Annotated in this window: 48 protein-coding genes (1 of these 48 running past the window's edge); 33 read left to right on the top strand and 15 right to left on the bottom strand. The window is 61.6% G+C overall.

Annotated features, from left to right (window positions below; genetic code table 11):
• Positions 1-95, bottom strand: the start of a protein-coding gene (locus VNX23_RS28715; RefSeq protein WP_325634953.1) for a (2Fe-2S)-binding protein. It extends 388 nt beyond the left edge of the window; the window shows 95 of its 483 coding nt (coding positions 1-95); it begins with the start codon at positions 93-95; the stop codon falls past the left edge of the window.
• Positions 96-408: 313 nt separating this feature from the next.
• Here VNX23_RS28715 and VNX23_RS28710 point away from each other — a divergent pair, with 313 nt between their 5' ends.
• The 13 genes from VNX23_RS28710 to chrA all read left to right on the top strand — a co-directional run bounded on the left by VNX23_RS28710 (position 409) and on the right by chrA (position 14749).
• A complete protein-coding gene (locus tag VNX23_RS28710; RefSeq protein ID WP_325634952.1) occupies positions 409-1863 on the top strand; it encodes a 6-hydroxynicotinate reductase in 1455 nt (484 codons plus the stop codon).
• Positions 1860-2768: a UPF0280 family protein gene (locus VNX23_RS28705; RefSeq protein WP_325634951.1), complete on the top strand. Its 909-nt coding sequence runs from the start codon at positions 1860-1862 to the stop codon at positions 2766-2768. The genes VNX23_RS28710 and VNX23_RS28705 overlap by 4 nt, the downstream gene beginning before the upstream one ends.
• 42 nt (positions 2769-2810) lie before the next feature.
• On the top strand, positions 2811-3395 hold the full coding sequence (locus VNX23_RS28700) for an amino acid synthesis family protein (protein WP_325634950.1): 585 nt from the start codon (positions 2811-2813) through the stop codon (positions 3393-3395).
• A gap of 28 nt (positions 3396-3423) precedes the next feature.
• Positions 3424-4644, top strand: coding sequence for an ABC transporter substrate-binding protein (locus VNX23_RS28695; RefSeq protein ID WP_325634949.1), 1221 nt, complete (start codon positions 3424-3426; stop codon positions 4642-4644).
• A gap of 215 nt (positions 4645-4859) precedes the next feature.
• The gene (locus VNX23_RS28690) at positions 4860-6743 is read left to right on the top strand and encodes an ABC transporter permease (protein ID WP_325634959.1); all 1884 of its coding nucleotides are present in this window, start codon (positions 4860-4862) and stop codon (positions 6741-6743) included.
• Positions 6740-7531 carry an ABC transporter ATP-binding protein gene (locus VNX23_RS28685; protein WP_325634948.1) on the top strand — a complete coding sequence of 264 codons (792 nt, stop codon included), beginning with the start codon at positions 6740-6742 and terminating at the stop codon, positions 7529-7531. Before VNX23_RS28690 ends, VNX23_RS28685 begins: the two co-directional genes overlap by 4 nt.
• Entirely contained in the window at positions 7528-8232 is a 705-nt protein-coding gene (locus tag VNX23_RS28680; RefSeq protein ID WP_325634947.1) for an ABC transporter ATP-binding protein, read from the top strand. Before VNX23_RS28685 ends, VNX23_RS28680 begins: the two co-directional genes overlap by 4 nt.
• A 33-nt stretch (positions 8233-8265) precedes the next feature.
• Positions 8266-8721: a MarR family winged helix-turn-helix transcriptional regulator gene (locus tag VNX23_RS28675; RefSeq protein WP_325634946.1), complete on the top strand. Its 456-nt coding sequence runs from the start codon at positions 8266-8268 to the stop codon at positions 8719-8721.
• A 355-nt stretch (positions 8722-9076) separates the two neighbouring features.
• Positions 9077-10711 carry a c-type cytochrome gene (locus VNX23_RS28670; RefSeq protein ID WP_325634945.1) on the top strand — a complete coding sequence of 545 codons (1635 nt, stop codon included), beginning with the start codon at positions 9077-9079 and terminating at the stop codon, positions 10709-10711.
• Positions 10712-10745: 34 nt separating this feature from the next.
• The gene (locus tag VNX23_RS28665; RefSeq protein WP_325634944.1) at positions 10746-11579 is read left to right on the top strand and encodes a hypothetical protein; all 834 of its coding nucleotides are present in this window, start codon (positions 10746-10748) and stop codon (positions 11577-11579) included.
• Positions 11580-11731: 152 nt separating this feature from the next.
• Complete coding sequence (locus tag VNX23_RS28660) at positions 11732-12535, top strand: sulfurtransferase/chromate resistance protein (RefSeq protein WP_325634943.1); 804 nt, start codon at positions 11732-11734, stop codon at positions 12533-12535.
• 96 nt (positions 12536-12631) lie between these two features.
• Positions 12632-13522 carry a DUF1259 domain-containing protein gene (locus VNX23_RS28655; RefSeq protein WP_325634942.1) on the top strand — a complete coding sequence of 297 codons (891 nt, stop codon included), beginning with the start codon at positions 12632-12634 and terminating at the stop codon, positions 13520-13522.
• 45 nt (positions 13523-13567) lie between these two features.
• The gene (gene chrA / locus VNX23_RS28650; protein WP_325634941.1) at positions 13568-14749 is read left to right on the top strand and encodes a chromate efflux transporter; all 1182 of its coding nucleotides are present in this window, start codon (positions 13568-13570) and stop codon (positions 14747-14749) included.
• A gap of 264 nt (positions 14750-15013) precedes the next feature.
• On the opposite strand, the gene VNX23_RS28645 is transcribed toward chrA, so the two are convergent.
• Positions 15014-16210 carry an amidohydrolase family protein gene (locus VNX23_RS28645; protein ID WP_325634940.1) on the bottom strand — a complete coding sequence of 399 codons (1197 nt, stop codon included), beginning with the start codon at positions 16208-16210 and terminating at the stop codon, positions 15014-15016.
• Positions 16211-16607: 397 nt separating this feature from the next.
• On the opposite strand from VNX23_RS28645, the gene VNX23_RS28640 reads away from it, so the two are divergent.
• Positions 16608-17165 carry a gluconate 2-dehydrogenase subunit 3 family protein gene (locus tag VNX23_RS28640; RefSeq protein ID WP_325634939.1) on the top strand — a complete coding sequence of 186 codons (558 nt, stop codon included), beginning with the start codon at positions 16608-16610 and terminating at the stop codon, positions 17163-17165.
• Between the two features lies 1 nt (position 17166).
• Complete coding sequence (locus tag VNX23_RS28635) at positions 17167-18735, top strand: GMC family oxidoreductase (protein ID WP_325634938.1); 1569 nt, start codon at positions 17167-17169, stop codon at positions 18733-18735.
• Between the two features lie 779 nt (positions 18736-19514).
• On the opposite strand, the gene VNX23_RS28630 is transcribed toward VNX23_RS28635, so the two are convergent.
• The 3 genes from VNX23_RS28630 to VNX23_RS28620 form a co-directional block, all read right to left on the bottom strand.
• Positions 19515-19835 carry a hypothetical protein gene (locus VNX23_RS28630; RefSeq protein ID WP_325634937.1) on the bottom strand — a complete coding sequence of 107 codons (321 nt, stop codon included), beginning with the start codon at positions 19833-19835 and terminating at the stop codon, positions 19515-19517.
• 242 nt (positions 19836-20077) lie between these two features.
• Positions 20078-21556 (bottom strand): amino acid permease, encoded by a 1479-nt coding sequence (locus VNX23_RS28625; RefSeq protein ID WP_325634936.1) that lies wholly within the window; start codon positions 21554-21556, stop codon positions 20078-20080.
• A gap of 46 nt (positions 21557-21602) precedes the next feature.
• On the bottom strand, positions 21603-23117 hold the full coding sequence (locus VNX23_RS28620) for an amidase (RefSeq protein ID WP_325634935.1): 1515 nt from the start codon (positions 23115-23117) through the stop codon (positions 21603-21605).
• A 225-nt stretch (positions 23118-23342) separates the two neighbouring features.
• Here VNX23_RS28620 and VNX23_RS28615 point away from each other — a divergent pair, with 225 nt between their 5' ends.
• Positions 23343-23630 carry a hypothetical protein gene (locus tag VNX23_RS28615; protein ID WP_325634934.1) on the top strand — a complete coding sequence of 96 codons (288 nt, stop codon included), beginning with the start codon at positions 23343-23345 and terminating at the stop codon, positions 23628-23630.
• A 99-nt stretch (positions 23631-23729) separates the two neighbouring features.
• Here the strand turns inward: VNX23_RS28615 and VNX23_RS28610 are convergent, their stop codons facing one another.
• On the bottom strand, positions 23730-25148 hold the full coding sequence (locus tag VNX23_RS28610; RefSeq protein WP_325634933.1) for a cytosine permease: 1419 nt from the start codon (positions 25146-25148) through the stop codon (positions 23730-23732).
• Between the two features lie 353 nt (positions 25149-25501).
• Here VNX23_RS28610 and VNX23_RS28605 point away from each other — a divergent pair, with 353 nt between their 5' ends.
• The 6 genes from VNX23_RS28605 to VNX23_RS28580 all read left to right on the top strand — a co-directional run bounded on the left by VNX23_RS28605 (position 25502) and on the right by VNX23_RS28580 (position 32900).
• Positions 25502-26686, top strand: coding sequence for an ABC transporter substrate-binding protein (locus tag VNX23_RS28605; protein ID WP_414643101.1), 1185 nt, complete (start codon positions 25502-25504; stop codon positions 26684-26686).
• A gap of 3 nt (positions 26687-26689) precedes the next feature.
• Positions 26690-27559, top strand: a complete 870-nt coding sequence (locus VNX23_RS28600; RefSeq protein ID WP_325634931.1) for a branched-chain amino acid ABC transporter permease — start codon at positions 26690-26692, stop codon at positions 27557-27559.
• Complete coding sequence (locus VNX23_RS28595) at positions 27556-29985, top strand: ATP-binding cassette domain-containing protein (RefSeq protein WP_325634930.1); 2430 nt, start codon at positions 27556-27558, stop codon at positions 29983-29985. Before VNX23_RS28600 ends, VNX23_RS28595 begins: the two co-directional genes overlap by 4 nt.
• Positions 29986-30139: 154 nt before the next feature.
• On the top strand, positions 30140-31372 hold the full coding sequence (locus tag VNX23_RS28590; protein ID WP_325634929.1) for an amidohydrolase family protein: 1233 nt from the start codon (positions 30140-30142) through the stop codon (positions 31370-31372).
• A 231-nt stretch (positions 31373-31603) separates the two neighbouring features.
• Positions 31604-32530, top strand: coding sequence for an amidohydrolase family protein (locus VNX23_RS28585; RefSeq protein WP_325634928.1), 927 nt, complete (start codon positions 31604-31606; stop codon positions 32528-32530).
• A 46-nt stretch (positions 32531-32576) separates the two neighbouring features.
• A complete protein-coding gene (locus VNX23_RS28580) occupies positions 32577-32900 on the top strand; it encodes a hypothetical protein (RefSeq protein ID WP_325634927.1) in 324 nt (107 codons plus the stop codon).
• A gap of 2 nt (positions 32901-32902) precedes the next feature.
• Here the strand turns inward: VNX23_RS28580 and VNX23_RS28575 are convergent, their stop codons facing one another.
• On the bottom strand, positions 32903-34507 hold the full coding sequence (locus VNX23_RS28575) for a glycosyl hydrolase family 17 protein (protein ID WP_325634958.1): 1605 nt from the start codon (positions 34505-34507) through the stop codon (positions 32903-32905).
• 70 nt (positions 34508-34577) lie between these two features.
• A complete protein-coding gene (locus tag VNX23_RS28570; protein WP_325634926.1) occupies positions 34578-35915 on the bottom strand; it encodes an adenylate/guanylate cyclase domain-containing protein in 1338 nt (445 codons plus the stop codon).
• A 341-nt stretch (positions 35916-36256) separates the two neighbouring features.
• Between VNX23_RS28570 and VNX23_RS28565 the strand changes: the two genes are divergently transcribed.
• The 3 genes from VNX23_RS28565 (at position 36257) to VNX23_RS28555 (ending at position 40258) form a co-directional block, all read left to right on the top strand.
• A complete protein-coding gene (locus VNX23_RS28565) occupies positions 36257-37189 on the top strand; it encodes a sulfite exporter TauE/SafE family protein (RefSeq protein WP_325634925.1) in 933 nt (310 codons plus the stop codon).
• Between the two features lie 693 nt (positions 37190-37882).
• The gene (locus VNX23_RS28560) at positions 37883-39592 is read left to right on the top strand and encodes a pyrroloquinoline quinone-dependent dehydrogenase (protein WP_325634924.1); all 1710 of its coding nucleotides are present in this window, start codon (positions 37883-37885) and stop codon (positions 39590-39592) included.
• A gap of 78 nt (positions 39593-39670) precedes the next feature.
• Positions 39671-40258: a cytochrome c4 gene (locus tag VNX23_RS28555; RefSeq protein ID WP_325634923.1), complete on the top strand. Its 588-nt coding sequence runs from the start codon at positions 39671-39673 to the stop codon at positions 40256-40258.
• Between the two features lie 145 nt (positions 40259-40403).
• Here VNX23_RS28555 and VNX23_RS28550 read toward each other — a convergent pair whose 3' ends face one another.
• Positions 40404-41321: an ankyrin repeat domain-containing protein gene (locus tag VNX23_RS28550; RefSeq protein ID WP_325634922.1), complete on the bottom strand. Its 918-nt coding sequence runs from the start codon at positions 41319-41321 to the stop codon at positions 40404-40406.
• Positions 41322-41666: 345 nt separating this feature from the next.
• Between VNX23_RS28550 and VNX23_RS28545 the strand changes: the two genes are divergently transcribed.
• The gene (locus VNX23_RS28545) at positions 41667-43058 is read left to right on the top strand and encodes a hypothetical protein (RefSeq protein ID WP_325634921.1); all 1392 of its coding nucleotides are present in this window, start codon (positions 41667-41669) and stop codon (positions 43056-43058) included.
• Between the two features lie 108 nt (positions 43059-43166).
• On the opposite strand, the gene VNX23_RS28540 is transcribed toward VNX23_RS28545, so the two are convergent.
• The gene (locus VNX23_RS28540; protein ID WP_325634920.1) at positions 43167-44090 is read right to left on the bottom strand and encodes a glycosyltransferase family 2 protein; all 924 of its coding nucleotides are present in this window, start codon (positions 44088-44090) and stop codon (positions 43167-43169) included.
• A gap of 148 nt (positions 44091-44238) precedes the next feature.
• Entirely contained in the window at positions 44239-44820 is a 582-nt protein-coding gene (locus VNX23_RS28535) for a thioesterase family protein (protein WP_325634919.1), read from the bottom strand.
• A gap of 463 nt (positions 44821-45283) precedes the next feature.
• On the opposite strand from VNX23_RS28535, the gene iaaH reads away from it, so the two are divergent.
• The gene (iaaH, locus tag VNX23_RS28530; RefSeq protein WP_325634957.1) at positions 45284-46717 is read left to right on the top strand and encodes an indoleacetamide hydrolase; all 1434 of its coding nucleotides are present in this window, start codon (positions 45284-45286) and stop codon (positions 46715-46717) included.
• A 79-nt stretch (positions 46718-46796) separates the two neighbouring features.
• Here iaaH and VNX23_RS28525 read toward each other — a convergent pair whose 3' ends face one another.
• Positions 46797-47813 carry a formamidase gene (locus tag VNX23_RS28525; RefSeq protein ID WP_325634918.1) on the bottom strand — a complete coding sequence of 339 codons (1017 nt, stop codon included), beginning with the start codon at positions 47811-47813 and terminating at the stop codon, positions 46797-46799.
• A 215-nt stretch (positions 47814-48028) separates the two neighbouring features.
• Between VNX23_RS28525 and VNX23_RS28520 the strand changes: the two genes are divergently transcribed.
• A complete protein-coding gene (locus VNX23_RS28520) occupies positions 48029-48859 on the top strand; it encodes an aspartate dehydrogenase (protein ID WP_325634917.1) in 831 nt (276 codons plus the stop codon).
• Between the two features lie 10 nt (positions 48860-48869).
• The gene (locus VNX23_RS28515) at positions 48870-49889 is read left to right on the top strand and encodes a D-cysteine desulfhydrase family protein (protein ID WP_325634916.1); all 1020 of its coding nucleotides are present in this window, start codon (positions 48870-48872) and stop codon (positions 49887-49889) included.
• A 15-nt stretch (positions 49890-49904) separates the two neighbouring features.
• Here VNX23_RS28515 and upp read toward each other — a convergent pair whose 3' ends face one another.
• From upp to VNX23_RS28500, 3 genes are all read right to left on the bottom strand, one after another.
• Positions 49905-50534 carry a uracil phosphoribosyltransferase gene (gene upp / locus VNX23_RS28510; RefSeq protein WP_325634915.1) on the bottom strand — a complete coding sequence of 210 codons (630 nt, stop codon included), beginning with the start codon at positions 50532-50534 and terminating at the stop codon, positions 49905-49907.
• 145 nt (positions 50535-50679) lie between these two features.
• A complete protein-coding gene (locus VNX23_RS28505; RefSeq protein WP_325634914.1) occupies positions 50680-51924 on the bottom strand; it encodes a URC4/urg3 family protein in 1245 nt (414 codons plus the stop codon).
• A gap of 14 nt (positions 51925-51938) precedes the next feature.
• Positions 51939-53195, bottom strand: a complete 1257-nt coding sequence (locus VNX23_RS28500) for a GTP cyclohydrolase II (protein ID WP_325634913.1) — start codon at positions 53193-53195, stop codon at positions 51939-51941.
• A 629-nt stretch (positions 53196-53824) separates the two neighbouring features.
• On the opposite strand from VNX23_RS28500, the gene VNX23_RS28495 reads away from it, so the two are divergent.
• The 4 genes from VNX23_RS28495 to VNX23_RS28480 are packed head-to-tail and all read left to right on the top strand — an operon-like array spanning position 53825 to position 57670.
• Entirely contained in the window at positions 53825-54616 is a 792-nt protein-coding gene (locus VNX23_RS28495) for an ABC transporter ATP-binding protein (RefSeq protein ID WP_414643103.1), read from the top strand.
• On the top strand, positions 54606-55529 hold the full coding sequence (locus VNX23_RS28490) for an ABC transporter permease (protein WP_325634911.1): 924 nt from the start codon (positions 54606-54608) through the stop codon (positions 55527-55529). The genes VNX23_RS28495 and VNX23_RS28490 overlap by 11 nt, the downstream gene beginning before the upstream one ends.
• A gap of 17 nt (positions 55530-55546) precedes the next feature.
• Positions 55547-56650, top strand: a complete 1104-nt coding sequence (locus tag VNX23_RS28485) for an ABC transporter permease (protein ID WP_414643102.1) — start codon at positions 55547-55549, stop codon at positions 56648-56650.
• Positions 56651-56683: 33 nt separating this feature from the next.
• The gene (locus VNX23_RS28480; RefSeq protein WP_325634909.1) at positions 56684-57670 is read left to right on the top strand and encodes an ABC transporter substrate-binding protein; all 987 of its coding nucleotides are present in this window, start codon (positions 56684-56686) and stop codon (positions 57668-57670) included.
• The last annotated feature ends 1 nt before the right edge of the window (position 57671 follow it).

Genomic DNA, 57671 nt, shown 5'->3' with positions numbered 1-57671 from the left:
TCGTTGCGCAGCACGTAAAGCAGCGCGGTATCCGCAGCAGCATCGACCTCATGGATCCGGCCGTTGACTTTCAGGCGGATCGCGGGCTGCGTCATGCGGATCGGTTCCGGCAACATGATTGCACTGCAAACATTCTCTCAAACGCATTCGAGGATACCGTTTGCATACAAACGTGCAAGCTTGCCGTTCCGCGCAATCCCTCTTTGCCCGCTTGTGGACAGTAGGCTTGAGCATATGAAGTTTTACTCGGCACGAGCGCTTTTGCGGCGAAGGGCGCTTGACAGGTTTTCACGGTGCGCGCAACATCGTTCGTATACGAACGAAGTAGCCGGCGGCGAACCCCGAGACAGCTGTGGCGCCACCGATCACGCCGCAAACTATCCTGACGCCGGCTTGAAGAGCTTGTTCATGCAGACCGATCCGCCTGCCGCCACCGAGAAGATCCGCTGCGATGCCTGTCCCGTGATGTGCTACATCAAGCCGGGCGCGGCCGGCGCCTGTGATCGTTACGCCAATCACGATGGTCAATTGGTGCGCGTCGATCCGCACATTGTCCTGGAGCGAACGGTATCGCATGGCGGACGGCTGGTGCCATTCCAGGCCACCGGCGACTGGGACGGAAAGATCGTCCACGAGCAGGACGTGTTCGTGACCGCGATCGGCGCCGGCACAACCTATCCCGATTACAAGCCCGCGCCCTTCATCGTTTCCTCGGAGGTCGACGGCGTCGACATGGTCACGGTCGTGACCGAAGGCATCTTCAGCTATTGCGGCGTCAAGGTGAAGATCGACACTGATCGGTTTCTCGGTCCCGAAACCGCGACCGTGCGGGCGCAGGGCGAGGCGGTGGGGCACGTCACCACCAGCGAGTATGGCTCGCAGATGCTCTCCCTGGGCGGGGTGCATCACCTGACCGGCGGCTCGAAGAAGGAAGGGCGCGTCACCTGCGACACGCTGATGGATTTGAGCAACTGCAAGCCCGTCGAGCTCACCATTGACGGCGGCGCCACGGTGGTCGTGCAGGCCGGTTATCCACCGATCGTCAACGGTGTCCTCGAAGAGCGAATGCGGGTCGGTTGCGGTTCGGCCACCATCGGCATGTTCGCCAAGCAGTGGCATGGCAAGGTCGACGAAGTCGTGGTCGTCGATGACCATATCACCGGCGTGTTGAGCGAACATCAGGCCGGCAAGGTGCTGGACGTTGCCGATACGGGCATAAAAATGAAGGGACGGCGTTCGACGCCGGGCCGCTATTTTCAGGTCGCCGAGCCCGGCACCGGCTGGGGCGGTACCAATATTTCCGATCCGCTCTCGATCCTCGGACCGTTCGATTCCAAGATTGCCCGTCCCGGGATGACCGTGCTGATGGTCTCGACCACAGGCGAACACGCCGCTTACTACGAACTCGACGAGACGCTCAAACCGGTCGAAAAGCCGATGCCGGCCGATCTGCAGCTTTCGGTCGAACGGATCCAGGAGAATTGCGAGCCGGCGCTTTGCACCGTGCTGTTCATGGGAGGGGCGGGCGGCTCGTTGCGGGCCGGCGTTACCGACAATCCGGTGCGGCTGACGCGGTCGGTGAAAGAGGCGTTGACGCGCGTCACCAGCGGCGGCGCGCCGGTTTATGTCTGGCCCGGCGGCGGCATCACGTTCATGGTCGATGTCACGCGGCTGCCTGCGGGCGCGTTCGGTTACGTGCCGACGCCGGCACTGGTCGCGCCGATCGAGTTCACGTTGAGGCTTTCCGATTATGGTGCCCTCGGCGGTCATATGGACCACGTCCGGCCGCTGGCGTCGTTGAAGGCGAATGCCGACACGCGTCAGGTAACGTCCCCGCCGCCCCTGCCGGGACCGCGGCCATGAAAAGATTGCCGCAGATCGGTGTTTTGGCGGACGGCAGACGGCTTCATCTGCAGGATGGCCCGATCGACTTGATCGTGGAAGCCCATGGCAGCGAAAAGGGCCTGCGCGCAGCCTATCGCGCCGCCGTTGGCCGCTTCACCGGTTTGCTCGATGAACTCTGTGAGGAATTGCCTTTGTTGCGACAGGCGGCCGATCCACGTGCCTGTCCACTCAAAGGCGTGGTCGCGCGCCGCATGTACGCGGCGGTCGCTCCCTTTGCCCGTGAGGATTTCATCACGCCGATGGCGGCCGTTGCCGGCAGCGTGGCGGAGGAAATTCTCGGCGCGATGCTGGATGAGGCGTCGCTCGATCGCGCCTATGTCAATAATGGCGGCGACATCGCGCTGCATCTTTCGGAAAACCAACAGTTCACGGTCGCCCTGATGGATCGGCCTGACCGGTTCGGCCTGATGCGGACGATGATCGTCGACGCCAGCGACATCAGCCGCGGCATTGCGACCAGCGGACGCCACGGACGCAGCTTTTCGCTTGGCATTGCCGACGCGGTCACCGTGCTAGCACGGACGGCAGCGCAAGCCGATGCCGCCGCCACCATCATTGCGAACGCCGTCGACCTGCCCGGTCATCCCGCCATCGTTCGCGCTCCCGCCCAGGATCTGCAGCCCGACAGCGATCTCGGCGCGCGGCTTGTGGCGCGCGAGGTGGGTTTTTTGGCTGAATTCGAGATCGCGGCCGCGCTTTCCGCAGGTTGCGAAAAAGCGCGCACACTGCTTGCAGCAGGCCTGATCGACGGAGCGGCGCTGCATCTGCAAGGCGAGATGCGCGTCATCGCATTGAAAAGGCTCGGTGCAAGTGTATCAAACGGCATGCGCCCGGAAAAAATCGAAAGTTTGATCCATGCGTGAAACGACGCTATCGGCTGAAATCGGAAAACGGGGCGCAAAGCCATGAATGCGGTCATTCGCAAGATCGTAACGGTCGTCGAGGAGACGATGCTGGAGATGGGGCAAAAGGTCGCGCCGCCGAGCAGGCGCGCGGCCGCGATTGCCGTTATTGAAAACCCCTTTGCCGGCCGGTATGTCGAGGATCTCACGCCTTTGATCGAGATCGGCGAGGAGCTCGGCGATCTCCTGGCCAAACAAGCGGTGGCGGCCCTGGGCATCGAAGGGTCGAAGGCGCACAGTTACGGCAAGGCGGCGGCAGTGGGGGAAAATGGCGAACTCGAACATGCGGCAGCGATCCTGCATCCGAAAATGGGAGCGCCGGTTCGCAAGGTGCTGGGCAAGGGCGCGGCGCTGATTCCGTCGTCGAAAAAACGCAGCGGTCCCGGCACCACGCTGGACATTCCGCTCGGCCACAAGGATGCGGCTTTTGTCAGAAGCCATTTCGACGGAATGGAAGTGCAGATCAACGACGCCCCGCGGGCCAATGAAATCATGGTTGCAGTTGCCGTGACCGACAGCGGCCGGCCGCTGCCACGCGTCGGGGGTTTGAAGGTTTCCGAGATAAAGGGCGAAGACGGTCTGCGGTAACTCATTTTTTCAGGTCGGAGGTTTTCGGATGCAACGAAGCAAACGTCTGTTGGGGCTGGCGCTCGCCATCGCCTTCATTGGCCTGGCGCAGTCCGCCAGAGCGCAGAGCGAAATGAAGGGCGGCGAAATCAAGATCGGCGAGATCAACAGCTACTCGCTCTTGCCCGCGTTCACCGAACCCTACCGCAAGGGCTGGCAGCTCGCGCTGGAACAGATCAACGCCGCCGGCGGCGTCAACGGCAAAAAGCTCGTCGTCATCTCCAAGGACGACGGCGGCAAGCCGGCGGACGCGCAAACCGCCGCGAACGAACTGGTCTCGAGCGAAAATGTCGCCATGCTGGCGGGTACCTTCCTGTCGAACATCGGTCTTGCCGTCAGCGACTTCGCCAATCAGAAGAAAGTATTTTTCCTGGCCGCCGAACCCTTGACCGACGCGATCACCTGGTCGAAGGGCAACCGCTACACGTTCCGCTTGCGCCCCTCCAACTACATGCAGGCGGCCATGCTGGTGGAGGAGGCTGCAAAACTGCCGGCCAAGCGCTGGGCGACGATCGCGCCGAACTATGAATACGGCCAGTCCGCGGTTTCGGTGTTCAAGAAGCTGATGTCTGCGAGGCGACCCGACATCCAGTGGGTCGAAGAGCAATGGCCGCCGCAAGGCAAGATCGACGCGGGTCCGGTGGTGCAGGCGGTTGCTGCCGCAAATCCGGACGCGATCCTCAACGTGACCTTCGGCGCCGATCTCGTCAAACTCGTGCGCGAAGGCAATACCCGCGGTCTTTTCAAGGATCGCGCGGTGGTCAGCTTCCTGACCGGCGAGCCGGAATATCTCGACCCTCTGAAGGATGAGACGCCCGAGGGCTGGATCGTCACCGGCTATCCCTGGTACTCGATCAAGACACCTGAACACGATGCTTTCCTGAAGGCATATCAGGCGAAGTACAACGACTATCCGCGGCTCGGCTCCATCGTCGGTTATGTGACGATGAAGGCGGCGGCAGCGATCCTGGCCAAGGCCAACTCGATCGATCCGGAGAAGCTGATCGCGGCGGCGGAAGGGTTATCGCTGTCCTCGCCGGTCGGCGAGATAAGCTTCCGCAAGATCGATCATCAATCGACGCTGGGCGCGTTCGTCGGCAAGACGGCTCTGAAGGACGGCAAGGGCCTGATGGTGGATTCGGTCTATCGCAAGGGGTCCGACTATATGCCCGGCGATGCCGAAATCGCCAAAATGCGTCCAAAGGAGTGAACTCTTCTCCCTCCCCCAGCGAGCGTAGCGAGTGGTGGGGAGGGTCGGCGCGAGCCGCAGGCGAGCGTCGGGGTGGGGGGAACCTCCTCAAACGGCCCCCACCCTGACCTTCGCTCCGCTTCGGTCTTCCCTCCCCACCGCTGCGCGGGGGGAGGGATGGCAGCCGCGTCATCGGCCACGACTAAGTAACCGATCGAGTCTTGCGCACAACCCTCATGGCCTTTTACGTCGTCCAGTTCCTGACCGGACTTGCCAGCGCCGCTTCGCTGTTTCTCGTCGCTTCGGGCCTGTCGATCATCTTTGGCGTGACGCGGATCGTCAATTTCGCCCATGGCGCGTTTTACATGCTCGGCGCCTATGTCGCGTTCACGCTGACCGAACGATTTTCCGGCGCAACCGGATTTTGGGGCGGCGTCGTTGTTGCCTCGCTGATCGTCGCCGTGATCGGCGTGCTGGTCGAGATGACGCTGTTGCGCCGGATTTATCACGTGCCCGAGCTGTTTCAATTGCTGGCAACCTTCGGGCTGACGTTGATGGTCGAGGATCTGGTGGTTTTGATCTGGGGGCCGAGCGATCTCCTCGGCCGTCGCGCGCCCGGATTTAGAGGCGCGGTCGATTTCTTCGGTCAGAATATTCCCTCCTACGATCTGTTCCTGATCGTGATCGGCCCGATGGTGCTTCTGTTGTTGTGGCTGTTGTTCCAGCGGACGCGGTGGGGGGTTCTGGTTCGCGCAGCAACGCAAGATCGTGACATGGTGGCAGCCCTTGGCGTCAATCAAAAATGGCTTTTCACCAGCGTATTTGCGCTCGGAGTGTTTCTTGCCGCGCTTGGCGGGGCGTTGCAGATTCCGCGCGACGCGGTCAATCATGCCATGGACCTGCGCGTCATTGTCGACGTCTTTGTCGTCGTGGTGATCGGCGGATTAGGCAGCATTGTCGGCGCCTTCGTGGCGGCGGTGCTGGTTTCGGAGTTGAACGCGTTCGGCATCCTGATCTTTCCCAAAATATCCATCGTGCTGGTGTTCCTGGTGATGGCAGTCGTGCTGATCGTGCGGCCATGGGGCCTGTTCGGAAAGCAGGAGGGGCTGGCGCGCCGCACGCCGGGACTGACGGTCCATCCGTGGCGCCCATTCACTCCGACCGAGCGCATCGCAGCAGCGGTCGTGCTTGCATTGGCTGCGGCGCTGCCGCTGATTGGTGGCAATTACGCGCTTAACGTGGCCTCCGAAATCGCGATCTTCGTGATCTTTGCCGTCAGCCTGCATTTCCTGATGTCGGTCGGCGGGCTCGCCTCCTTTGGTCATGCCGCCTATTTCGGCCTTGGCGCCTATGGCGTTGCCTTCCTCGCCAAACTTGCCGGCCTGCCGATGATTGTTTGCCTGCTCATTGGGCCGCTGCTGGGGCTTCTAGGGGCTGCCGTGTTCGGCTTCTTCGCGGTTCAGTTGTCGGGCGTCTATTTCGCGATGCTGACGCTGGCTTTTGCGCAAATCGTCTGGTCGATCGCATTCCAATGGGTCGCGTTGACCGGCGGCGACAACGGCATCCTTGGCGTCTGGCCGGAGAGCTGGGCGGCGAGCCCGGCGCGCTTCTACTGGCTTTCGCTTGGGGTTGCTGCGCTCGCGGTCACAGCGCTTCGCATCGCTGTGTTCTCGCCTTTCGGATTTGCGCTGCGCGCCACGCGTGACTCGCCCCTGCGCGGTGAAGCGATTGGCATCGACGGCAAGCGCATCCAGTGGACGGCTTTTGTGATCGCGGGAACTGTTGCCGGCGTTGCCGGTGCACTGTTTGCGTATCTGAAGGGAAGCGTCTTTCCCGACAGTCTCGGCATATCGCTCTCGGTCGATGCGCTGGTCATGGTGCTGTTGGGTGGCGTCGAAACGGTTTCAGGCGCGATCGTCGGCGCGATCGTCTACAAGGCCCTCTCCATCTGGCTGGTCAGCCAGACCGATCTTTCCAAGCTTGTCCTTGGCGGCTTCATCATTTTGATCGTGGTGATCTTCCCCACGGGCATTGTCGGGGTGATGGAAAAGATCAGGCACCGCCGACGGGCGTCGACAAAGCCTGCCTTGCTTTCCTCTGGAATCGAGACCGCCGAATGAGCGCTTCGCAGCCATTGCTGAGGGTTGAGGGCTTGAGCAAGTCGTACGGCGGCGTTCACGCCGTGCGCGGCGTGTCCTTTGCATTGAACGCCGGCGAAATCCTGGCGCTGATCGGCCCCAACGGCGCCGGAAAGAGCACCTGTTTCGACATGCTCAACGGCCAGACCATCCCCGACGCCGGCCGCATTCACCTGCTCGGGCAGGACACCGCGGGATTGAGGCCGCGTGAGGTTTGGCGGCTCGGCGTCGGGCGCACCTTCCAGATCACGGCGACATTTGCGACCATGACCGTGCGCGAGAACGTCCAGGTCGCGCTGGTTTCGTATCACCGAAAACTGTTCGACCTCATCGCCTCGACGCCGAGATACGAGCGTGCGGAAGCCGGCCGCCTGCTTGAACTGGTCGGCATGGGCGGTTTTGCCGAGCGCGCCTGCGGCGAACTCGCCTATGGCGATCTCAAACGGCTCGAGCTTGCGGTTGCGCTCGCCAATCGGCCGAGACTTCTCCTGATGGACGAACCGACTGCCGGCATGGCGCCGCGCGAGCGCATCGACCTGATGCGGCTCACCGCTCGCATTGCGCGCGAGCAGTCGATCGGCGTGCTCTTTACCGAGCACGACATGGACGTGGTGTTCGAGCACGCCGATCGCATCCTGGTGCTCAACCGCGGCACCGTGATCGCCGAGGGTCCGCCGGAACACGTCCGGCGCAACGGCGAGGTGCGTGCCATCTACCTCGGCGAAGGTCTGGTTTACGATGCCCGGCACCGGCAGGGAGCGCCGTCGTGAAGCTCTCCGTCCAGGACCTCAACAGCCATTATGGCCCGGCGCAGATCCTGTTCGATGTCGCGCTCGAGGTTGCCGACGGCGAAGTGGTCGCGCTGTTGGGGCGCAACGGCGCTGGCAAATCCACCACCTTCCGCTCGATCGTGGGCCTGGTCGCCCAGCGCACTGGCCGGATCCTGTTCGAGGGCTCGGACGTCTCTGTCTCTCCGACGCATGCGATCGTGCGCGCCGGGCTTGGCTACGTGCCCGAGGAGCGGCGCATCTTTACCGATCTTACCGTCGATGAGAATCTGGAAGTGGGCCGCCAGCCGCCGCGGCCGAACGCGCCGCATTGGACCAGGGAGCGGCTGTTCGCCCTGTTTCCGAACCTCGACGAAATGCGGAGCCGGCCGGGCGGGCGGATGAGCGGCGGCGAGCAGCAAATGCTGACGATCGCGCGCACCTTGATGGGAAATCCCTCGCTGGTCCTGCTCGACGAACCGTCGGAGGGATTGTCGCCGAAAATCGTCGAGCAGATGGTTGAGGCGATCCTGACCATGAAAAAGGAAGGCGTGAGCGTGCTTGTCTCCGAGCAGAATCTGCATTTCGCAAGGCTGATATCGGATCGCGCCTACATCATCGAGCGGGGCCGTATCTGCTTTGCGGGCACCATGAGCCAACTTGATGCGCGCCCCGACGTTCGCGACGCGCATCTGGCACTTTGAGTGAATGGCTAGGCAAACCGGGCGGGGAAGCGCATGACCAGGAGTGTTTCGTCGAAACGAAGCTTTAGGCCTTCGCGCATGCCTTACGTGCTCGAAGAACAGATCGGCTTCATCCTGCGCCAGGTCTGGCAGCGCCACGCCGCGATCTTCGCAGCCGGGATCGGCGCCAATCTGACACCGACCCAATGGGCGGCGCTCGCCAAGCTCGCCGAGACCGGGCCGTGCTCGCAGAACCAGCTCGGCCGGCTGACCGCGATGGATGTTGCCACCATCAAGGGCGTCATCGACCGGCTCACCGCCCGCGGTCTGACCGAGACCAGCGCCGATCCGCAAGATGGCCGCCGCCTCAAGGTCAGTCTCACGCGCAACGGTCGGGAGCTCGCCGAAAAGGCCGCCTCGAACGCGCTCGCGATCACGCGGGAGACGCTGGCGCCGCTGGAGGCAAACGAGCGCGAGTTGCTGACAGCGTTGTTGAACAAGCTGCGGTGAGCGAGATGCTCATCCGGTTTGATCACGATAGATTTGATTTCGATCGAGAAAAATTCATTTGCCTGCTGCGCGTTAGTGGTCCGATTCTAACATTTCGCATCCCGTTTTGGCAGGCACTTTTGCAATCCACTCCACCAGCCACAGTTCGTCAGCGAACGACGCAGAGCAGCTTTGAAAATCCCCGTCCGCGCTTGACAGGATGCCTTCGCTCGCTGAACGTGCAGGCACGGGGACCTGCGGTCTCCCTGCCAGGCGACATGCCCAAGAATCGCGTCCTTAAGTCATGCAGGGACGGATCATATCGACGATCGGATCTGTGTTCCCGAACATGCCAGGACGACGAAGAATCCTGATCTTGTTTGCGTCTTTTTTCGTCGCGATCGCCGCTTTGGCTGCTTCACTTTATCTATTGTTCGTTCCCGGCCTTTCGAGCGCGCGGAGCGAACCGCCGGTGACCGAAACCGTGATCGCGACGTGGCTGTTGCATCAGAGCGTTCCGGACGAAGCAAAGTACAGCGTCAATCCGCTGGGGGCCGATCCGGCTGATATCACGGCAGGGCGCGATCTCTATCGTGCCAAGTGCGAGGTGTGCCACGCCTATGAGGGTGGCGGAAAAACCTCCATCGGGGCCGGCGAATATCCGCGTCCGCCTGCGCTCCGCTCGGCGGCCATTGCGGCAACCCCTGACGGAGAACTTTTCTATCACATCCGTTACGGCATCCGTAACACCGGAATGCCCGCGTGGAATCTCCCCGACCGTCAAATCTGGCAACTCGTGAGCTATATCCGACATCTGCCGCAGGTTGCGGCGATGACGGCCGATCCGGTGGCCGCTTTGTCGGCTGCGTCGGAAGTCCAGCAGCATTATGTGGGATCGGCCGCATGCAAGAGCTGTCACGAGAGCATCTCCGCCCGCTGGAGCAAGACGCGGATGGCAAATGTGGTGCGCGATCCACGCGAACATCCCGACGCCATTACCCCGGACCTTTCAAAGCCAGACCCGCTTTTGAACTTCAGCAAAGACGACATTGCATTTGTCTACGGCAGCCGCTGGAAGCAGCGTTACTTCAAAAGGATCGGCGACGACTATTTCCCCCTGCCGGCCCAGTGGGACGTCGCGCACAAGATCTGGCGGCGCTATTTCGTCGCCAACGGTACGGATTGGTGGGCGACGCTCTACCCGCCGGATAATTTCCAGCGTCCGACAGGTCCGCTTTGCGACGGCTGTCATTCCGTCAATTACGACATCAACAACAAGTCGGTCACCGAGTGGAATGTCGGTTGCGAGAGATGTCACGGACCGGGCGAGGCGCACACCAAAAAGCCGGTGCGCGACAACATCCTCAATCCGGCCCGTTTCGACTACGTCCACGCCAGCGACACCTGCATCCAGTGCCACTCCCAGGGCCAGCCGCTGAAGAACCCGATTCAGGGCAAATATTACGATTGGCCCGTGGGTTTTGATGTCGGCAAAAATCTCGCCGACTACTGGAAACTCGAAGAGCACAAACTGGGAGAAACCACCTTCACTCATTTTCCGGATGGCACCGGCCACAAGAACCGCATGCAGGGCAACGACTTCGTCGAAAGCCTGATGTATGCCCGCGGCGTCACCTGCTTTTCCTGCCACGATCCGCATGGCGGCGAAAACGTCGCCATGGTGCGCAAGACCGGCAATGCGCTGTGCCTCGACTGCCACGGTCCGAATGCGCAAGCCGGTCCGCACGCGCCCAGCGTCGAAGCGCACTCCCATCACAAGGCCGGCAGCCCCGGCAACGAGTGTATCGCCTGCCACATGCCAAAGATCGAACAGACGATCTCCGACCAGAACGTCCGAAGCCACACTTTTCACTTCGTCACGCCTGGTGATACGGAGACGATGAAGATTCCAAACGCCTGTAATCTGTGCCATACGGATAAATCCACCGAGTGGGCAAAGGATGCGTTGGCATCCTGGTCGGATCGTTCGCCCTGGCGCATGGCGCGCTAAGAAGGCGCATGTTGCGCCAAGAAACAGGCTCGCGATGAGGCAAAATCGCACCCGATCCATGCGCGTCGGCTTGACCGGCCTTTTGGTCGGGATTGGCCGGGCAGGCGCCGTGGCGATTTGCCTTTACGCCTGGCCGGCCGCAGCCTATCGGCCTTTCGATGGAACCGATGCGGCCGTGGCAGGACTGAATGAAATCGAGATCGAACTGCAGCCCATGGGTTGGCAGCGAATCGGATCGCCGTCGGCCTTGATAGCCCCCCAAGTGGTTTTCAACTACGGGTTTGCAGAGCGCTGGGAAGTGGTGCTGCAGACCGAGATGGTGACGCCGATCACGCAGGTAAACGGCCCTCCGAGTCTCGTCGCACAGGGCGCGTTCCTCAAATGGGTAGTTCGGCCAGGCGTTTTGCAGGATCAACCCGGGCCAAGCATCGCCATGGAATTCGGACCGCTTCTGCCCGGCGTCAACGCCGAGCCCGGCGTTGGATTTAGCTGGGCGGGCATCGTGTCTCAACGCTGGGACTGGGGAACCGCGCATTTCAACGTGGAGACCAACCTGACACGCGATCACAATGCGGAAGCCTTCCTCGACGTCATCCTCGAAGGGCCCTGGACGTGGAAGGTGCGTCCTGTCTTCGAGACGTTTTATGACAAGGTGTGGACGCAGACCGAAACCCGTTCAGTCCTCGTCGGCGCCATCTGGCAGGTCGAAAAGGATCTCTCGCTCGACGCCGCGTTTCGCTATGCGGTCGTGAATGGACACCCCGTCAATGAAATCCGCGCCGGTCTCACCTTCGCGTTCAAGGAAGAGGGGGACAAGACGCCGATGAAACCCGGCGTCACTTTCGGCAATTGGGGTCTTTCGCGCTGATTGCGCTGGCGCCTGCTGACGGAACCCATTCAGTTCCACTTGTTTTTGCGCCGGATACGAACTAAGAATCCGCTCAAGGGGAATAGGCAGTCTCCCCTTCAGACTTCGGTCCAAGCACTGCGCGACACTCGACTTGTCGAGGAGGTTTGCGCATGGACCAAAGGAATTCGATTTCACCTGAACATCTCTATGCACGGCTCGGCTCCGAAGCGGCGCCGGTCATCGTTGACGTGCGGCGCGACGCCGATTTCGCGGGCGCCGCGACGCTTCTTGCCGGCGCATTTCATCGCTCTCCCGACAGGATCGAAACCTGGCGAACTGATCTGGCCGATGGCCGCGAGGTCGTGGCCTGTTGCAAGTACGGCGGCGAGACGAGCCAGGGCGTGGCTGAAAAGCTCCGCCGCATGGGCGTGCAGGCGCATTTTTTGGAAGGCGGCATAGCCGCGTGGATCGAGCAGGGCTTGCCGACGCAACGCAAGATCGGATCCAGTCCCGGCAAGTGGGTGACGCGAGAGCGTCCCAAGATCGATCGTATTGCCTGCCCCTGGCTGATCCGGCGCTTCATCGATCCCAACGCCGAATTTATCTACGTCCCGAAGGATCAGGTGCTGAGCGTTGCCAGACAGACGGGTGCCACTCCCTACGACATCGACGGGGTGGAATTCACGCATGAAGGTGAGCGCTGCTCGTTCGATACCATCCTGCGCATTTACGAGATCGGGGATCGACCGCTCGATCATCTCGCAACCATCGTCCGGGGCGCCGACACTTCGCGGCACGATCTGAGCCCGCAATGCGGCGGTCTGTTCGCGATCTCGCTCGGACTCTCGGCCAACTTCCCCGACGACCACCAGATGCTCAGGCATGGCATGGTCATGTATGACGCGCTCTACACCTGGTGCCGCAGTCTCCAGGCTGAAACGCACAATTGGCTCGCGCGGGCCGCGGGCGTCTGAAGCAATTGCAGCAAGTGAACTCGCCTGGCAGCGTGGCCGATCGACCGATGAGCAATCGCAATAGTGGGGCTCTTGAACAACAAGGAGAACAAAGCCATGCGAAATCTTTCTTGGATAATAGTTTCGATTCTGGCGGCCTTGTCTGCCACAGCCGCAACGGCGCAGGAGATCGACTGGCAGAAGGTCGACGATGCCTTGGGCAGGAAAGCCGCCGTGTCAGGCGACGTGCATCGATATGGCTTTCCGCGCTCGGATCTTGTCGTGGCCCTGGACGGTGTAGCCATCAAGCCCGCATTGGCGCTCGGCGGCTGGATTGCGTTCAAGCCGATGCACGGTCAAGCCATGATCATGGGCGATCTCGTGTTGCTCGAGACTGAAATTAATCCGGTCATGCTCAAGCTGATGGAAGGTGGCCTCGAAATCACCGCCGTGCACAACCATCTGCTGCGCGCCAATCCCGCCACTTTCTACATGCATGTCGGCGGCCACGGCGATCCAGCCAAGATGGCGGCCGCGATCCATGACGCTCTTGCAGCCAGCAAGACTCCACTAACCGCGTCGGCTCCACCTTCGCCCCCGCCGGCCATCGACCTGGATACGGCTCAGCTCGATCAGATCATCGGCGTCAAGGGACAGGCCAATGGCGGCGTCTACCAGTTCGGCGTGCCGCGCCGTGACCCGGTTTCGGAAGGCGGAATGCAGTTGATGCCTGGCGGACCGCTCGGCGTCGCAACCGCGATCAACTTCCAGCCGACCGGTAACGGCAAGGCCGCCATCACCGGCGATTTCGTTCTGATCGGGGACGAAGTTAACCCCGTGATCAAGGCGTTGCGCCAGAACGGCATCGAAGTGACGGCGCTGCACAGCCACATGCTCGACGAACAGCCGCGGCTTTACTTCATGCATTTCTGGGCCAACGACGATGCCGTGAAGCTGGCGAAGGGATTGCGAGCCGCGCTCGACAAGACGGCGAGCACCAAGAGTTGAGGAGGATGATTCTTTGTTCTACTGGCTGGCGGCACGGGGCAGGACATGACGACATCGACGGAAAATCCGCACGGGAATATGGGTGAAGTCGTGCGCTATTTCCTGCGGCTCGGCTTTCTCGGCTTCGGCGGGCCGGTGGCGCTCGTCGGCCAGATGGAACGCGAACTGGTCAACGACCGCAAATGGCTCACCAAAGAACAGATGCGTGAAGCGATTGCGATCTGCCAGTCGCTCCCGGGTCCGCTGGCGATCCAGGTCGGCATCTACATCGCCTGGCTGCGGTGCGGATTCTGGGGCGCATGGGCCGGCGGATGGGCATTCATCCTGCCGAATTTTGTCATCGTGGCCGCGCTGGGCGCGCTTTATGTCTATCTTGGCGACCTCCAGCCGGTGACGGCGATCTTCTATGGCGTCAGCCCGGCCGTGATCGCGCTGATTCTGCATTCCTGCTACCGGCTCGCCAAGCTCGGCATGGAAGACTGGCTGCAATGGGCGATCGCCGCCGTGTGTCTGGTCGTCACCGTCATTCTCCAGGCCGAAGTGGCGCTTCTGTTCATCGGCGCGGGCATCGTCGGCATCCTTTATTACGGCAGCCTGTTCAAGCGGGCGCCGGCCACGCTTCCCCTTATCATAGCCGTGCCGGCCGCAACGGCGCCGATCACGCCGGTTGCAACAGCTTCCACACTCGGCAAGCTGCTGCTGTTTTTCCTCAAGGCGGGTTCACTCACCTTCGGCAGCGGTCTGGTGATCGTCCCGTTCCTCGAGCAGGGGCTGGTGCAGCAATATGGCTGGCTTGACGAGCGGCAATTCCTCATCGCGGTTGCGGTCGGCATGATCAGCCCGGGGCCGGTGGTGATCACGGCGACGTTCGTCGGCTATCTCGTTGCCGGCTTCTGGGGGTCGGTCGTTTCGACGGTCGGCATTTTCCTGCCCTCGTTCCTGTTTGTGCTGATCGTCGCACCTCTGCTGGCGCGGCATCGGGGTAACGCCAACGTCCAGGGTTTTGTCAAAGGCGCCTATGGGGCCGCGATCGGCACCATCCTTGGCGCCTGCATCCTGCTTGGAAAGATTGCCATCGGGGACTGGCTCACCGCCTTGATCGGTATCGTCTCTCTTGCCGTGCTGTTCCGGTGGAAGGTCAGCAACCCCTTGCTGATCGCCGCGACCTCCGCCGTCGGTCTGATCGCCTATCCGCTGCTGCAGCCGACCTGGGTGATGGTGCATTAAGCGTCGAGAGGCAGCGTCCGGGTTTCAGATAGCGGGCGTCCCAAAGTAGAACCGCCTCACTCTCCGTCATGGCCGGGCATAGCCGTTCGAAGAACGGCGTCGCACCCGCTCGCCTATGTCCCGGCCATCCACGTCTTCCTTGTGGACGCAACAAGACCTGGATGCCCGGCACAATGGGCCTGTGCTCGGGCCGGCGAAGCCGGACCCGAGTGCCGGGCATGAGGGCTTATTCCTCTCGGCCTTACTTATTGCTTTATTGATCGTTCAACCCCCGACGATCTCCGGCACTTTCGTTGCCGGCGGAGTGTTACGGCTGCGCTGCGTGCGCACGATGCCGTCGATGATGGTCATGCCGACGCCTGGGAGATCGCCGAGCCGCACGCTGTCGAGAATGTTCTTGCCCGCGGAATGCTGCGCCTTGTCCATGATGACGAAATCGGCCGAGCGTCCGACTTCGATCAGGCCGCAGTCGAGCGCGCGCATCCGAGCGGTGTTGCCGGTCGCAAAGCAGAACGCGATCTCGGCGGGGACCTCGCCGAGCGAGGACAGCATCGACACCATCCGCAGAATGCCGAGCGGCTGCACGCCGGAGCCAGCGGGTGCATCGGTGCCAAGGATGACGCGGCCGAGCTCGTCCATCTCGCGCGCGGTCCGCAGCGTGAAAAGCGCTGCGCGTTCGTTGCCGTTGTGAACCAGTTCGAGGCCGCGCCTGCAGCCTTCGCAGATGCAGCGAATCTGATCGTCAGGCAGCGCCGTGTGACCGCCATTGATGTGTCCGATCACGTCGGTGTCGGCCTCCAGCACCACGTCCTTGTCGATCAGGCCGGAGCCGGGTATCGACGGGCCGCCGGTGTGGATGGTGCTCTGGATGCCGTATTTGCGCGCCCAGGCGACCATCTTGCGCGCGGTCGGGCCGTCCTTGACGCCGCCGAGCCCGACTTCGCCGAGCAGCTTGACGCCGGCAGCCGCCATTTCCTTAAAATCGTCCTCGACCATTTCGCATTCGATCACCGGCGCACCGGCGTGAACCTTCACCCCGCCGGGGCGAAGCGTCCAGAACGCGCGCTGCGCGAAGATCGCCATCGCTTTCACCCCGACAACGTCGCGCGGCCGGCCCGGCATATGAACCTCGCCCGCCGAGATCATGGTGGTGACGCCGCCGTGCAGAAAGCTGTCAATCCATCCGATCTGGTTTTGCCGCGGCGTCCAGTCGCCGGCGACGGGATGCACGTGGCTGTCGATCAGGCCGGGCGCAACCGTCGTTCCGTTGGCGTCGACGATGGTGGTGGCGCCTTCGGTATCGACATCCATGGCGCGGCCGATCGCGCTGATCTTGCCGTTGACGGCAACGATCGTGTCGGCATCGAGGATCGGTTTTTCGAGCGCGCCGGAGAGCATGAGCCCGATGTTGCGGATCAAAAGCTTGGTCGGACCAGTTGCCTTGGGCTCATCGTGGGCCATCGCTTTTCCCTTTTGTTCAACGCCTTCGCGCCAGGATCGGCATTTTGCGCGTGGTCTGGTGTCCTGATTCCGGAGTTCGCATCATTTTGCGCAGCAACAATGATGCGGACTTCTGAACCGCCACACTAGTGCGGTGGATTTGACATTCGCTTCAGTATCGCCGCGAGTCCCGCGCAGCGAATGTCAAATCCTAAACCGCACTGGAAGACTATATTAGCTAGTGTTCCTAAGGTTCTGACATTCGTAACAGTGCCTGTTGGAAGATAATACGAATGTCAGAACCGGAACACTAGCGGCGGGATCAAGGCCCCTTGACTCGTGATCGCGGCTGCCCAGTAATACCGCAAATTTTTCGCGGGCCTTCGCGAAAGAAGAAATGCTCCGGGAGGAGATGACCATGGCGATTGGTCGGCGCGGCTTTGTCAAAGGCGCGACGTTGGGCGCGCTGGCTTTCACCATAGGTGGAATAGAAGTTCTGATGGCGCCGCGCGAAGCGAGGGCGCGCAATGTGCCGTTCCGCCTTCTCGATGCCCGTCAGGGCGAGACGCTGGAGGCTCTCGGCGAAACGCTGGTACCGCAGGCGCGCGAGGCGGGGATCGCGCACTATGTCGATCAACAACTTTCGGTGCCGCCGCACGAGGCGCTTCTTCAGGCCCGCATCTTCAACGTCCGCCCGCCGTTTGCCGATTTCTACCGAGCTGCACTCGCTAACATCGACGAGAACAGTCGCAAGGTCTTCGGGCGGGATTTTGCGCTTCTCGCGTCCGCGGACCAGCACGAGTTTGTCGATCGCATGCGGCAAAACAAGATCGAGGGTTGGACCGGAAGACCAGGTGCGTTCGTGTATGCCGTGCTGCGCGCGGACGCGGTCGACGTCGTCTACGGAACGATGGAAGGCTATGAGGCGCTGGGGATTCCCTATATGGCGCATATTCCACCGCAAAAGAGGTGGTGAGATGGCATTCGAAAAAGTGGACATCGTCATCGTCGGAGCCGGCGCTTCCGGTTCGGTCTATGCATCCGTGCTGGCCAAGGCGGGCAAGAAGGTCGTCTTGCTGGATTCAGGTCCCGACTGGGAGCTTTCCGATCTCATCAGTTCCGAAATCTGGGGTCGCCGGGTCAAACCGGCAGGCGCGCCGATCCTGCTCGAAGGCAAGAATCCGATGGGATATGCCGCGCAAGCGGGGTGGGGCGTCGGCGGTGCGACGCTGCATTATTTCGCCAATTTCCCGCGACTGTTGCCGGCCGATTTCAGGATGAAGAGCGAGCACGGGCGCGGGCTCGATTGGCCCATCGCTTACCAAGACGTTGCTCCCTTCTATGACAAGGTGGCGCGCGAGATCGGCGTCTCCGGCGATGCCAGGGCCGAGGAGAAATGGCGACCTGCCGGCGAGGCATATCCGATGCCGCCGATGAAGACCTTCCGCAATGGCGACATCTGGCTGAAAGCTTTTGAATCCGTCGGCATTGCGATGGTGCCGGCGCCAGTCGGCATGAATTCGGTGGAATTCAAGGGACGGCCCGCGTGCATCTATGACGGGTGGTGCCACGTCGGCTGTCCGACCGGCGCGCTTGCCAATCCGCACGTGACTTATCTGGGCGAGGCGCGCAAGGCCGGCGCCGAAGTGCGGGCCTGGTCGACGGTGACGCGCGTCCTCACCAATCAGGCCGGCACGCGGGTGACCGGCATCGAATATTACGACGACAAGCATCAAAAGCAGGTCCAGGAAGCAAGCGTGGTTCTTCTGGCGGCATGGTCGGCGCAAAATCCCCGGTTGCTCCTGAACTCGGCGACCGACAAGCATCCCAGGGGCCTTGCCAATGCGAGCGGTCTCGTAGGCTACTTCATGATGTCGCACCACGTGGCCAACACCTGGGCGATGTTCGACGAGGACGTCCAAAACCACATGGGCACGGTTGGTGTGCAGTACATGTCTTACGAGCGTTACCCCAAGACCAGTCACCCCGGCGCGTTCGGAAGCTCCTTCGTCACGGCGGGGTTTGCTCTCAAGACCGCCGATCTTGCCAATGCCCGCGGCGATCTTTTTGGACCGGAGCTTGCGGACTACATGAAGCGCGCCGCGCGCCACCTCGCGGGCATCAAGACTTTTGGCGAAGAGCAGCCAGCTGCGGAAAATCGCCTCGAATTGTCGGGCGAAAAGGATCAGTTCGGCATGCCGCTCGGCAAACTGACCCACAGCTTCGATCAGGACGCGGTGGCGCTGTGGAACGCCAATCTCGAAGAGGGACTGAAAGTCGCCAGGGCGAGCGGCGCCAAAGAGGCGTGGTCCGCGCGTGGCGCGATGCCGACCAGTCATCTGCTCGGCGGCACCATCATGGGAACGAGCGCCGCCAATTCGGTCGTCAACAGCTACGGCCAGAGTCATGAGATCCCGAACCTTTGGGTTGCAGGACCGGGCATCTTCCCGACCGAAGGCGCATCAAACCCGACGTTTACGATCTTTGCGCTGTCGCAGCGCGGTGCCGAGCGGATGGCGTCGCAATGGGGGACGCTGACCAACTGAGTTTTCGCCGATCACCGCCGGTCCTCGCTCGGTGGTCAAACTTCCATTAAAAGTTGCGCTCCGCCAATCTTCGTCCTGCATCCGTTTTGAATGGCTGCGCATCGGTGCTAACCGATTTTCGCACAAGGTAAATTTTCGCGTAAGGATAGTCGGCGATGCAAGGCTCCTATCCATGGGAGGGATGGGAGAAAGCGGCCCTGTCACAAAAGCAGCAGGTGTTGCGGAATAAGGCTGCCTGTACCGGCGTATTTAGGTTGCCGGTCATTTGTCCGGCCTCGCTAGTGTCCCGATTCCGAAGTTCGTATCATTATGCGGCATACTCGTTTTCGAACTTCGGAATCGAAAGGACACCAGGAAGCTAATGTTTCTAGTGTGGTTTTGGATTTGAAGAGTCAGCGGAGCCATTGATAGGAACTTCAAATCCACCACACTAGGCCGGGCTGTCTTAGTTACTTGAGATCATGAGCAAAGACACACAGCGCGCGTCCGACAGAATCGACCGGGAAATCCTCGCGGCAGATGCGCTGGAACGCGCCCGGCTTTTGCCCCCGGGGCCGCAGCGCAACGAAGCGCTCAAGCTTGCAGGCCTGCTTCGTAGTACGGCCGAATCCCGGGGGCCCGTCTTTGCCAAACGCGGCAGGCCGCGGAAGTGAGGGAAGCGGGGGCACCTTTATTTTGTGTTTGCGCATGATCTCCGCGCAAACGCGTTCCGCGTTTGTCGCGATGGAAAACCGCTGCAGGCTTTGCGCTAACGCGGCCCTGCGGGTCCGGATCATGCGCTAGCAGCCGCGGCAAATGCCCTTGATTAAACGGTCGACCTTCGCGTTCTCCGCGTCCAGCGCCTGCTCAAACGATGCCGTTGCAGGAACATCTACCATCTGGGGCTGGCGGTGCCCGACCGGCGCCGACCACGGTCTGGTCGCGGTCTCGCATCCGGGCGGTATCCAGCTGGCGGTCGGGGCCGGGGCAGCGCCATTTTGGGAAGCTTGGGACAGGTTCGAACAGGCGGCGGAATCAACGGTTACGGCTTGAGCCGGCAGCGGCGATGCAAAGGCTATCGATAAAACTGCCGCAGTTCCAAAAAGGGCAAGTCTGGTCATTGTGCAATCTCCCGGCGTTGCGCGCTCCTCAGGCGCTTCTGGCAGGACAGACTCCCGCCTGAATCCGGTTATTCCTTCAAGGAATCCGGCTTGCGGCATGCTCGGCCTCGCGCAGACGCATGCCTTGTGTTCACTAGAGCGTGCGCATCGGAATAAAAGCAGGGGAAGGATAGTCCCCGGTCGCCGCCGCGAAGCGCGGCTTGAGCCTCGCCCGGTACGGCGCATTTTTCCTTAGGGGCTGGTCAGGTCACGATCCGGCTGTGTCGTGCGCCGTAGACAAAATAGATCACAAGCCCGATCGCGAGCCACAAGGCCAGTCTCCACCAGGTATCGGCGGGAAGTCCAAGCATCAGGAAGATCGAGGTCAGTGCGCCGGCGGGAGCGACGATCCAGATCGCGGGCGCCTTGAAGGGACGTTCAAGCGTCGGCTGCGTGAAGCGCAACACCAGCACGCCGATGGAGACCACTGCAAACGCAAACAGCGTTCCGATGCTGACTAGTTCTCCCACCAGACCGATCGGCAGGAGCGCAGCCAGAGTGGCAACGACCGCGCCGGTGGTGATTGTCGAGATATACGGCGTGCGGAAGCGGGGATGTATTTTCGCGGCCGCGGACGGCAACAAGCCATCGTGCGCCATCGCGCGAAAGATCCTCGGTTGCGCAAGCAGCATGACAAGGATGACCGAGGTCAGGCCAAAGATGATTCCCAGCTTCGCGAACGGCGCGAGCCAACCGACTCCGGCCGCATCGATGCCAACCGCGATGGGATCGGGCACGTTCAATTTGTCATAGGGGACGATGCCCGTGAGCACGGTGCCGACCAGCACATAAAGCACGGTGCAGATGATCAGCGAGCCGAGAATGCCGATCGGCATATCCCGCATCGGATTTTTGGCTTCCTGTGCGGCTGCCGAGACCGCATCGAAGCCGATATAGGCGAAAAAAACCACGGCCGCGCCGCGGACGACACCCGACCAGCCATAGGTGCCGAAACCAGCATTGGGCGGGATGAAGGTTCCTGCGGGATTGCCCGGCGTGATCCAGTTCGCCGTGCTGAATGCAGGCGCTGCGCAGATGATGAACAAGGCGATCACCATCAGCTTGATCGCAACGATCCAGTTATTGAACCGCGCGGTCTCGCGTATGCCAACCACCAACAGCGATGTCACGACAATAACGACCAGGGCAGCGGGAAGATTCAGGACGGCGCCTGTGAACGCCCATGCACGGCGAGCGGAATCATAGTCGAGCGGGGAGGAGACGAATTGCGTCGGAAGATGCAGTCCGAAATCGCTAGCCAGGCTGACCACATATCCAGACCAACCGATGGCAACCGTGATGGCTCCCACCGCATATTCGAGGATGAGGTCCCATCCGATGATCCAGGCGACCAGCTCTCCGAGCGTCGCATAGGCATAGGTATATGCGCTGCCGCTGATCGGGACTGCGGATGCCATCTCGGCGTAGCAGAGTCCTGCAAATGCGCAGGTCACCGCGCCAAGAAGGAATGAGAGCGAGACGGCAGGGCCCGCATTGGCTGCAGCCGCATGTCCGGTCAGGACGAAGATGCCCGCCCCGATGATCGCGCCAACACCAAGCGCCACCAGATTGAGCGCTGACAGCGTCCGCCTCAAAAGAGGTGGCCGATCGTCCAGGCTGTCGGCGCCGGCGGCTTCGTCTTGCAGCGCGGCGGTTGATTTGCGAGCCCAGACGTTTGTCATGACGCCCATCGCGGGGAATGAGTCGGCGGTCGCAACCTCCGACAGCTTACACGGCCGTTGGCCTCTTCCATCCGCCGAATGTCCGCTCGAGATGGGAAACGAGCGCCAGCGCGACGTCTTCGCGCCACGGTCGTGCGGCCACCTGAACGCCGAGCGGAAGGCCTTCGGGCGAGGTTCCGATCCGCACGGTTGCCGTCGGCCACCCCGTCAGGTTGTACATCTGGGCATAACCGAAGCCACGGCGGTATTGTTCCTCAAAGCTTGTGCCGTGAGGCAATGCCGGATACGGCGCCACCGCCGACAACACGGCGTCGTAGTTCTCGATGAAGCGCAGCATCGAATTGCGAAAGGCATCCCATCGCACGAATGCGGCCAGCGCCTCGGTGGTGTTGGCAAAAGCGGGTGCGACGGAATAGGTCAACGCCTTCTCGAACAGAGGCGAGATCGGATCACTGCCGATGTTCTTCAGAAAGGCGCGCGTGCCGGCGCCGCCGTCGCCGCGGCTCATGTCATGATAGACAGTCGCGGCCTTGCCGGCCTCCGGAGGACGGCTTTCCTCGACCTTGACGCCGGCTTCCGCCAAGGCGTTGGCGGAATCCCGCACCGCCGCGGCTATTTCCTTCGTCGGCGCTGCCACGCCGTCATCCTCGAACCAGGCGAGCTTCAATCCGTTCAGCGTGACCGCCTTTGGATCGAGCAATGGCATTCCCACGATCGAATGGTCGCGGAAGTCGGGGCCTGCGATGACGGGCAGCGCGAGCGCGAGGTCATCGACCCGGCGTGCGATCAGGCTGACGTGAAACACCGCGTTGCGCGCACCCATCGGCATCGGGAATTGACCGGTGCGCGGGACACGACCGGAGGTCGGCTTGATCGCCGCCAGACCGCAAAAATGCGCCGGAATCCGAATGCTGCCGCCGGCATCGGTGCCAAGGCCGAGCGGCGAACCGCAGGCCGCCACAATCGCCGATTCGCCGCCGGTGCTGCCGCCCGGGGTGCGGGCGAGGTCGTAAGGATTGTTGGTGCGTCCATAGACGAGGTTGTCGGTTTCGATCGCGCCCGCAAGCTCCGGCACGTTGGTCTTGCCAAGAATGACGGCGCCTGCGGCACGTAGCCGGGCCACGGCGGTGGCATCGGCATTGGGCACATAATTGGCGCGGCCTTTGGTCCCGCCGGTGCAAATGACCCCCGCCGTTTCCAGCGTGTCCTTGATGGTGACGGGCACGCCGTGCAGCGGACCCTTGATTTCGCCGCGCGCGAGCGCCGCATCGGCTTCATCGGCCTCCTTTCGCGCGGAGTCCGCCGTGAGTTGGACCACTGCGTTGAGCTTCGGATTGACGTTTGCGATCTGCGCCAGGTGGGCCTCGACGACTGTCCTGGAGCTGAGATTTTTTGCGCGGATGGCGCTGGCAAGCTCACTGGCGGATTTCAGGATAATTTCGTCGCTTGTCGCGGGCGCTGCCTTGGCCGCGTCGACCAGCGCATTGCCTCCCGCGGCCACGATCGCGCCGGCTGCGGCTGCCGTACCCAAAAAGTCCCGCCGTCCGATTCTGTCGCTCATCCGCGATCCATCCTCTCGCAAGACAACCAAAGGTTCCATGCAGCTAATTCTGTTTCGCAGCCGTATGCAAGATTGCTTGTTGCAATGCCCGGAACCTGGCCAACGGTCATCGCGCGACAGGTGGATTTTTTTCGATGCCTTGACCCTGCGGAAAATGTTTGATGGCTGTGGCAATGGATGCAAAATCGGTGCCGCCGCAGGAAAAATCAGGGAAGGCGAAATCAAATGACGATGATCGATCCGCTGACCGCCACCGCCGTGGTCGCCGCAACCGCAGCCACCGATGCGGTCTATGTGATGTTCACCTCCGCCGTCGTGGCCCGCAAGCGGGTGCCGGCGGCGACCTGGAGCAGCATCTGGTATCTGCTCTCGTCCTTTGCCGTGATCAGCTACACCGAAAACTGGCTCTATGTCGCCTTCGCCGCGGCCGGCTCCTGGATCGGCGCCTTCGCCACGATCACTTTCTTGCACCGGCCTCCAGGAGGTCCACCTGTCGGCGCCAGCCCGGATTGAGAACCGATGGCGGGCTTGCCTTGAAAAGCCCGCGATGGTGAATGAATCCCTCTCAAGACTTGAAAATTCCCCGAACAAGTCGCTTGAGGAACGAAGCCGTCATTTTCCGGCCGCGCCGGTCGCGGCCATCGCGGGCGCCCTTAGCCTGCGTCCGCCGATGGCGAGGTAAACCGCGCCGGCGACCACGATGCCAAACAGCCAGCTCAGGTCGGCCCCATCCAGAAGTCCCGAAATCGGTCCCTGCAGCGCGGGCACGAGCCCGTCCTGAAACGACCAGCCGGCAACCAGTCCCACCAGAAACGCGATGATACCGCCCCAGTTGATGTCGCCATAGGCGCTGGTCTCCGGCGACTTGTAGAGTTCGGCGACATCGATCTGGCTCTTTCGCATGATGTAGAAATCCGCCATCACGACGCCTGCCCACGGACTCATCCACAGCAGAAGGCTGATCATCCAGTTGTCGAACGCCTTGGCGAACGAAGGCGCGAACACGAAGTAGATGGTGACGAGGTAGCCGACGACACCTGCAATCAATGCCAGCGCCGTCCGGGAAAGGCGGACGCCCATGCTGAGCGCGGCCAGCGCCGCCGAATAGACGTTGAGGATATTGGTCGCGATCGGGCCGTGCAGCACCATCAAAAGCACCAGGATGCTTGTCACGCCGCCGAACACGGCGCTCACCATCTTGGCCGGATCCGTATCAAGCGTGACGCTTGCGATCGTCGCGCCGAGAATGGCGAGCCACACGGATGGTACGAACATCCCGACATAGCTGTACCAGAACACGGAAGACGAAGGCACGCTGCGAGGCACGAAGCGCGAATAGTCCGATGCCCACGTCACCCAGGAGATTCCCCATCCGACGCCGATCGCCGTCATCAGCAGCGTCAGCATCGCAAGATGCGGCCCTGGCGGGAGCGGGCTGACGAGATTCCAGTTGACGACGCCGGGCTGGCTCCAGGCGAGCACGCTCATGATCACCATGATGACGACGGTGACCGGCACCGTATATTTTTCGAAGGTGCGGATGGCATAGAAGCCGTAGATTCCGATCCCCACCTGGATCACCATCACCAGGGTGATGACGATGAAGACGGTCGCGCCCGTTTCCGGTATGCCGAATTGTCCGAGAATGGCCATCGATATCTTGACCGGGAAATAGGTATTCACGCCGATCCAGCCGAGCGTCATCAGAAACATCAGAAGGCTGGGCAGATAGGCGCCCCTGCGACCGAAGGCGGAGCGGCTCAGCACCATCTGATTGACCCCGGTCTTGTGGCCCATCACGGTGAAGGCGGCAAAGATGGCGCAACCGACGATGTTGCCGAGCACGATGACGGCGATCGTCTCCCACAAACCGAGCTTGAGAACGATGCCGAGCGCGCCGAGAGCCCAGTTGACGGGCGCGATGTTGGCGCCGGCCCAGATCCACATTTGCTGCGGCCCGGTTGAATCGCGGTCTGCGTCGGGAATCGGCTCGATGCTGTGAAGATCGGACCGCAGTTCAGAATTTGCCATGACGCCCTCCCTTTTTGAAACAATCCTCCATCCAGAATCGAGCAAAAATCATACCAAGAACTCGCGATTTCTTCGTCCCATACGGCGCAGTACCCACAGGATCACGCCTGTCGCGGAATGCGAAGCAATCTTCGCATTCTTTCGGCTCGATGAAGCGGGGTTTCGCGGGATGCGCGACCGGCACGAAAATACGATCACAATCTCTGATACTGTTGTGGTTTCGGGGGTTGTGGCATACCGTTTGCTTCAAGTGAGCCGGGACTTAAACCGGCGGCTCGTGATGCTCGCCGTGAGCGCGCCGATTGAGCCAGCGAGCGAAACGACGAAACGAAATTTCAAGGGGAGTTGCCAAAATGCCGACAAATCTGACGCGTCGCCAAGCTCTTGTTCTTCCAGCCGGGATTGCCGTGGGGAGCCTCATCGGTCGTCCCGCGATCGCAGCAGAACCCGTCAAGATCGGTCTGGTTGCGGCGCTGTCCGGACCTTCCGCGAAGTCGGGGGAGGGGATCACCCGCGGGCTTACGATTGCCATCGACGAGATCAATGCCAAGGGCGGCGTGCTCGGTGGCCGCATGCTCGAACTCGTCCGCCGCGATGACGAATCCAATCCCGGCAAGGGACAGACTGCGGCGCGGGAGCTGATCGACAAGGAAGGGGTTGCGATTTTGTTCGGAGGGATCGACAGCCCCGTGTCGCTGGCGATCGTGCCGCTGGTGAATTCGGCGAAGGTGCCGTTCATGGGAGTCTGGGCTGCCGCGACCAACATCACGCGTAACGGCGCCAATCCGAACTTTGTGTTTCGGGTATCGGCGGTCGACGTGCTGGTCGATCGCGCGCTGATCAAATACGCCACGACCAAATTCGGTGCGGAAAAACCAGGGCTGATGCTGGTCAATAATGGTTGGGGCGAGTCCAATCTGGCAGGGCTGACCGCGGCCGCGGAAGCCGCCGGCGTCAAGCTGGCGGGCGCAGAAAAGTTCGACGACAAGGACGCCGACATGACACCGCAGTTGCAGCGGCTGCGTGAGGCCAGTGCAGACGCGGTCATCCTGGTCGGTAACGCCGCGCCTGGCGCGCAGGTCATCAAATCGTTGCAGCGCTCCGCCTGGACGGTGCCGATCGTCTCGCATTGGGGAATCTCGGGCGGGCGCTTCCCCGAGCTCGCGGGGTCATGGGCAGGGAAGGTGCATTTCGTCCAGACCTACAGTTTCTTCGGTCCGCAAAATGACGTCGGCAAGCGCGTGCTCGCGGCGCTGATGGCGAAATATCCGGATATCAAGGGCCCCGGCGACGTCACACCGCCGGTCGGCGTGGCCAATGCCTACGACGCCATGCAACTGACCGCGCTTGCCATCACCAAGGCAGGCTCGACGGAAGGACCCAAATTGCGGGAGGGCCTTTTGGCAATCGAGAATTACCAGGGTCTGATCAAGAACTACACCAAACCCTTCACCGACGACAACCATGACGCCCTGAACGAGAATGACTACGTCATGGTTCGTTACAATGGAGACCAGATCGAGCCCGTCACCGGCTAACTCATGCTCGCGACTGCACTTGTCTCCGGGCTCAGTCTCGGCAGCATCTACGGACTCATTGCGCTCGGATTCACCTTGACCTTTGCCGTTTCGGGCACGGTGAATTTCGCGCAAGGCTCATCCGTGATGCTGGGTGCGGTGATCTGTCACCTGCTCGCGGTCGGCCTGCGCTGGCCGATGGTTGCGGCCGTGCCGGTTGCCTTGGTGGTCTGCGCCATCTGGGGCCTGATCGTCGAGCGCGTCGCGGTCCGGCCGTTCGTTGCACGCGGCACCAATTCCTGGCTGATGGCAACCGTGGCGCTGGGAATCGTGCTCGACAATGTGGTGATGGTGCTGTTCGGCAAGGAACCGCGCGCGCTGCCTTCATCGCTCGCCGATGATCCCTGGGTCATTGGCAATGTCGGCATCTTTCCCTTGCAGGTGCTGGTTCCGGTGGTCGGGCTCGGGCTTGCACTGCTGGTTCATCTCGGGATGCACCGAACCGGGCTGGGATTGAAACTGCGCGCGGCGGTCGAAAACCCGGACGCCGCGCGACTGATGAGCATCGACGTCACGAGGCTGATCGCGCTCACCTACGCGGCTGCCGCGCTCCTTGCCGGAATCGGCGGCATCCTGATCGCGCCTGTGTACAACGTCGCCTATGACATGGGGACGTTGTTCGGCATCAAGGCCTTCGCCGTGGCTATTCTGGGCGGTCTCACCAATCCATGGGGCGTCGTGATCGCAGGCCTGCTCTATGGTCTGGTGGAAGCGTGCGCCACGACCTGGCTCGGTTCGAGCAGCACCCAGATCGTCACCTTCTCCGCCGTCATCGCCGCGCTTGTGCTCGCGCCGTCCGGATTGTTTGCTGGTCGGACCAGGGTGCGCGTATGAGAGTGATCGTCGCCTCGATTGCCGCGGCGCTGGTCGGCGTCGCCGCCATCCTCGTCTGTCTTCTGGCGCCGGGCTACTATGCTTATCTACTCGGCACCTTGGCAACGACCGCGCTCGCCGGTGTCGGGCTGAACGTGCTGCTTGGGCTGGCCGGTGAGGTCTCTCTCGGGCAGGGGGGATTCATGGCGCTCGGCGCCTATGGCGTGGGGATTCTCACCTCCAAGGCCGGCTTGAATTTCTGGGAAGCGCTGCCGCTCGCCGTTTTGCTGGTCGCGGCGATCTCGGCGGCCCTTTCAGTTCCGGCACTTCGGGTCACCGGTCCCTATCTTGCCATGGTGACAATTGCATTTGGTTTTATCGTCGAATCCGTCTCGATCGAATGGCGCGATCTCACCGGCGGCTCCAGCGGCCTTAGTGGAATTCCGGCGCCGTTCGGGACCGGCGGCACGGCCCTCCTGGCCTGCCTCTTGTGCGCGGCGGCCCTTCTCGCCTTTCATTATTTTGCGCGAAGTCCCCTGGGTCTTGCGATGCAGGCCCTCGCCGCGGCGCCGTCCGCGGCGCGCAGTGTTGGCATTAGCGCTGTTCCGGTACGCACGGCCGCCTTCGTGCTGGCCGCGGTGGCGGCAGGTCTTGCCGGCGGATTACAGGCGGCGCTGACCGGCTTCATCGCGCCGAGCTCGTTTCCATTCTCCCAGTCGATCCTGTTTCTCCTCGTAGTGGTGGTCGGAGGCGCCGGCCGCACGCTGGGGCCGCTGATCGGGTCGGCCGTCGTCGTGTTCCTGCCAGAACTGCTCGCAGGTCTTGCGGAATATCGCCTCCTGGTTTTCGGCGCCGGCCTCTTGATCGTGCTTTGGGCCGCGCCGGGCGGAATCGCCGGTGCTCTTGCGCGTCTTTTGATGCCGAAGCAGGCTGATATACGGCCGAAGCCGGATATCGATCTCGCTTTGGCTCACATCACCGGTTCGCGCGGCAGTCTCGTGGCTGAGGGCGTGCGCGTAGCGTTCGGCGGCGTCATTGCGGTTGCGGGCGTCGACATGACCGCTCCGCCCGGCCGCGTCACCAGCGTGATCGGCCCCAACGGCGCCGGCAAGACCACGCTGCTCAATCTCGTCAGCGGTTTCCAGCGTCCTGATTCCGGGAAGGTTCGCGTCGGCAATCGCGACATCACGGGCGAGGCCGCGCATGAGGCCGCGCGCGGCGGTATGGCGCGCACCTTCCAGACCGCCCAACCCTTCGGCAGCCTGAGCGTGCTGGACAATGTCCGCCTTGGGCTCTTGCATGGCCGATGGCGCGGCGAGGCGCCGGCGGAGCTGGCGCGCGCGCTGCTCGCGCTTGTCGGATATGCGGAAAGCGAAGCGCGGCTTGCCGGCACATTGCCGCATGTCGATCGCCGGCTTGTCGAAATTGCCCGCGCTCTTGCCACGGCGCCCGCCGTGCTTCTTCTGGACGAGCCCGCGGCCGGGCTCAATGAGGTCGATACGGCCAGGCTCGGCAGCCTGCTGCAGCGGCTGGCGCGCGCCGGCCTTGCCGTCGTGCTGGTCGAACACGACGTGTCGCTCGTGATGTCGATCTCGGACGAGATCATCGTGCTCGATGCCGGACGCCGCATCGCTGCCGGGCCACCGGCCATCGTGCGCAACGATCCCGCCGTCAAGGCGGCCTATCTTGGCGCGACCATGCCGGAAGTATCGGCCGCACAGCGAACGGCAGGCGCGCCGCTGCTCGAAGTGAATACTCTCAGCGCCGGCTATGGGCCGCTTCAAGTGCTCGACCAGGTCAGCCTCAAGGTCGGCCGCGGCGAAGTGATCGCGCTTTTCGGGCCGAACGGCGCCGGGAAATCGACCTTGATGAAAGCGCTGAGCGGATTGATCCGGCCGGTCAGTGGAACCATCCAGCTCGACGGCAGGGACATCGCGGCACTTCCACCCCATGATGTTGCGCGCGCTGGCCTCATTCTCGTGCCGGAGGGGCGGCAGGTCTTTCCGCAATTGAGCGTTGCCGAAAATCTGAGGCTTGGTGCGACGCGTCGGTCCGATTTCGAGGCGGCCGAGATCGAGGCCATCCTCGATCGTTTTCCGCGGCTGCGCCCGCGCCTTCACACCGCGGCCGGCCTGCTCTCGGGCGGCGAACAGCAGATGCTTGCCGTTGGCCGGGGCTTGCTCGCCAGGCCCGAGGTTTTGCTGCTGGACGAGCCGTCGCTGGGATTGGCGCCGACGGTGGTGGCGGAATTGTTCGAACAATTCAGGCGCCTGCGCGACGAGGGCATGACCTTGCTGATCGTGGATCAGATGGCAGACTATGCGCTTGCCATTGCCGATCGCGGCTATGTGCTCGGCGGCGGGCGGGTGGTGGCACAAGGCAAGGCCGTGGAGTTGCGCGGCGCGATGCTCGACGAGGCCTATCTGGGTGCGGTTCCTGGAGCATGATCCGGACCCGGAGGGCCGCGTGAGCGCAAAGTGCAAACCGGTTTTCCCTCGCGACAAACGCAAAATGCGTTTGCGCGGAGATCATGCTCCGAAAAAGAGATGAGGTCATGTTTCGATTCGATCTAATCGAAACATGATCCAAGGCGGTGAAATGATGGATCAGATCATTCGTGATGCCCGCATCTGGCGGGACGGCGAGCTTGTCAACACTGATATCGCCATCAAGGGCGAGACGATCGCTGCCATCGCTCCTGATCTTTCGGCCGAGGGTCCGGAGCTGAAGGCCGGCGGATGCCTGGTGATCCCGGGCCTGATCGAGACGCATATCCACCTCGACAAGACCTGCATCCTCGATCGTTGCCGCATCGAGGAAGGCACCGTCGCCGAAGCCGTTCGGGAAACCGCTTCTGCCAAGCGCGGCTTCACGGTCGGGGATGTTTATGCGCGGGGAAGGCAGACACTGGAGCGCTGTATCAGCCACGGCACGATGCGGATGCGCACCCATGTCGAACTCGATCCCGGCATCGGCATGACCGGCTTCGAGGCGGTCGAGCAGCTCGCGCGCGATTATGCCTGGGCGATCGATGTCGAATTATGCGTCTTTCCGCAGGAGGGGCTTACCAACTATCCCGGCACGGAAGAACTTTTGATCGAGGGCTTGCGGCGCGGTGCGCGGACCATCGGCGCCGTTCCCTATTTCGACACCGATCCGCGTGCCCAGATCGATCGTATCTTCGCCATCGCCCGCGACTTCGACGCCGAGATCGACATGCATCTCGATCTTGCCGAGACCACGCAGGGCATGCAGGTCGAATATGTCTGCCGCAAGACCGAGGAGTTCGGCTGGGGCGGGCGCGTGGCCGTCGGCCACGTCACCCAGATGTCGCTTTTGCCGCCGGATCGCTTCGGCGAAATCACGACGCGGCTCGCCAATGCCGGCGTCGCCGTGACCATTTTGCCGTCGACCGATCTTCACCTGATGGGCCGCAACCACGACCATGCGGTGCCTCGAGGCGTGGTGCCGGCAGAACCTTTGCGCGAGGCGGGCGTGACCTGTTCGATCTCGACCAACAATGTGCTCAACCCGTTCACGCCCTATGGCGATGGTTCACTGATCCGGATGGCAAACCTTTATGCCAATGTCTGCCATGTGTCGCGCCCCGCAGACCTCGCCGGCTGCCTCGACATGATCACGGGCTCGGCCGCGCGGCTGATGCGGCTGAACGATTACGGCATCACGGTCGGCGGACCGGCCGACCTCGTCTGTCTCGACGCGAGCAACCCGACGGATGCGATCGCGACTCTTGCGCAGCCGCTCTGGGGCATCAAGCGCGGACGAATGTCGTTCACGCACCCGCGTCCAGAGCTTCACCGGCCGGGAAACTAGAGCGTGAAGACTTTTGAATCGGTTTGCCCGCAAATTCGGTTTACCTCTCCCCGGCGGGGAAAGGTCGATTTGCGCAGCAAATCGGGTGAGGGGCGCTAGTCCAACGAGGGACATCGTCGGGAGAGCAAAGACATCGCTGCCGGACCTGTTTCACACATGGCGTGACACTCTTTGGTCCGCACGCACACACTTCAGTCTACAAATGGCAGAGTTCATTTGAAAGGTAGATTCATGTTGTCCCGCCGGCAAATCATTACCTCGCCGCTCGCCGCTGGTTTGGCGCTGGCATCGCACAAGGCGACTGCCCAATCGGCCAAGCGCATCATCGTCGATGCCCAGGTGCATCTGTGGAAGGCGGAATCGGAGGATTGGAAATGGGTCCCCGGCGCGAAGCCGCAGATGCCCGAGCCGTTTACGATCGAGAAGCTGGTTCCGCTGATGGATCAGGCCGGTGTGGATCGGGTCGTCATCGTGCCGCCATCATGGCTGGGCGACCGCAACGATTACGGTCTCGAGGCGGCAAGGCGTTATCCCGATCGCTTCGCCGTCATGGGTCGCATCGCGTTACAGAATCCGCAATCCGCCACGCTACTGCCGAAATGGAAGGAGCAGCCCGGAATGCTCGGCGTCCGCGTCAGCTTGCTCAGTGATGCCACGATGGCTTGGCTGACGGACGGGACGGCCGACTGGTTCTGGCCGGCGGCCGAGAAGGCGGGAGTCCCCGTCATGTTTCTTGTGCCGGGACAGCTATCGACGTTTGCCCGCATCGCGGAGCGCCATCCCCAGCTCACGCTCATCATTGACCACATGGGTATGAACTCTTCGAGCCGAACCGCAAGGATCACCGCGATCCCGGCGGCGATTGACCAGGCCGTTGCGCTCGCCAAATATCCGAACGTGAGCGTCAAATTGTCGGGTGCGCCCGGCAACTCGCTCGAACCCTATCCGTTCCGCGACATGACGGTGCACTTGCAGCGCTTGTTCGAAGCCTACGGTCCTGAGCGTTGCTGTTGGGGTACCGACATAACGAACTCGTTCGCCAAGGCCAGCTACCGCGAGCGCGTCACCCATTTCACCGAAGAACTGAGCTTCCTGTCGGAGAGCGACAAGGATTGGGTTATGGGTCGCGCGATCCTCGCGCGTCTGCAATGGGCCTAACCGCACCTCAAGCGGCCTTATCGCCTGACCCGGTGTGGTCCATATCTTGCGGCGTATCTTAAGCGGCGCCAGCGGCGGGCGGGTTGCGGTCGGCCATGTGACCCAGATGTCGCTGCTGGCACCCAGCCGATTCGGTGAAATCACGACGCGGCTCGCCAATGCCGGGGTTGCCGTGACGATTTTGCCCGACCGATCTTCATCTGATGGGCCGCAACCCGACCTCGTCCGTCTCGATGCCAACAATCCGACGGGAGCGATCGCGACCCTTGCGCAGCCGCTCCGGGGCATCAAGCGCGGGCGAACGTCGTTCACGCGTCCGCGTCCAGAGCTTCACCGGCCGGCAACTAGCTGGAGTTCGAACTCACACTGATGTCAAGCACGCGCCTGCCACAGCGTAACCGCAAGCAGCATATAGGCAGCGCAAGTCCACAGCGACTGCCAGTTGGCCGGCCCTTCGTTAAACCCCGTATAGATCGCCGCCACCAAAAGCACGCCGGCAAATAACGATTCCGCCATCGGGCGGATTCCTTTCTTCGGGCGATTGAGCAACGTCAGAGCCGCAAAAGGCACCGCCGCCATGGTCAGCGCAGCATAGGGAAAATCCTTGTCGCGGGGGTCGAACACAAGGCCGAGCGCGGTCTCGGTGCCGATCACGATGGTTACCATCAAAGTCAGTCCGTGCATGATCGCCGGCATCGATTGGGTCTGATAGTTCTTCGGACCCAGCAGTTCCAGAAATGTCGGCAGCGCGCGCCCTGACATCAGGGCGTTGGCGCCAACGATTGGAGCAGCGGTCGCGGCGAGGAGCAACGCGCCCCACAGGAGCCAGCCTCCCGCTCCATAACTTTCATAGAACATCTTTTGGGCAGCCACCCCGAACAGGATTCCAGCAGTGGTTGCCGATATTCCGACTGCAAACCACGCGACGGGCCGGGGCTGCCAGGGCTTGCGGCGCAAGGTCAGCCACGCCGTGCCAAATATCAGGATCGCCAGAACCATTCCGCTGCCCATCTGCAGCTTCCAGAGCGGAAAATTGCTGATAGGGACGCCATGTGGATATTTCAGCGTGCGCCGGACGGAATCGAATAGCCCCCAATATCCGCCGACCGTGCCCTCGAGCTGTTGCTTCCACGATTCATCATAGGCCTCGAACAGGTTGACGCGGAAATTCTCGCGCCGGGCAAGATCGAGGATCTCCGAGACCACGCGCGCCTGATTGGTGCGTGACGCTAACGCTGCGTCGCGCATCCGTCCCTCGCTCGGCCATCCTGTTTCCCCGATCAGGATTTCCTTGCCCGGAAATGCCGCCGCCATCTGCTGGCGAATGGCGTCGACGTGAGCGGCGGCAAATTTCGCCCGGACCGGAAAATTTTCCCAAAATGGCAGGATATGAACGGTGATGAAATCGACCGCGTCATAAAGTTCGCGGTTGCGCAACCAGTACTCCCAGACATCGGCATAGGTGACGGGAACGTCGACCTGCGCCTTGACCGAGCGGATCGTGGCGGCAAGGTCGGAAGCTGTCATATCTCCATGCAACAGAACCTCGTTGCCGACCACGAGCGCGGTGATGGTTTGCGGATATTCCCTGGCGAGGCGTATGCCCGTCGATATCTGCGTCAAATTCTTCTGCCGATCCCTACCGAGCCAAATTCCCTGAATGACCTTCAGCCCCACCCCGGCCGCAAGTTCGGGAATCTGATCGAGACCGAGATCGACCGCATAGGTACGGATGCAGTCGGATATTTTGGCAAGCTGGGCGAGATCTTCCGCGATTTGTTCCCGCGACACCTGCGTCGCCGGCGAAAGTGATGTCTGGTGGTCGCGGAAGGGGGCGTAGGATACACACTGGAGCTTGGCGTTCGGATCGATCGGCGCGCGCGTTAATTTGATCGGTATGGCCAGCCACCACCACGCCGCGGCGATCGCAGCGAGGGATGTCAGAAGAAGCGCCAGCGGCGTGCGAAGAGAAATCAGTTCCGTCCTCCGGGTAGCAGTGATAGCCGGGCGCGGATGATCGCCCGTGATTGTGGGCCAAAGTCGGGCATCAATCCACAATTGCCTGAAACAGGCGCCATTCGCTCGGCACACCTTTCAAGGTGTGCACGCCGCGCTCTGTGAACGTTAATCCTGAACCGGCCACCAGGTCTCGAACGGTCTGCGAGACGAGCACTTCACCGGGCGCGGCCAGTGCGGTGACGCGCGCGCCGATGTGCACTGCGATACCAGCCAGGTCTTCACCGACCAGCTCGCATTCCCCGGTGTGCAGTCCGCAGCGGACTTCGAGGCCGAGCGAGCGCGCTGCTTCGCGGATCGCACCTGCGCAGCGGATCGCTCGCGCCGGGCCATCGAAGGCTGCAAGGAAACCATCGCCCGCGGTATTGATCTCGCGCCCATTTAAGTTCCGCAACGTGTCCCGAACTTTTGCGCGGAATGCCGCGAGCAATTCGCGCCATGAACGATCGCCAATCGCTACAGCTCGCTCGGTGGATCCCACAATGTCCGCAAAGAGAACCGTAGCGAGAACCCGCTCCCGGTCTTGCGCATGGCGCTTGCCCGTCAAGAACTGCTCGACATGGTCCAGCAGCAGACCGCCGTCATTCACCCAAAATGTATGATCCGTGCCAGGTAGCTCGATCAGCTGGGCCCCCGGGATGCCTTGAGCCATTCTGCGCGCGTGCTCGACGTCGAGAACCCGATCTCCGACGCGGTGCAAAATGAGCGTCGGAGCGCGGATCGCGGGCAGGACGTGTCGTACATCGATTTCTCTGTTCATCTTCATGATCGCGGCGGCTGCTCCGGGGCTTGCCGCTGTGCGAAAATAGGAAGCGAGGCGTTCGGCGGAACTCGGATCGCGGGCAAGGCTCGGTGCCCACATTTCGATACTAATTCCTTGTGGTGTGCCCCAATTGCGTTCGATGTTTTCGAGGAAGCGCCGCCATTGCTCGTCGTCCCAGCCCAGGGGGTAGTCGGGCGCCCAACTGCGCTTGGCATATGAGCCGTATAAGATCAGCGCCGATGTGCGTTCGGGATAGGTGGCAGCGTAAAGCAAGGACATCGGCCCGCCCTCGGATACGCCAAACAAAGCCGCCCGCTCTGAACCGACTTCGTCCAGAATCGCACGCACGTCGTGCATACGCTGCTCAAGCGTGAAAATCTGCGATCCCCGGTCTGACATTCCGGTTCCACGCTTGTCGAAGAGGATAAGGCGGGAGAACGATGCCAGGCGACGGAAGAACGAGCTGCGTACCGGTGACTGCCAGGTCGCCTCGATGTGTGACACGAAACCCGGGACGAACAGCAAATCCAACGGTCCATCGCCTATAACCTGATAGGCGATATGAACATCGTCGCTCTTGACGTAATGGGTCACTGGTGCAGCCATGACCGACCTCAATCGCGACCTTGCGCCAGCGTAATAACGCCAGCACCTACCACGACAAAAACGATGACGATGGCAAGCGCCTCCGAAAGGCCCTCGTACCAGTTGTTCCAAAGCTCAAGCATGCGCTGGCCTCTGTCCGAAGCGCGCCCAGCACTGACAAGATATCACTATGTCGAAAGGACGTGCCTTTGCGACCAATGCTACGTTTCGTCGCGCGCGGTTTGATCGCGCGACAAAATGACTTGTGCCGTGGCGGTATTGAGGCCACGCGCAAATGCAAAAATGATCGCTGAGCGCAGCAGGCAAGATTTCCTGCAACCTGCAGCGCCGCGAGTCGAAAGATGCCTTCCATTGATGCCGCTTTGATTGTTCTTGCCGGGATCGCTTTGTTTGCGGCCTTTGTAAATGGTGCTCTTGGCTATGGGTTTTCGTCGCTCACCGTGCCGCTCGCGCTCCTGTTCTATGCAAATCGCATCCTGAATCCCGCCGTCGTTCTGACTGAAGTCTTCCTTAACTTATACGTTCTCTTCATCAATCGGAATGGCGTTCCGGCCGTATGGAAAAAGGTGTTTCCTATTCTCATCGGGCTGCTGCCCGGCATCGCAGTCGGAGCCTTTGTTCTTGCTTCGCTTCCACCTGGTTGGATCAAACTAGGGACCTACGCGGCAATTCTACCGCTCATCCTGCTCCAGGCAGCCGGTTGGCGGAGGCCGGTCCGTTTCAGCTGGTTGATCGGTCTCCCATTTGGAACGGGGCTGGGCGTCCTGTATTCGGTAACGACCATCTCAGGACCTCCTTTAGCGATTTTGTTCAACAATCAGGGCTTGGTCAAAAACGAGTTTCGGGCCGGTCTCGCATTGGTTCGCGTGGCTGAGTCGAGCGTGACCGCGGTCGTGTATTACCAGCTTGGCCTGTTTATAGCCGAAAGCGAGAGCATCTTTTTGGTGCTTGTTCCCAGTGTTGTGGTTGGCGTACCGCTTGGGGCCTATCTGATCCGACGGCTGGATGCCGAGACGTTTCGTCGGATATGCATGAGCTTTGATGCATGGGTCGTCGGATTCGGCCTCTCCCGGGTGTTGATCGAGCTGGACTTGATGGAAAACCCGTGGGCCTACAGCGTCATGGCGGTCACCATTTTGATAGACGCCTGTTTGTTGTACATCTTTTTCACCGTACAGAAAACGGCCTCAAACGGATCTCGTACATTGTGGGCTCCGCTGACACTTGGCCACCAGAGTGGCCCGCACGATCGCATTCCTTCGGACATGACATAACTTCCTCACGGTCCGTTCGGTCGCCTTAACCACTTGCTCGGTTACGTCATTGCGATCGTCGCTATTGCGATGCTCCTGCACGCAATTCGGCCGCAGCCATAGAGCGGAGCAGCACGGATACAAATATGGCCGCCAATACGGGATGTCCGCCAATGGCCCATCGCGTCATTTTTGCAGCGATCGGAGTTTGGTCGCTAACGGGACATTGCGGGCATAGTAAAGTCACATCAATCAATCTCGAGGTATGAGTTCGCGCGATGGCGACGATTATTGCGCAGCTTTTGCGGTCTGGCCGAGCATGGCCCGAATTGGAGTTTTGGGAAGCGTCAGCAACGACCACCGTCTCCAACATTGCCGGTCAATGCTTGCCGTCCATCGCTGCGCAGGGGGGGTTGGAGACGAAGTCGCCGACGAAGCGCAGTCGCAGGCATTGCGCAAAGGTAGGATGAAGAAGCTTAAAGCATTCCCTAAATCGCCGGATCGTCCGCCAGGGGAAGTCATCGAGCGACGGTTGCGTAGGCGGACAGACGAAATCGCATGCTGATCTCGCAGCCGCGAACAGCGGCGGGTACGACCGCCCGAAAGACCTATGGGCTGCAGCTTTCTCCTTGTCAAACATGCGCGGAGGGATCAAATTTCACCCGCACCGGCGTGCACACGTGCCGGTTAATTAAAAAGTATGGGGCGGAGACCATGAATAGACATTACGCTACCTGCGCCGCGTTATTCGGCGTTGTTTACTTACTCACGGCGCCAGGCAATGCGCAGGAAGTCAAACAGGATCCTTGGTCACCCTCGCGTGAGGCGAAGATTTCTCCAGTCACTCAATCGCAACTCAATGCAGCCGACAAGAACACAACCAATTTTCTTCTGACCAACGGCAATTATGCCCAGACGCGCTTTTACCCCGCAAAGCAAATCAACCGTGACAACGTAAAGAACCTCCACGTCGCATGGATTTTCCAGACCGACGTCAAGGAATCATTGGAAACCTCGCCTATCGTGGTCGACGGGGTGATGTTTGTGACAACGTCGTTCAGCCACGTCCACGCACTCGACGCCAAAACGGGCGAACAGCTCTGGCACTATAGCCATAAGATGGGGCCGGTGACGACTTACTGCTGCGGTCCCAATAATCGCGGCGTCCAGGTGCTTGGTGATATGGTTTATCTCGCTACGCTCGACGGCAAACTGGTGGCGCTAAATGCAAAGACTGGCGATGTCGTCTGGAAAACTGACGTTGCCGATCCTGAGCTCGGCTATAGCGAGACGATGGCTCCGACCGTCATCAAGGACAAGGTCCTGATCGGAACGAATGGCGGTGAATACGGCATCCGCGGCTTCGTAAGGGCCTACGACGCCAAGACGGGTAAGCTGGTCTGGAATTTCGATACGATCCCCGAGAATTCGGTCGGCGTCTGGGCAACCAAGGACGCGACCGGACGCGACATGCACCGTGACATTCAGGCCGAAAAGGACCAGCTTGCCAAGATCGGTGACCCTTACAAGAAGCTCGGTGGCGGCGTCTGGCAAAATCCCGCAGTCGATCTGGCAACCAACCGGATCTATTTCGTGGTCGGCAATCCATCTCCTGACCTTGATGGTTCGCCGCGTCCCGGCGATAATCTGTACACGGACTCGCTGGTGTCACTTGATCTCGATACCGGCAAATACCTCTGCCACTTACAGTACATCGCCCACGACGTCTGGGATCTCGACGCCGTGAGCCCGCCGGTGCTGGTGGATGTCAAGGACAAGAACGGCAAGGTCATTCCTGGCGTGATCCATGCCGGCAAGACCGGCCACATCTATGTTCACGACCGGAAGGACTGCAGCTTGATCCGGTTCTCGGAGGCGATGGTAGCGCAGGAGAATATGTGGGTTCTGCCGACCAAGGAAGGAGCCCGCATGCTTCCAGGAGCGAATGGCGGCGTCGAATGGTCGCCGATTGCCACCGACCCGGGACAGGAGCTTGCCTACGCCATCAACCTTCATCAGCCCATGCACTACCGGGTCGAAAGCTCGCCTTACCCGAACGGCAAGTTGTGGCTTGGCGGCGCTTTCACGGCAATCCCTGGCGAAAAGCAGTCGGGTAACATCACCGCCGTCAACTACAACACCGGCAAGATCAAGTGGCAGGTGAAGACGCCTGAACCAATGATCGGTGGCATTCTTGCCACCGCAGGCGGTCTTGTTTTCACAGGTGAAGGCAACGGCAAATTCGCAGCCTACAACTCGTCCGACGGCAAGGAACTGTGGAGCTTCCGCGCTGGTGCCGGCGTCAATGCGCCGCCCTCAAGCTACACGGTGGGCGGCAAGCAATATATCGTGGTTGGCGCGGGCGGTAACGTCCAGGTCAACTTCAAGCGCGGCAACAACATCATCGCTTTCACGCTCGAGTGAACAAGCGGGTTTCGTGGTGATTACGAGCGCGGGGCCAGTTGCGGCCCCGCTTCTGTTGAGCGTTCGCGGAATGAACCCGTGGGTAGCAAATTGGGTCGGTTGATTTCTTGCGGGCTAATTCTCGCGGCATTGTTGAGCGCAGGCCCTAGACCCGCAATTGCGCAAAGCATCGCTGAAAAGGTTGAGGCCTGCGCTGGCTGCCATGGCCACGACGGCAAACCGATCGACAAGACAATTCCCATCATCTGGGGACAGCAAACCGGGTACATTTACATCCAGCTCCGCGATTTCAAGCGTGGCGACCGCAAGAACGAGACCATGCAGCCGATCGCTGCATCCTTCGAGAAGGAGGATATGCTCTCGATTGCCGAATATTTTTCAAAGAAGCCATGGCCCGACCTGGGCCAACCGCGGGCGCCGAAGGACGTTTCGGAACGAGCTGCCGGCGCCGAACACTCGGTGGGTTGTACGGGCTGCCATCTCGATCATTTTCAGGGCGATGGCACAGTACCAAGACTGGCTGGACAGAGTCGCGAATACCTGACCAAAACAATTGCCGACTTCCGCACCCGCGCCCGCGGCAACAACCCCGGCATGACGGATCTGATGCTCGCCACGCCTCCCGACGACCTTGCGGCACTGTCGGAGTACCTGGCCGGTCTGTAAATCGGGCTAGAGCCTTTTCGGTTCTGATTGAATCAGAACCGAGGCTCTAATCTTTTGTTTTGACGCGTTTTCTTCACGCGAACCGGTATCCACTTCGCTCGAAAAACGCTATAGATCGAGGCCGAATGCTCGGCGAGAGCCTCATTCAGGGCGCCGCCAGCCGTTCACGTAGCGACGACAGAGAGGTGAGATCTGCCGCACGTTTGCCGGCCTGGTCCCTGAGAGAAGGATCAGCTCCTCGCGCAAGTAACAGAGCGACGATCTCTGCACGGCCGCCTTCGGCGGCGATCATGAGAGCGGTGCGGCCGCGGGCATCCCGGTCATCGATCCGCGCTCCAGCGTCCACAAGAAATTTGACAACCTCGATGGCGTCTGCTTCCGGGACCTTTTCATCCGCGCCCGATGCCCACATCAGCAGGGTGAGATCATGTTGGTAACGGGCGTTGACGTCGATATGCCGGCCCAACAACCGTTTCACGATATTCAGCTTGGCGCGTGCCGCCGCATAAACGATCGGCGGCTTGCCCGTATCGTCGGCTACTCGCTCGTCGGCTCCATGTTTGATCAACGCTTCGACGATCACATCGCTACCGGCATAGGCGGCAGCGGCAACCGGAGAAATCCCACTCCGTCCCGTCAGGCTGACGTCAGCACCGAGCTCGATGAGTCGCTGCGCCACCAAGACATGGCCTCCTTCGGCAGCAAAATACAGGGCCGTGGCGCCGGCCAAATTGCGCGCATTGATCGGAGCGTCTCGCGCATGCAAAAGGTCGACCATCGTAAGATGGCCAAACCTTGCGGCATGGCTAAGGGGTCTAGCACCAAATCGGTCGCGCGCGTCGACCGATGCGCCATAATCCAGCAGTTCGGTTGCCAAGACGATACAATTCCCGTCGGCGGCCGAGAATAAAGCCGAGGACACTTCGATTGCACTGATCTGCGGTTTCGCGGTTTGAAACTTGCGGCCCAGCTCCTGGCATCGCTCGGAATCGGCGGCGACAGCCGACGTCGCACTCAGAAAAGCCATCCAGACCGAACAAAGAATTACACCAGGACGGTACAACAGGTTCCTCCCGCATTATTTGCCCACGCAGGGTGACACGTCGGGAGACCCATGCCAAGGCGGAAGCTCACGCCGACCGCTGCGCCACACGAGTCCAGAAATGGCCTACGTGTCATTTTCGCGTGCGCGCAACGGCAGCACGCGGTGCTCTCCGATGGTCCCGTAGAGCGTTTTGGTCTAACATGAAGCTGGGACAGCATTCCAACTCCCGGGTGGACGGCGATCGTGCGGTCCGACCGCGATGCTCCAGCGCGTACAACGGGCGGAGCCGCCTCTCTGGGCGGCGCCGGGTCGCCGGGGCCATGGGCCGTGCTGGCGTGGGCCGCGCTGCTGGTGGCGGTCGTCGTGTCGTTCAGGCCGGCTGTCCCGGTTATCTGGGGCGACACGCCGCCCTTCGTGGAATCTGCGCTTCTTACGCTCGAGACCGGAAGGCCAACCGTGGCTGGTGGGCGCGATCCGGGTTACCCGGCGCTCCTGGCCGTGACGTTCGCCTTCGGAGGTGACCTCAGTACGGTGGTGCGGTTGCAGCAGGCGGCGTGGGCCGTCCTGATCCTGGCACTTGCAGCAACCGCCCAGACGGCGACACGCAATGCCGCTGGGCTCGTGCCGATCATCCTTGTCGCTATGTATCCGGGCCTGCTGCTGTTCCGGCACGTCCTCACCGCAGACCTTCTCTTTGCGGTGTTCCTCAATCTGGCAATGGCTGGATTGCTCGTTGCCACCTGCGTCGGCAGAACGGCGCGGTGCTGCGCGGTCGCAGGCGCTGTCCTGTGTGCAGCACTCGCGGCGTGCCTCAGATCGCAGGGTATGCTGGTCCCGATCGCCGCCGTCCTGGTCGGTGCCTGCGTCGCCCGGCCAGACACGCCCACGCGCCTTGCCGTAATCGCCCTGTCCGTCGCGGCGGCGCTGGCCCTCCTCGCCGCTGGATCCCGGTTCGGGGCTTCCGACTCCGACCGGGCATCCATTGTGTTCCTCCCCAAGACACTGTTCTGCAATCACCTGAACATCGTACTTGCAAGCGATGCGGCGCGACGCGAGATAGTGTCGGCGGCCGGCGGCCCCGCCGATGCCACGATGGCTCGGCTCGCCGTCGACTTCGCCGCGGAGCCGGGTCGCTGGCCCGTGCTCGGGTTCTTCGGCGACGCGTGTCTCTTCGACGCCGCACTGGATCGAGACGTCGCCGACGATACAGGGAATGCTGTCGGCGCGGCCGCAGCCTATTGGCGCATTTTCCTGACCGCCGTGCGTGACCGGCCGCTGGCCTACGCAGGCAAGTTCGTCCGTCAGATGGCCTATGGGGCCTCGGTCGCATGGCCGTCCTACGGACTCGACCCCACCATACCGGTGTCGACCGACGACGTGCCGCTCGTGTCCGAGATCATGACGCGGCACGGCCGGGCAACTCAGCCGATCGACCTGCAAGGCAGACCGGTTCGGATCGGCCTGTTGTCCGATCTCCCAGGGGTCTCCCCCCATCTGTTCGAAGCATTGTCCACCGCCTTCGTTATCGCCGTCATTTTTTGGACGGTGATCGCCGTGCGGCGTCGTCGCTCTCGGTTCTTGACGCGCGCAGGCATTGTGATCGTGATGTGGGTGGCTTCGATCGTGACCGCCGCCGCCGCACACACCCTCGACGTCTCGCGATATCTGGTTCCGGCAGTGCCGACGGTAGGCCTCATGCTGTCCCTTTTCGCCGCCGAGCTGACCGAGACGATCGCAAGCCTGCGGAGAGGCTAATCACAGCACTCACGAGCTCTCGTGCGCAGAAAATGCCAGCGTACATCCGTATAGAAGAAAAAAGCCCTCACGGGATTCCGCTTGAAACAAAATTGGGGGTGACATCGATTATTCCGGCGGGCGCAGGGCCAAATATGCAAGCCGCCGTAACTCGCGGCGACCACGCACGACGGTGTCGAGAATCATTCCGCTGAAGAAGCTGAGGAAGGCGAGTATCATGAGCCCTGTCGAAAGGACCGCGGTGGGCAAACGCGGCACCAAGCCGGTCTGAGCATATGTGACCGCAAGAGGCACTGCGATCACGATCGAAACGAATGCGAGCAACGCGCCAATGACACCGAAAAAAAGCATCGGCTCTTCAATTCGAAACAGCGTCAGGATGGTGAATAGGATGCGCCAGCCGTCGCGGAAAGTAGAGAGCTTGGACGTCGAACCTTCCGGCCGTGCTTTGTAAGCAGTCACGACCTCGGCCACCGGCATGTGCAACTCCAAAGCATGAATGCTGATCTCCGTCTCTATCTCAAAACCTTCCGAGAGAGCTGGGAAGCTTTTGACGAACCGGCGCGAGAATACGCGATAACCGGACAGGACATCGCTGAACGAGCGACCGAAGATACGCGACAAGATTCCAGTAAGGATCGCATTGCCGAGTCGATGGCCTGACCTGTACGCGGCATTAGCGACCGAACTTCGCACACCAACCACCATGTCCAGCCGGCATTCGATCAACTTCAGTATCATCGTCGGAGCAGCCGAGGCGTCATAAGTGGCGTCGCCGTCGGCCATCACATAGACATCAGCATCAATGTCGGCAAACATCCGACGGACGACGTTGCCCTTTCCTGGCGCCAGTTCTGTTCGAACTATCGCGCCAGCAGCGCGAGCTACATTCGCAGTGCTATCAGTCGAATTGTTGTCGAAGACATAAATGACAGCGTCAGGCAAAGCCGCACGAAATGCTGCTACCGTAGCGCTAACGGCCGCCTCTTCATTACGACAAGGAAGGATTACCGCCACGCTGTATTGCTTCATGGCCTGACCATAAGGCCTGCAGTATGCGCTCAAGCGACAGTAAACCGAAGCCGCCTGCCAATGTAGGCTTCACCACACCACCAAGTGTTTTGCCCGAGTCGCGCCAAATCGTCGACACGCTCACTCTGCCGCCTTGCCGACAGTTACGTTACTGCCTGCTCTTTTTGGCAAGGCGCTCATTGAAGGAACGAAGATCGATCACAATCCGCTGGTGCGTTCCGCTGCCGATCTCCTCATCGCCGTCGCTTGCCGACACCTTGAAGTCAACCCGTTTTCCTTCGACCTTGATTACCTCAGCGGTTGCCCGCACCTCGTGGCCTGCAGGCGTGGCAGCGAAGTGCTTTACATCTACGGCAGTGCCGACCGCGCTTTCACCCGCGTCCAAAAACGGTCTGATGGCATTCAGCGCCGCATTCTCCATGATCAGAATCATTACCGGCGTCGCAAGCACTTGCGGCAGGATGGCGTCCTTGAATCGGTTCGCAAGATGTTCGGGTTGCACCCGCAACGCCGATGTTCCTCTTGCTCCCAACGGAATCTGCCGCATTTGTTCCCGGATCTCTGTTTGGACGCGTAGACCGATTTCGCCTGCCAACTGCAGCACAAAGTGCACATCCGGCCAGGTCAGAGTGAGGTCACCAGCGACGCCTCGAGCCTCGGCCGGCGGCTTCCGGTCTAGCCCCAGGTTCGGAGATTTCTCCGCGCCGCGCAAGCCGTCGCTTGGGGCCATCTCCAGACTGCTGTACCGCGGCGGGTGAAACCCACGCGATCACCGCAGTTGCAAGCGCTGCCACAATGATAGTGAAGATCGGTCCGCCGAGGCAGCGGCACAAGGCCCGCGCTGTGGTTGTTGCATCGCAACCTTTATGCAAAATGACGGCGCGGCCGGGGCTCGAAGTCGCGTTTCCGAACGCCTTCCTGAGAAAAGAGGGCAGGCGCGAGGACGCCGGCGCTGTATGATTTGCCAAGATAGCGCATGATCCGGAAAAGTGTGCAACGATTTTCCGAAAAGATCATGTGCCAAACGACAAACTAAAGCGCGATGGCGATTGAACCTGAAGCCATCGCGCTCTAGCGGACCAGAAAGGAGAATAATCATGGAGAGGCAACGTCACCGCGCATTCGTCATCACGGCCGCAATTGCCGCTCTCGCCGTTGTCGGCGGAGCGCATCGAGCAGGGGCCGAACAAGGCATCGATCTCGACGGCTTGACTTTGCGACAGGCGGCGGCCGAACTCTGCGCGGGCAAGATCACGAGCAAGGCGCTGACTTCGGCCGCGCTGGCACGCGCCAAGGCAACGGGGAATCTGAACGCGTTCATTACGCTGGATGAGGCGGGGGCGATGAAAGCGGCCTCGGCGTTCGATGCCGCCCACACCAGAAGGTCTGCGTGCAAACCTCTTGGCGGCGTTCCCGTCGTGATCAAGGACAATATTGAAGTGGCAGGCCTGCCGTCGACCGCCGGCACCCCGGCGCTCAAAAACTTCATCCCGCGCAAGGATGCACCGGTCGCGGCAAGGTTGCGGGACGCAGGCGCCGTCATCATCGGCAAGACCAACATGCACGAGCTGGCGTTCGGCATTTCCGGATACAACGCGGCGTTCAAGTCCGGTCCGGAGCCCGGGGTCCGCAGTGCCTATGATTCGACCAGAATTGCCGGGGGCTCATCGTCGGGAACGGCCGCCGCGATCGGGACGCGTATCGTTACGGCGGGGCTGGGCAGCGACACCGGCGGATCGGTCAGGATCCCCTGCGCGCTGAATGGCTGCGCGTCGCTGCGCCCGACCGTTGGCCGCTATCCGGGCGAAGGCATCGCGCCGATCTCGCACACGCGCGATACCGCAGGCCCAATGGCCGCCACTATCGCCGACGTCGCTGTGCTCGATCGCGTCATTGCTGGCGGCGGGCCGATCGCGCCGGCAAATCCCAAGGAGGTGCGTATCGGCGTCGTCGCCGCCATGCTTGCCAATCTGGATGACGATACCGACGTCGCGTTCCGCGCTGCGCTGGACAAGCTCCGAAAGGCTGGCGTGACGGTGGTCGATGTGGACATGCCGAAACTTGCCGACCTCAATGGTCAGGTCGGCTTTCCGGTCGCGCTTTACGAAGCCTATGACGATATGGTCGCGTATCTGAAAAGGACCGGCACCGGTATCACCATCGAGGAGCTCGCGAAGCAGATCGCCAGTCCCGATGTGAAGGGCACCTACGACGGGTTGGTGATTCCGCGCAAGCTGCCGGGGCCCGACAACAGCGTCGTCGATGGCAAGCCTGCCTACGATGCGGCCATGAAGACCGCGCGTCCGGCACTGCAGGCGCTTTACCGCGATACGTTCACCAAGGACCGCCTGGATGCGATCGCATTTCCGACCGTGCCGAAGGTCGCGATCCCGGCAAATCCGGAGTCGAGCAGCCTCGCCAATTTCACGTTGTTCATCCAGAACACCGACCCCGGAAGCAATGCCGGCGTCCCGGGCATCCAGGTCCCGGTCGCGCTCGGTGCCAGGTCGAAACTGCCGGTCGGACTCGAACTCGACGGTCCCTCGGGGAGCGATCGACGGCTGCTTGCGATCGGGATGGCGTTTGAGAGTATTTTCGGACGCCTGCCGGCACCATCAGCACATTGACAAGGTGCTCATCGAGAGTTCGACGAAAACCTTGGCGACGCCGCTTCGGCGGCGCACGCATATTCGTTGCGCGCGACGCTTACTCCGCCGCCTTGTCGGTCCTTGCGCCGAATACGCGGGTTGGCGCAGCGAAACCGCACGAGGTGCCGTCGGTGATCTTGACCTGGTCCTCCCATGGCAAGCGGTAGGTTCCCCCAACCATGTCCTGCATGAAAGTATAGGGGCAATCCATCGCGCCGCCCTTCACCGCGACGTAACCACGGTGCCAGAGCTGATAGATATTGTTCTCGACGCCCCAGTTGATCCGCGCTTCGCGCACCAGATCGGGCCGCACCTCCGAGGTGATGATCTCGTCGGGCCGCCCGGTCGTGCCATGGGCGAGGATAGTGCCGTCAAAGTTCACGATCATGCCTTCACCCATCGAGTCGAACGAGCCGTCGGAGCCGCACATGCAGACGTTGGCGGTCACCATCAGGTTCTGGAAGGCGTTGGCCTGGTTGGTGAAGCGCCAGCTCTCGCGGATCGGCGCGGTATAGCCGGCGGTCCGGATCATGATTTCGGCGCCCTTGTAGGCGCATTCCCGAGCCATTTCCGGGAACATGCCGTCGTGGCAGATGATCAGGGCGAGCCTGGCACCGTTGGGACCGTCGATCACGGGAATGCCGAGATCGCCGGGCTCCCACGGCTCGACCGGAATCCAGGGGTGGAGTTTCCGGTAATAAAGCTTGATCTCGCCGTGATCGTCGATGATCAGTCCCGAATTGTAGGGATTGCCGTCGGGATTGTACTCCATGATCGAAAAGCAGCCCCAGATCCGGTTGTCGATGCAGGCTTTCTTGAATGCGGCGACTTCCGGTCCGTCGAGCCGGCACATGATCGCGGGATTGGTGTCCATCGACAGCCCGTGGAGCGAGTATTCCGGGAAGACGACGAGGTCCATGGTGGAAAGATTGCGGCGAGCCTTGCCCACCATATAGACGATACGTTCGGTCTGGCGGGCGAGATCGGCCTTGGTCACGACAGCGGGCAATTGCAGCTGCACCAGACCGATCACCACGCCTTCGGGCGATTTGTTGAGTCCACCGAGTCCGTTCATGGGTCGCTCCCTGGCCTGAAAACCGCGTTTCCCTTGAGGCAAGCAAATCCGATTTTTGCGGCCGACAAAAGCTTATTTTTCAGGCGATTACGCGCCCGAACTGAAGGCAGAAGTTTAGCTGGCGACGAGGGCTTTCACCCGGAACCGGCGCGGCTATGATGACGAGATGCGCTCCTCGCGGGGCGCGTGGAAACGAAAAAAAGAGAAGCCAACCAATGGCAAACTTGTCGAGAACTTCCGAACACAAACTCCGGGTCGCGATCGCCGGCTTGGGGCCGATCGGCAAGGGCGCGGCCGAGGCGCTCGATGCGGGAATGGACGGGCTCGTTCTTGCCGCCGTCTCCGCGCAAAACCCGGCAAAGCATCACAACTGGCTGGCTGGGCTGAAAACGCCGCCCGCCGTGCTTCCGATCGAGCAATTGTCCGGCGTCGCCGATATCGTGATCGAATGCGCGCCCGCCAAGCTCGTCAGATCGATCGTCGCGCCTTTCGTCTCACAAGCAAAAACCGCGATCGTGCTCAGTGCCGGAGCGCTGCTCGAAAACGATGATCTGATCGAACTTGCGAAACAGAACGGGGGACAGATCGTGGTGCCGACCGGCGCGCTGATCGGGCTGGACGCAGTGACCGCGGCGGCGGTCGGAGAAATTCATTCGGTGCGGATGGTGACCCGCAAGCCGGTTCGGGGCCTTGCGGGCGCGCCTTATCTGGTCGAGAACAACATCGACATCGAGAGCATCAAGGAACCGCTGAAGATATTCGACGGCACGGCGCGGGAGGCGGCAAAGGGATTTCCCGCCAATCTGAATGTCGCGGTGGCGCTGTCGCTGGCCGGCATCGGTCCTGACCGAACGCGACTGGAAGTCTGGGCCGATCCTGCGTTGACGCGCAATGTGCATCGGGTGGAAGTGGAATCCGACTCGGCGCGATTTTCGATGTCGATCGAGAACATTCCGTCGGAGAATCCAAAGACCGGGCGCATCACCGCGCTTTCGGTGATCGCGTTGCTTCGCAAGCAGTTCGCGCCGCTTCGCGTCGGCACCTGAAGAGATGCGAATGCGATCTCTCAAGTCGTTATCCGACAGGCTCGCTATTTTTCCCCGTTTGGGTCTGGCCAATCTGCCGACCCCACTCGAGCCGATGAAGCGACTGACGGCTTATCTCGGTGGGCCGCGGCTATGGGTCAAGCGCGAAGATGCGACAGGGCTGGGCTTCGGCGGCAACAAGTTGCGCAAGCTCGACTACGTCCTGCACGAGGCGGTCTCAACCGGCGCCGATACGATCGTCTCCGGCGGCGTCGTCCAATCGAACAGCCAGCGGCAGGTTGCGGCGGTTGCGGCGAAGCTCGGGCTTGCGTGCCATCTTGCCGTCTATCACGGCCGATTGGAGCCGCCGACGCCGGAATACAAGACCTCGGGCAATGCGTTTCTCAATCGGCTGTTCGGCGCGCATCTTCATGACGTGCCCTGGACCGGTGACCGCAATGCAGCCATTCGAACGCTTGTCGGCGATCTCGAAGCCAAGGGTCACAGGCCGTACTTTGTGCCGTACGGGGTCTCGAACGCTCTCGGCGCGGTCGCTTATGCCTCGACAATTTCCGAAATCGAAGCACAGGCGGCGGCGTTGGGTTTCGCGCCAGCCGCGATCGTGCATTGCACCGGAAGCGCCGGCACGCAGGCCGGCCTCGTCGTAGGCGCGGCCGTAGCAATGCCAGACACGCGCATCGTTGGGATCGATATCGACGCCGAGCCCGAGCGCGTGCGCGCCGATGTCGTTGGGTTCGCGCAAGAAGCGTCTAATCTTCTCGATATTCCCTTTGACGATGCAGCAGTGGAAGTGATCGCGGGGCACGCTGGACCCGCCTACGGGGTCCCGCACCAGGCCACCATCGAGGCGATCCGGCTTGCCGGCCGCCTTGAGGCTCTTCCACTTGATCCGGTCTACTCGGGCAAGGGGCTCGCTGGCCTGATCGCCCTGATCCGCCAGGGGCGTTGGCGCAAGGACGAAGACGTCATCTTCCTGCATACGGGCGGCGCACCGGCGCTTTTTGCCTACCAGAGCGCGCTCGGCATTTGAATAGGCCAAGCCATCCTATTTGGTGCCGTAAGCGCGATCGCCGGCATCGCCCAGACCAGGAAGAATGAAACCGTGTTCGTCCAGCCGATCGTCGACGGCCGCAAGCCAGATCGGGACGTCAGGGTGGATACCGCGCATTCTCTCGATGCCTTCCGGGGCGCCGATCAGGCACACCAGCCGAATGTCGTTGGCGCCTCGCTCCTTTAGCCGGTCCACGGCCGCCACGGCCGTGTTCGCGGTTGCCAGAACGGGGGAAATGACAATGACCTGTCGCTCCTGCAAATCGCCCGGCGCCTTGAAGAAATATTCCACCGCCACGAAGGTTTCGGGCTCGCGGTAGAGGCCGATATGGGCGACGCGTGCGTTCGGCACGAGATCGAGCATGCCTTCCGCAAACGTCATGCCGGCCCGCAGCACCGGCGCGAACACCAGTTTCTTGCCGGCGATCTGCGACGACTTCATATGGGCAAGCGGCGTTTCGATATCGGTGTCGGTGAGCGGCAGATCGCGGGTGATCTCGTAACACAAGAGCATCCCGACTTCCTTCAGCAGCTCGCGAAATGACTTGGTGGAGACGTCCTTCCTCCGCAGCAGCGTCAGCTTGTGCTGGACCAGGGGGTGTCTGACGATCGTGACGCCGTCCATATTGCTGTTCCGGGTTTTTAGATCATGATGCGATTTGGTCGAATCGCATCATGATCTCGCGTCTTTGTTTGAGCATGATCTCCGCGCAAACGCGCTCCGCGTTTGTCGCGAGGGAAAACCGGTGCCCGCTTTTTCGGATCATGCTCTAAAACACGGTGCCGTCGCTGATGACTTTCACCGGCGGCGATGCATCGGCGCGGCGCTCGCGCGCCAGGCTTCGGCCGGCGGCCCAGGTCCCGCCTTGCAGAACTTTCGCCAGCGGCAGCGAGACGGCATCCAGGGAAAGCCGTTGCCGCATTCCCTCGGCAACGCGGTCGAGCAGGGCCACCGTCAGCGCTCGCCACTCCACGACCAACGGCGATCCCACTTCATGCTTGCGCTCTGCTTGCTCTTGATCACGAAACGCGAGCACGCCGGAATCGATGAAGAGCCCGCCGTTGCGGTATTCCGCAAGGCCCGTGAGCCCGTCGATGTCGCGCACGGTTAGGCCCGCGGCCTGCAGCGGCTCGATCAGCGAATAGGCGAGCCACTGCGAGAGCTTGTGCAGCGGCATCAAGCCGCCGGTCGCATCACTCGTCGTCAGCGCCGGATGCTTCCAGCAGTCGCCGAGCGCGATCCCGCCCAATGTCAGCCGCGACGGCCAGATCGGCCCGAGTTGCTGCAGCAATTCGGATAAAATCGTTGGCGCGGGTAGTTGCGCGTTTTTCGCAAGACTCGCCAGGGAATCGAACAGTCCGCCGGGGCGCGGCTGGTCGAAGCGGCCGAAGACGTCGCCCTTCGAGGAAACCAGCCTGCCCAGGCGGCGCAAGAGATCGGCGCGGCCTTCAAGGCCGACCAGCGGATTGGTTTCGGAGACCTGCAGTCCACGCCTGAGATCGGCCACCGAGAGATTGGCAAGGACATCGGCATCGACCCGCAGGGGATCGCTTGAATCGGCGGAGAATGCGCCGCTTGCAAACATGGCAAGGCTTGCCAGTCCCAATCCCTCGGAACGGCCGATCGAAAGACCGGTTCCCGAATCGTGATAGCGCCATGCCGGACCAGCGCCGGCATCCAGGAACACGCTGACGATGGCGAGATCGAATTCCGCCCGCGCCCGGCTCTTTCGGTCGCGCCACTGTCTCTGTTCGGCGATCGCGGACCAGCGGTCGCTGCCGTTCACGTCGAAATGCCGCCAGCGCGAATGAAACGGCACCTCGAAGGAAGGATAGGTTTTGCGCGTTGTCTCGAGCACCAGCTCGATCACGCCGTCCATGTGCTCAAGATCAATGCGGAAGTTTGCAAGCTTGTCGTCAAGCCCCGTCGCCAGCATGCGATGAGCACGCTCGCGGACCGCGTTGGCATTGAGCAATGTGAGAGCAGCCGCGGTCTCGGAATTTGCGAGGGACAAGGGCCGCCCTCTCGTCAATATTTTTCAAGCGGGCGGCCGACCGAATTGACCAGGTCCTGCGGCTCGACGGGCTCTGCGCTGTAATAACCGGCGGCCTTCTTGGCGGCTATTTCCACGTGCGCGTCGGTCGGGACAAGATCGTCCGGAATCGGAACTCGCTCGACGATCTCGATGCCCTGGCTCGTCAGCGCCTCATATTTCATGTCGCTCATCGAAACGAAGCGATCGATGCGCTTGAGCCCGAGCCAGTGGATCACATCCGGCATCAATTGCTGGAAACGCGCGTCCTGAACGCCGGCCACGCATTCAGTGCGTTCGAAATACTGGGCTGCGGCATCGCCGCCTTCCTGGCGCTTGCGCGCATTGTAGACGAGGAATTTGGTGACCTCGCCGAGGGCGCGGCCTTCCTTGCGATTGTAGACGATGATTCCCAATCCGCCGTTTTGGCCTGCGCGCGCGCATTCCTCGATGCCGTGAAGCAGATAGGGGCGGCAGGTGCAGATGTCGGAGCCGAACACGTCGGAGCCGTTGCATTCGTCGTGGACCCGGCACGTGATGCTGGTGCGGTGATCTGGCAGTTTGGCGACGTCTCCGAACAAATAGGCCGTCGTTCCGCCGATCGGAGGCAGGAACACCTGCAGGTCGGGCCGAGTCACCAGCTCGGGAAACATGCCGGCCGTCTGTTCGAACAATTGCCGGCGCAAATTGTTTTCGGTAGTGGCGAACCGCTTCGCCAGGCCCGGCAGATACCAGACCGGGTCGATCGCGATCTTGACCACCGAGACGCTGCCGTTGTTGTGGACCACCTCGTCATCATGCTTGAGCCTGCCGGCTTCGATCGCCGCCTTCAGCTCCGGCAGATCGAGGCGGGCGCGCGTGATCGCGATGCTCGGGCGGATATCGGTTCCTTCGGCGATCTCGGTCGCGAAGCTCTCGGCGACCAGATGCCCCCACGGGTCCAGCGAGACGATCCGTTGCGGGTCGCTCCATTGCGGGAAGGGGCCGATGGTCGCGGCCGGGTGGGTGTTGGTGAGATCCGAACGCCGGATCGGATCGAGCGCACCGGACGAGACGGCGAGTGCCCGGTAGACCGAATAGGAACCGCCATGGGTGCCGACGACGTTGCGGTCCTGGGGGCGGGATACGGTGCCGATCACCGGTCCGCGCTCGCGTGCGCTGGTCGCGCCCCAGTGGATCGGGAAGTTGAGCTTGCCCCCTGGCGCGGGGTGCGAGGTAATCCGGATATGATCAACCCGGTTTGAGCGAGTCATCGCCGTGTATCCTTGAGCCGTCTCGTCCTTATAGCCAGTATCCTTGCGTGTATCCTTAAACGGCGACGGCCCGCCTGATCAGACGGGCCTGGCCACCTACCAACGATTAGCTTCACGGCCGCGGCCGTTTTCTGAACTATAGCGCGATCGGGGGCGAATACAACGTCGATTAAAGTCCCGTTTTCACTGAAAAACCGCGTGTATTAACCACTTCAGGTCATGGCCGGCGCCTCTAAGCACGGGCTCGCCCGCCCACGCATCCGGCCCGGCTCCGGGATCGGTCCGGTTGGGCTCGACGGCACTGCCGACGCTGCCTTCTTCAAGGTGAGACACTGCCTCTCGAGGCACGGCGGTCGAGGCAAGAACTCCAGGCAAGCCGCGGTCTTGCTTTCCTATCATTTTGAGCAAGGCGCAGGGCCATGCTTGCCCACCAAAAAATCTTCGGTTGCGCAAACATTGAGCGCGCCAGTCGCGGCTCGATTTGCCAATATTTGCCCATGGCGCGGCAGCTGGGCGGAGCATTGAAGCTGGACGATCCCGACGGTACGCTGTGTCGGGTCGAGCGGGAGGCATTTTCTCCGATCGATCCCGCAGCGACAAGAAGGACAGCCGATGCCGGGGCCGAATTGATTTCTTCAACAAAACGCCTGGCGGTTGACGTTCGCAACGTCTCGCTGACCTTCGAGACTGCGGATGGCAAGATCGACGCATTGTCCAATGTCAGTTTGCAGGTGGCGGAGGGCGAATTCGTCTCCTTCATCGGTCCTTCCGGCTGCGGCAAAACCACGATGCTGCGCGTGATCGCTGATCTCCAGCAACCGACATCCGGAACGCTTTTCGTCAACGGGATGAAGGCGGAACAGGCGCGGCTGGCGCGCCGATACGGCTACGTGTTCCAGGCGCCCGCATTGTTTCCATGGCGGACAATCGAAAAGAACATCAAGCTGCCGCTCGAGATCATGGGTTTTTCCGAAAGCGAGCAACGACAGCGCGCGGCGCGCTATCTTGCCATGGTCAACCTGACCGGCTTCGAGCGCAAATTTCCCTGGCAATTGTCGGGCGGGATGCAGCAGCGCGTGTCGATCGCCCGCGCGTTGTCCTTCGACCCGGAACTGCTCTTGATGGACGAGCCGTTCGGCGCGCTGGATGAAATCGTCCGCGACCATCTCAATGAGCAATTGTTGCAGCTATGGGACAAGACCGGAAAGACGGTTCTGTTCGTCACCCACTCGATTCCGGAAGCGGTGTTCCTGTCCACCAGGATCGTGGTGATGTCGCCGCGGCCGGGGCGCATCATCGATGTCATCGATTGCAATTTTCCGCGCAACCGCACCCTGGAAGTTCGCGAGACGCCGGAATTCCTGAAGATCGCGCAACGCGTTCGCGCCGGTTTGCGGGCGGGGCACTCCTATGACGAGTAGTGCGCTTGCCTTTTCCCTGCCGCGCGGCTCGTGGCGGCAATACCGGCTGGTGGAGCGCTTTGCGCCGATCGTCACGATCGTTCTGGCGTTGATCGCGATCTGGTACGTCGCGGCCGTTCTGATGAATCTTTCGCTGGTGCGGGACGGCTTCGAGCGCGAGGAGACGCCTTACACGATATCGGACCTGATCGAGGGCACGATGAGCGCGGAGCGGCCGCTGCTGCCGGCGCCGCATCAGGTGGTCAAAACGTTTCTGGATTCGGTGTTCGGCTATGCGCCGACGGCGCCGCGCAGCCTGGTCTATCATTCGGGAATCACGCTCTCGGCGACATTGCTTGGCTTTGCGCTCGGCGCGCTTTTGGGTATCGGCCTGGCACTGATGATCGTGCACAGCCGGGTGCTGGAAAAAAGCCTGTTGCCGTGGGTCATCTGCTCGCAGATGGTCCCGATCCTGGCGCTGGCGCCGATCTTCATCGTGGTGCTCGGCGCGATCGGATTGCACGGCCTGCTGCCGAAGTCGATCATCTCGGCCTATCTCTGCTTCTTTCCGGTGACCATCGGCATGGTGAAAGGCTTCACCTCGCCCGACCCGATGCAGCTTGACCTGATGCGGACGTGGTCGGCATCGCCCCGTCAGGTGCTGTCGAAGTTGCGATGGCCGTCCGGCGTTCCCTATCTTTTCGCGAGCCTGAAGGTCGCAATCACGATTTCGCTGATCGGTGCCATCGTTGCCGAACTGCCGACGGGGGGTGAAGCTGGAATTGGGGCGCGGCTCCTGGCGGGCTCTTATTACGGGCAGACCATCCAGATCTGGGCAGCGCTGGTGGCCGCTGCGATCCTCGCCTCGGGCTTGATCGCCCTTGTGGATCTGACCCAACGCGTCGTCGCGCGGCAGATGGGAGCACAGCCGTGACCCCGCGCCAGCGCCGATTGGGTTTCACCTTAAGTCTTCTGGGCACGCTCGCGCCGCTCGCCTTGCCGCTTTCGGGCCATCCTGTGGCTGCCTTGTCGGCGCGACCGGGTCTGCTGGCATTGACCGTGACCGGCGCGGCGTGTCTTGCCGTGGCTGCCGCCTTGGGCTCATCCGGCTCGATCCTGCCGGGATTGTTCGGCGCGGCCTGCGGGGCAGTGACGACGCTGTCGTTGTTGCGCGACGGCGGCATTGCCGGCTCGGCGGCATCAGGGTTTTGGGCGATGACGCTCGCGGTCTGGCTTGGTTCGGCCCTGTGCGTCAACGAGCTGGCCTCGATTCGTCCGCGCGGCCCGCTTTTACGCCGCGCTCTCGGCCTTGCGGTTCCACTGCTGTTCGGCGCGGTGGTGTTTTATCTCTGGGAAGCGTTCGTGCGCGGGTTCGGCGTGTCCCCGGTGATCTTGCCGGCGCCAAGTGCAGCGGCGGCGAGGTTCATCGCGTCCCTGCCGACGCTGGGAGCGGATTTTGTTCAGACCTTCATCCGAGGCGTTCTGATCGGATACGCCGTCGGTTGCGGTGCGGGCCTCGTGGTGGCGATTGTCGCGCAGCGCTTCGTCTTTCTCGGGCGCGGCCTGCTGCCGCTCGGCAATTTCTTCTCTGCGCTGCCGCTCGTCGGTATTGCGCCGATCATGGTGATGTGGTTCGGCTTCGACTGGCCCTCGAAGGCGGCGGTGGTCGCGCTGGTGACTTTCTTTCCGATGCTGGTGAACACGCTCGCCGGATTGTCTGCCTCCGGCCACATGGAACGCGATCTCATGCGGTCGTATGGCGCCGATTATCGGCAAACACTCGGGAAACTCTATCTGCCGGCCGCCTTGCCGTTTGTCTTCAACGCGTTGAAGATAAACGCCACCTTGGCGCTGATAGGCGCGATCGTGGCCGAGTTCTTCGGAACGCCGACGCAGGGAATAGGCTTTCGGATCTCGACAGAGGCCGGTCGCATGGCGCTCGACATGGTGTGGGCGGAAATCGCGCTGGCCGCGGTTGCAGGAATGGCTTTCTACGGACTTGTCGCGCTTGCCGAGCGCGTGACCACTTTTTGGCATCCATCGTATCGAACCTGACTCGGCGGGTTCTCTCAAGACCTGGAGTATCGCATGAAAAAATCATTGGCATTCGCGCTCGGCATCGCCCTCGGCCTGTCGTTGACGGCGGCGCGGGCGGCGGACAACGTCACCATCCAGCTCAAATGGGTCGCCCAGGCGCAGTTCGCCGGTTACTTCGTGGCGAAGGATAAGGGTTTTTACAAGGATGCCGGCCTCGACGTCACCATCAAGCCCGGTGGCCCCGATGTGGCGCCGCCGCAGGTCATTGCCGGCGGCGGTGCTGACGTGGTGGTCGACTGGATGCCGTCCGCGCTCGCCTCGCGCGAGAAGGGCGTGCCGCTGGTCAATATTTCGCAAACCTTCAAGAGGTCCGGACTGGAGCTGACCTGCCGCGCCGAGACCGGCATCAAGAAGCCGGACGATCTGAAGGGCAAGACCGTCGGGGTTTGGTACGGCGGCAACGAATATCCCTTCCTGTCGTGGATGTCGAAGCTCGGCTACAAGACCGATGGCTCTCCGGCCGGAGTCAAGATCATCAAGCAAGGCTTCAACGTCGATCCGCTCCTGCAGAAGCAAGCCGACTGCGTCTCCACGATGACCTACAACGAATATTGGCAGGTGATCGACGGCGGCTACAAGCCGAGCCAGCTCGTCGTCTTCAAGTACGAAGATGAGGGCGTCGCCACGCTGGAAGACGGTCTCTGGGTGATCGAGAAGAATCTCAAGGACCCCGCGTTCGTGGCCAAGATGGCGAAGTTCGTCAAGGCCTCGATGAAGGGCTGGGACTACGCCAAGAACCATCCGGACGAAGCCGTGAAGATCATTCTGGCTGGCGACACCACAGGTGCCAAAACCGAAAAGGACCAGAAGCGGATGATGCTGGAAGTCGGCAAATTGCTCGGCGCTGCCGATGGCAAGCTCGATGTCAAGGATTATGATCGAACCGTTGCGACACTGATGTCGGGCGGATCGGATCCGGTCATCACCAAGAAGCCGGAAGGCGCCTACAGCTTCGCGGTCTATGACGCGATGAAGTGAT

Origin of the sequence: Bradyrhizobium sp. (genome assembly GCF_035570375.1) — a bacterium.
GTDB lineage: Bacteria > Pseudomonadota > Alphaproteobacteria > Rhizobiales > Xanthobacteraceae > Bradyrhizobium.
This window is presented reverse-complemented; position numbering and strand designations above follow the sequence as displayed.

Excerpts from the sequence above, each read along its gene's own strand:
- VNX23_RS28710 (WP_325634952.1), top strand. The coding sequence starts at position 409 with ATGCAGACCGATCCGCCTGCCGCCACCGAGAAGATCCGCTGCGATGCC.
- VNX23_RS28705 (WP_325634951.1), top strand. The coding sequence starts at position 1,860 with ATGAAAAGATTGCCGCAGATCGGTGTTTTGGCGGACGGCAGACGGCTT.
- VNX23_RS28700 (WP_325634950.1), top strand. The coding sequence starts at position 2,811 with ATGAATGCGGTCATTCGCAAGATCGTAACGGTCGTCGAGGAGACGATG.
- VNX23_RS28695 (WP_325634949.1), top strand. The coding sequence starts at position 3,424 with ATGCAACGAAGCAAACGTCTGTTGGGGCTGGCGCTCGCCATCGCCTTC.
- VNX23_RS28690 (WP_325634959.1), top strand. The coding sequence starts at position 4,860 with ATGGCCTTTTACGTCGTCCAGTTCCTGACCGGACTTGCCAGCGCCGCT.
- VNX23_RS28685 (WP_325634948.1), top strand. The coding sequence starts at position 6,740 with ATGAGCGCTTCGCAGCCATTGCTGAGGGTTGAGGGCTTGAGCAAGTCG.
- VNX23_RS28675 (WP_325634946.1), top strand. The coding sequence starts at position 8,266 with ATGACCAGGAGTGTTTCGTCGAAACGAAGCTTTAGGCCTTCGCGCATG.
- VNX23_RS28665 (WP_325634944.1), top strand. The coding sequence starts at position 10,746 with ATGAGGCAAAATCGCACCCGATCCATGCGCGTCGGCTTGACCGGCCTT.
- VNX23_RS28660 (WP_325634943.1), top strand. The coding sequence starts at position 11,732 with ATGGACCAAAGGAATTCGATTTCACCTGAACATCTCTATGCACGGCTC.
- VNX23_RS28655 (WP_325634942.1), top strand. The coding sequence starts at position 12,632 with ATGCGAAATCTTTCTTGGATAATAGTTTCGATTCTGGCGGCCTTGTCT.
- chrA (WP_325634941.1), top strand. The coding sequence starts at position 13,568 with ATGACGACATCGACGGAAAATCCGCACGGGAATATGGGTGAAGTCGTG.
- VNX23_RS28645 (WP_325634940.1), bottom strand. The coding sequence starts at position 16,210 with ATGGCCCACGATGAGCCCAAGGCAACTGGTCCGACCAAGCTTTTGATC.
- VNX23_RS28640 (WP_325634939.1), top strand. The coding sequence starts at position 16,608 with ATGGCGATTGGTCGGCGCGGCTTTGTCAAAGGCGCGACGTTGGGCGCG.
- VNX23_RS28635 (WP_325634938.1), top strand. The coding sequence starts at position 17,167 with ATGGCATTCGAAAAAGTGGACATCGTCATCGTCGGAGCCGGCGCTTCC.
- VNX23_RS28630 (WP_325634937.1), bottom strand. The coding sequence starts at position 19,835 with ATGACCAGACTTGCCCTTTTTGGAACTGCGGCAGTTTTATCGATAGCC.
- VNX23_RS28625 (WP_325634936.1), bottom strand. The coding sequence starts at position 21,556 with ATGACAAACGTCTGGGCTCGCAAATCAACCGCCGCGCTGCAAGACGAA.
- VNX23_RS28620 (WP_325634935.1), bottom strand. The coding sequence starts at position 23,117 with ATGAGCGACAGAATCGGACGGCGGGACTTTTTGGGTACGGCAGCCGCA.
- VNX23_RS28615 (WP_325634934.1), top strand. The coding sequence starts at position 23,343 with ATGACGATGATCGATCCGCTGACCGCCACCGCCGTGGTCGCCGCAACC.
- VNX23_RS28610 (WP_325634933.1), bottom strand. The coding sequence starts at position 25,148 with ATGGCAAATTCTGAACTGCGGTCCGATCTTCACAGCATCGAGCCGATT.
- VNX23_RS28605 (WP_414643101.1), top strand. The coding sequence starts at position 25,502 with ATGCCGACAAATCTGACGCGTCGCCAAGCTCTTGTTCTTCCAGCCGGG.
- VNX23_RS28600 (WP_325634931.1), top strand. The coding sequence starts at position 26,690 with ATGCTCGCGACTGCACTTGTCTCCGGGCTCAGTCTCGGCAGCATCTAC.
- VNX23_RS28595 (WP_325634930.1), top strand. The coding sequence starts at position 27,556 with ATGAGAGTGATCGTCGCCTCGATTGCCGCGGCGCTGGTCGGCGTCGCC.
- VNX23_RS28590 (WP_325634929.1), top strand. The coding sequence starts at position 30,140 with ATGGATCAGATCATTCGTGATGCCCGCATCTGGCGGGACGGCGAGCTT.
- VNX23_RS28585 (WP_325634928.1), top strand. The coding sequence starts at position 31,604 with ATGTTGTCCCGCCGGCAAATCATTACCTCGCCGCTCGCCGCTGGTTTG.
- VNX23_RS28570 (WP_325634926.1), bottom strand. The coding sequence starts at position 35,915 with ATGGCTGCACCAGTGACCCATTACGTCAAGAGCGACGATGTTCATATC.
- VNX23_RS28565 (WP_325634925.1), top strand. The coding sequence starts at position 36,257 with ATGCCTTCCATTGATGCCGCTTTGATTGTTCTTGCCGGGATCGCTTTG.
- VNX23_RS28560 (WP_325634924.1), top strand. The coding sequence starts at position 37,883 with ATGAATAGACATTACGCTACCTGCGCCGCGTTATTCGGCGTTGTTTAC.
- VNX23_RS28540 (WP_325634920.1), bottom strand. The coding sequence starts at position 44,090 with ATGAAGCAATACAGCGTGGCGGTAATCCTTCCTTGTCGTAATGAAGAG.
- VNX23_RS28535 (WP_325634919.1), bottom strand. The coding sequence starts at position 44,820 with ATGGCCCCAAGCGACGGCTTGCGCGGCGCGGAGAAATCTCCGAACCTG.
- VNX23_RS28525 (WP_325634918.1), bottom strand. The coding sequence starts at position 47,813 with ATGAACGGACTCGGTGGACTCAACAAATCGCCCGAAGGCGTGGTGATC.
- VNX23_RS28520 (WP_325634917.1), top strand. The coding sequence starts at position 48,029 with ATGGCAAACTTGTCGAGAACTTCCGAACACAAACTCCGGGTCGCGATC.
- VNX23_RS28515 (WP_325634916.1), top strand. The coding sequence starts at position 48,870 with ATGCGATCTCTCAAGTCGTTATCCGACAGGCTCGCTATTTTTCCCCGT.
- upp (WP_325634915.1), bottom strand. The coding sequence starts at position 50,534 with ATGGACGGCGTCACGATCGTCAGACACCCCCTGGTCCAGCACAAGCTG.
- VNX23_RS28500 (WP_325634913.1), bottom strand. The coding sequence starts at position 53,195 with ATGACTCGCTCAAACCGGGTTGATCATATCCGGATTACCTCGCACCCC.
- VNX23_RS28490 (WP_325634911.1), top strand. The coding sequence starts at position 54,606 with ATGACGAGTAGTGCGCTTGCCTTTTCCCTGCCGCGCGGCTCGTGGCGG.
- VNX23_RS28480 (WP_325634909.1), top strand. The coding sequence starts at position 56,684 with ATGAAAAAATCATTGGCATTCGCGCTCGGCATCGCCCTCGGCCTGTCG.